Origin of the sequence: Streptomyces sp. NPDC048650 (assembly GCF_043199095.1) — a bacterium.
Classification (GTDB): Bacteria; Actinomycetota; Actinomycetes; order Streptomycetales; family Streptomycetaceae; genus Streptomyces.
Genome location: NZ_JBICVM010000008.1, coordinates 343,246 through 400,916, shown reverse-complemented (window position 1 = coordinate 400,916; position 57,671 = coordinate 343,246). Strand labels below are relative to the sequence as shown.

General features: G+C 74.8%; 20 protein-coding genes and 3 pseudogenes (2 of these 23 only partly in view). 3 read left to right on the top strand and 20 right to left on the bottom strand.

Annotation, left to right across the window (positions count from 1 at the left end):
* The 10 genes and pseudogenes from ACGFML_RS24435 to ACGFML_RS24390 form a co-directional block, all read right to left on the bottom strand.
* Window positions 1-970, bottom strand: partial view of a helix-turn-helix transcriptional regulator gene (locus ACGFML_RS24435; protein ID WP_393546968.1) — the 5' portion only. Its footprint begins 407 nt before the window's first position; the window shows 970 of its 1,377 coding nt (coding positions 1-970); it begins with the start codon at window positions 968-970; its stop codon lies beyond the left edge, outside the window.
* 464 nt (window positions 971-1,434) lie between these two features.
* On the bottom strand, window positions 1,435-2,235 hold the full coding sequence (locus ACGFML_RS24430; RefSeq protein ID WP_393546966.1) for an oxidoreductase: 801 nt from the start codon (window positions 2,233-2,235) through the stop codon (window positions 1,435-1,437).
* Between the two features lie 112 nt (window positions 2,236-2,347).
* A complete protein-coding gene (locus tag ACGFML_RS24425; RefSeq protein WP_393546964.1) occupies window positions 2,348-2,812 on the bottom strand; it encodes a nuclear transport factor 2 family protein in 465 nt (154 codons plus the stop codon).
* Between the two features lie 53 nt (window positions 2,813-2,865).
* Complete coding sequence (locus ACGFML_RS24420) at window positions 2,866-4,083, bottom strand: cytochrome P450 (protein ID WP_393546962.1); 1,218 nt, start codon at window positions 4,081-4,083, stop codon at window positions 2,866-2,868.
* A gap of 58 nt (window positions 4,084-4,141) precedes the next feature.
* On the bottom strand, window positions 4,142-10,378 hold the full coding sequence (locus ACGFML_RS24415) for a type I polyketide synthase (protein WP_393546961.1): 6,237 nt from the start codon (window positions 10,376-10,378) through the stop codon (window positions 4,142-4,144).
* The gene (locus tag ACGFML_RS24410; protein WP_393546959.1) at window positions 10,375-16,029 is read right to left on the bottom strand and encodes a type I polyketide synthase; all 5,655 of its coding nucleotides are present in this window, start codon (window positions 16,027-16,029) and stop codon (window positions 10,375-10,377) included. The genes ACGFML_RS24415 and ACGFML_RS24410 overlap by 4 nt, the downstream gene beginning before the upstream one ends.
* Window positions 16,026-16,469 (bottom strand): annotated as a pseudogene (locus ACGFML_RS24405) (phosphopantetheine-binding protein); the annotation flags it as partial. The pseudogene ACGFML_RS24405 and the gene ACGFML_RS24410, both read right to left, overlap by 4 nt.
* Before the next feature lie 393 nt (window positions 16,470-16,862).
* Window positions 16,863-20,753, bottom strand: a pseudogene (locus ACGFML_RS24400) (type I polyketide synthase); the annotation flags it as partial.
* Between the two features lie 326 nt (window positions 20,754-21,079).
* Window positions 21,080-32,611, bottom strand: a pseudogene (locus ACGFML_RS24395) (SDR family NAD(P)-dependent oxidoreductase); the annotation flags it as partial.
* 83 nt (window positions 32,612-32,694) lie between these two features.
* Window positions 32,695-40,470, bottom strand: a complete 7,776-nt coding sequence (locus ACGFML_RS24390) for a type I polyketide synthase (RefSeq protein ID WP_393546957.1) — start codon at window positions 40,468-40,470, stop codon at window positions 32,695-32,697.
* Between the two features lie 548 nt (window positions 40,471-41,018).
* Between ACGFML_RS24390 and ACGFML_RS24385 the strand changes: the two genes are divergently transcribed.
* Window positions 41,019-41,846 carry an SAM-dependent methyltransferase gene (locus ACGFML_RS24385; RefSeq protein WP_393546955.1) on the top strand — a complete coding sequence of 276 codons (828 nt, stop codon included), beginning with the start codon at window positions 41,019-41,021 and terminating at the stop codon, window positions 41,844-41,846.
* Window positions 41,847-41,913: 67 nt separating this feature from the next.
* Here ACGFML_RS24385 and ACGFML_RS24380 read toward each other — a convergent pair whose 3' ends face one another.
* The 6 genes from ACGFML_RS24380 to nadC all read right to left on the bottom strand — a co-directional run bounded on the left by ACGFML_RS24380 (window position 41,914) and on the right by nadC (window position 51,050).
* Window positions 41,914-42,333, bottom strand: a complete 420-nt coding sequence (locus ACGFML_RS24380; RefSeq protein ID WP_393546954.1) for a MarR family winged helix-turn-helix transcriptional regulator — start codon at window positions 42,331-42,333, stop codon at window positions 41,914-41,916.
* Window positions 42,334-42,458: 125 nt separating this feature from the next.
* The gene (locus tag ACGFML_RS24375; protein WP_393546952.1) at window positions 42,459-43,850 is read right to left on the bottom strand and encodes a 3-deoxy-7-phosphoheptulonate synthase; all 1,392 of its coding nucleotides are present in this window, start codon (window positions 43,848-43,850) and stop codon (window positions 42,459-42,461) included.
* Window positions 43,847-45,829 (bottom strand): FAD/NAD(P)-binding protein, encoded by a 1,983-nt coding sequence (locus ACGFML_RS24370; protein ID WP_393546951.1) that lies wholly within the window; start codon window positions 45,827-45,829, stop codon window positions 43,847-43,849. The genes ACGFML_RS24375 and ACGFML_RS24370 overlap by 4 nt, the downstream gene beginning before the upstream one ends.
* Window positions 45,830-45,879: 50 nt before the next feature.
* Window positions 45,880-48,093 carry an anthranilate synthase component I gene (locus ACGFML_RS24365; RefSeq protein WP_393546949.1) on the bottom strand — a complete coding sequence of 738 codons (2,214 nt, stop codon included), beginning with the start codon at window positions 48,091-48,093 and terminating at the stop codon, window positions 45,880-45,882.
* A gap of 76 nt (window positions 48,094-48,169) precedes the next feature.
* Window positions 48,170-49,801, bottom strand: a complete 1,632-nt coding sequence (locus ACGFML_RS24360; protein ID WP_393546947.1) for an AMP-binding protein — start codon at window positions 49,799-49,801, stop codon at window positions 48,170-48,172.
* Window positions 49,802-50,105: 304 nt separating this feature from the next.
* Window positions 50,106-51,050, bottom strand: coding sequence for a carboxylating nicotinate-nucleotide diphosphorylase (gene nadC, locus ACGFML_RS24355; RefSeq protein ID WP_393546946.1), 945 nt, complete (start codon window positions 51,048-51,050; stop codon window positions 50,106-50,108).
* Between the two features lie 504 nt (window positions 51,051-51,554).
* Here nadC and ACGFML_RS24350 point away from each other — a divergent pair.
* On the top strand, window positions 51,555-52,625 hold the full coding sequence (locus ACGFML_RS24350) for an LLM class flavin-dependent oxidoreductase (protein WP_393546945.1): 1,071 nt from the start codon (window positions 51,555-51,557) through the stop codon (window positions 52,623-52,625).
* Window positions 52,626-52,787: 162 nt separating this feature from the next.
* A complete protein-coding gene (locus ACGFML_RS24345) occupies window positions 52,788-53,285 on the top strand; it encodes a flavin reductase family protein (protein ID WP_393546943.1) in 498 nt (165 codons plus the stop codon).
* A 7-nt stretch (window positions 53,286-53,292) separates the two neighbouring features.
* Here ACGFML_RS24345 and ACGFML_RS24340 read toward each other — a convergent pair whose 3' ends face one another.
* The 4 genes from ACGFML_RS24340 to ACGFML_RS24325 all read right to left on the bottom strand — a co-directional run.
* Complete coding sequence (locus tag ACGFML_RS24340; protein ID WP_393546941.1) at window positions 53,293-54,291, bottom strand: LysR family transcriptional regulator; 999 nt, start codon at window positions 54,289-54,291, stop codon at window positions 53,293-53,295.
* A 157-nt stretch (window positions 54,292-54,448) separates the two neighbouring features.
* The gene (locus ACGFML_RS24335; RefSeq protein WP_393546940.1) at window positions 54,449-55,897 is read right to left on the bottom strand and encodes a lyase family protein; all 1,449 of its coding nucleotides are present in this window, start codon (window positions 55,895-55,897) and stop codon (window positions 54,449-54,451) included.
* A gap of 154 nt (window positions 55,898-56,051) precedes the next feature.
* Complete coding sequence (locus ACGFML_RS24330) at window positions 56,052-56,687, bottom strand: disulfide bond formation protein DsbA (protein WP_393546938.1); 636 nt, start codon at window positions 56,685-56,687, stop codon at window positions 56,052-56,054.
* Window positions 56,688-56,715: 28 nt separating this feature from the next.
* Window positions 56,716-57,671, bottom strand: the 3' portion of a protein-coding gene (locus ACGFML_RS24325) for an MFS transporter (protein WP_393546936.1). 265 nt of this gene lie beyond the right edge of the window; only the last 956 of its 1,221 coding nucleotides appear in the window; its start codon lies beyond the right edge, outside the window; it ends in the stop codon at window positions 56,716-56,718.

Sequence of the window (57,671 nt, the reverse complement as noted above, 5' to 3'; positions counted from 1 at the left end):
CGGCACCGGGCCCGGCCAGCTCGGCTGCTTCCTGTGCGGAGCCGAGCAGGCCGGGCCCGGCGGTGGGGTGCTGCCGGTGTGCCGAGCCGCTCGCCGCCTGTGAGCGATAGGGCGCTTTGAGGGTGGCGTCCCTGGCCGCCTGCGGTTCGCACTCCTCCTTGAGCCAGGTGATCACGACGAGCCGGGAGTTGGGCAGGCCCGCCGGATACAGGACGTTGCTCACCACGTGGATGATCTCGTAGTCGTGCCGGGGCAGCGCCTGGAAGAAGTGGCGGCCCTCGCCGCTCCGTCTGACCTCGGTGCTCGCGTGCCACAGCCGCTCGCAGTCGGGGTCCTGGACGATGTAGGCGAGCAGTTTTTGCAGCTCGGGGTTGTGGGGGTGTTCGGCGAGGGCGAAGCGGAGCTGTTCCAGGTAGATGGCGGCGTGGTGCTCCCAGTTGATGAACTGCCGGCGGGCCTCCCTGCTGCGCAGCGTCCAGCGCATGAGGTTGGCGCCGCGTTCCCGCACCCACGGGTACCACTCGGCCATCGCGGTGTTGTAGCCGATGATGTCCCAGCTGAGGTTGCTGATGTACGCCGGGCTGGGCATCTGCTGGTCGAGCAGGAGTTGCAGCAGGGTCGCCGCCTCGGCGCTGAGGGCGGGACTCGTCGTGGTGACGGCGCCGCCCAGCGCGTAGAGATGGAGGGTCGTCTCCTGGTCGGGGCCGAGCATCAGCTCCCGGGTGAGCGCGTCGAGTATGCACCGTTCGAGGCGGGGCGTGGCGCCGCCTTCGAGGTCGATGTACCAGCGCACGCTGCGGCCGATGGCCTGGGCCACCTCTTTCTGGGTGAGCGGCCGGCCGAGCCCGCGCTTCTCGCCGGCGGCGGCCCGCCAGGCCCGCAGCAGGCCCGCCAGACCCATGAGTTCGAGCGGAGTGAGCTCTTCCCGGCCGGCCGAGGCGTCGCTGGGTGGGGGTGCGGACTCGGGCATGCTCCTGTCCTCCGTCACAGTGGCAGCTGCCCCAGCTCAGCCGTTACGCAGTGGGGCGGTGAGGTGGCCGCCCTCCGCACGCTCGACCTTCCGCGACGAATGCCAGGTCAGTGCCTCCGCAGCGGAAGAGGGGGAATCAAAACGACCCGCGGGTCGGTAATGCTGCGTACTCGAAGGAGTGCGGCCGGAGACTTTGTACACCCTTCTGCCCCACCTGTAAAAGATTCCCCTCTGGCCACAGTGGGGGGAGACTTGGCCTTACGTCCTTTCTCGTCCTTTCCCGTAGGCGATTTTCGGCCAGTGGTGGGGTGAAAACGACGGCACGTCATGACGGGGAAAATTCCCGGCAGTCCGGAGTGTTCGCGCGTTTCGCGCGCAAGGGAGCGGGCCGCCCCGGGCGTTCGGGCCGGTGCCCGAGGACACCGGCCCGAACGGCCCCTACCCCGGCGGCCCGCGCCGGACGCTCAGACCTGCGGTACCGCGCCCCCGTCGATCACATACCCGGCGCCGGTGATGCGTGCCGCGCGGTCCGAGGCCAGGAAGGCCACGAGATCCGCGACATCGTCCGGTTCCGTGATGCCCTTCATCGGGGCGCCCTCCGCCTCGACCATCATGTGGACGACCGCGTCGCCGTCCTGCCCGGTGGCCCCCATGATGTTCTCCGCGACCATGTCCATGGCGGGCGTCTTGACCAGCCCGGGGAGCACGCTGTTGACCCGCACCCCGTGCGGGGCGACCTCGGTCGCCAGTCCCTTCGCGTAGTTGATGAGCGCCGCCTTCGCCGCCCCGTAGTGCAGCAGGGGGCCGGCCGGCCGCAGCGCGACGGTCGACGCCATCTGGATGATCACGCCGCTGCCCTGCTCGATCATCGACGGCAGGACGGCCCGGTCCAGACGCACCGCGGCGAGGTAGTTCGTCATCAGCGCCTCGACCCAGTCCTCGTCGGGGATGGCCGCATGGCCGCCGAAGTGCGGCATGCCGCCGCTGCTCGCCCCGCCCGCGTTGTTGACCAGGATGTCCACGCCGCCGAGTATCCCGAGCGCGGTCTCCGCCAGGTGCTCCACACCTTCCCGGGTGCTCACGTCGGCGGTCACCAGACGTACCGAATCCGGCAGCCCCGGCGCTTCCTTGCGCGCCGTGGTCACCACGGTCGCGCCCTCCTCGGCCAGTCGTCGGACGACGGCCAGGCCGATGCCACGGGTGCCACCCGTCACCAGCGCGCGCTTGCCCGCCAGTCCTGCCGGTGCCTCGTTTCCACGGGCCATGCTGAGCTCCTGTCTTCGTGAGTGTTCGTGGGTGATCGGTCCGTCGGGGAGCGCGGCCACGGGCTCGGCGCGCTCCCCGCACAGGGTAGGAAGGGGAGTCGACGGATGGTGCTCAGCGGCCGGTCTTCGCCGCCTGGCGCTCCGTGGCGAGGGCCGCGATGCCCTGGTTGCCCTCGGACCAGAGGACCGTCATCGCCAGCTCGTCGATCTTCCAGCCGCCGCCCGTACGCACCAGGTGGAAACGGTAGGTTCCGCCGATGCGCCACAGCGGGGAGCCCAGGGGGTTCTCCAGCCGGTGGGTGGCCTGGAAGGAGGCGGTGCACTCCGCGGCGTCGCCGTCGAGCGCCACCAGGTGATTGGTCATCAGGTGCTGGGAGGCGTCGTAGCCCCCGAGCACCGCGGCCCAGGACTCGACCAGCCCCGCCGCCGACACGGTGTCCGGCGACCCGCCGAGCAGACTGGTGTAGTCCAGGAGGACCTCGGGGGTGAACAGGGCCGTGGCCCTGTCCCATTCGTGACGGTCGCTGTGCCAGCCCATGCGATCACAGGTCTCGATGATCGCGTAACGGTCGTCCATGCGTGCTTCCTTACGGGAACGGTTGCGGCCGGGGTGGGGCGGGGCGGTGGCCCCTACCAGGTGACGGGGAGATCGTGGAGGCCCTCCAGCGTCATGCCGACCTTCATGGAGACCTCGTCCATCGGCACCGCCAGCCGCAGGGTGGGGATGCGGGTGAAGAGGGTGCCGAAGAGGATCTCCAACTCGGCCCGGGCGAGGTTCTCTCCCAGGCACCGGTGCGGCCCGTGCCCGAAGGCCAGGTGGCCCTGGGTCGAGCGGCGGATGTCGAAGGCGTCCGGGTTCTCGAAGGCGGCGTCGTCGCGGTTGGCCGCGGCGGTCGAGAGGATGACGCCGTCCCCCTCCTTGATCACCTGCCCGGCCACCTCCACGTCGGTGGTGGCCACCCGCAGCGTGGTCAGGTCGGCGATCGACAGGAAGCGCATCAGCTCCTCCACCGCGCCGGGCAGCAGCCCCGGGTCCTCGCGCACCATCGCCAACTGGTCCGGGTGCTCCAGCAGGGTGAGGGTGCCCAGGCCGATCATGCTGGTGGTCGTCTCCTGACCGCCGATCAGCAGCGCGACCATGAGCTTGGACACCTCGATCGAGGTCAACTCCCCGGTGTTCAGCCGCTCCTTGATGAGCGTGCTGAGCAGGTCGTCGGAGAGGTTGTGCTGCTTGGCGTCCACCACCTGGACCAGGTAGTCGAGGAGCTCCCGGCCGGCCCTGATGGCCTGCTCCAGGTCCGGGGCCTGCATGATGCCCTGGGCGTGCTCCTCGAAGAGCTCGTGCTCCTCGTAGGAGATACCGAGCATCTTGCAGATCACGCGCGACGGCAGCGGCCGGCCCAGCACCGCGACCAGGTCCACCGGCGTCTCGTGCCGCAGCAGGTCGTCGATGAGCTCGTCGGCCACCTGCTGGATCATCGGCCGCAGTTTCTCCACCTGCTTGGCGGTGAAGCGGGGCAACAGCATGCGCCGGCGCGACTTGTGGGGCTCGCCGTCCAGGCCGAACAGCTCCTGGGTGAACTCGGGGAAGTTCTTCTCCCGTTCGGCGAGGATCGGGAAGGCCGGGTTGTCGTGGTCGGAGGAGAACAGCTTGGCGTCGGCGAACATCTCGCGGGTCTCCTTGTGCTGGGTCACCAGCCACGCCGACCGCCCGTCGTACAGCCGCACTCGGGAGAGCGGGCCCTCCTTACTGAGCTCGGTGTACTCCGTCGGCGGGTGGTAGGGGCAGCCCCGCTGCATCGGGTACTCGTGCAGTTCCTCGGTGGCCGGTATCGATGTCTCGGTCATGTCGGTTCTCTCTCGTCTCGGAGTGGGCGGAGCGTGGGTGTTCGGGACGTTCGCGCCGTCATCGGCCGGCAGGGCGGGACCGGGCGGTGAGCCAGTCGTGTACGGAGCGCGCGACCGCTTCGGCGTCGTCCTCGACGATCGTGAAGTGGTCGCCGGGCACCTCCGCCACGGCCATCGGGAACGGCAGGGTGCGCTCCCCGGGGCCGGGCGGCGGGGCCGACTCGTCCGCACCGGCGGGCATGGGGGCCGTGGCCTGGACGAGGACCGTGGGCGCCCGGGTGGCGGCCGGGGCGAAGTCCGCGAACATCCGCAGATACGCCCCCATCGCGGTCCACCGGACGTGCCCGATCCGGCCGAACACCGCCTCCCGGTCGAACATGCCCTGGGTCAGCGCCGGCTGGATCAGCGGCAGCCGGCTGTCGAGGAAGTAGGTGTCCAGCAGCACCACGGCCGACGGGCCGCTGCCGCGCCGCTCCAGCTCCGCCGCCACGGCGTTGGCCAGCCAGCCCCCGGAGGAGTACCCGGCCAGGGCGTACGGAGCGTCGCCGGCGCAGCGCAGCACGGCCTCGGCCTGGGTCGTCACCAGCGTCGGGAAGTCGGCCGGTAGCAGCTCGCCGTCGACGAACCCCGGCACCTGGAGCGCCGACACCTCGCGCAGCCCGTCCAGCGCCGCGGCGAAGCGGGCGTACTGGAGGGGGCTGGACGACGCCCCGACGCTCGGGAAGCAGATCAGGGCGGGACGCTCGGGACCGCTCGACAGCCGCAGCGGCTCCGCGGCGCCGGGGCGCTCCTCGGCGGTGAAGGTCGGCCGAAGGGTGGACGCGGACATCAGGAACTCGTTCGCCTCGCCGATCCTGTCCTGCGCGCAGGCATTCCGGTACAAGGCGTCGATGGTGTCCGCCGGTTGCGCGGGGCCGCCCTCCTGTCCGGGCCGGGCGGCGCCCAGCAGCTCGTCCAGCCGGGCGGCGAGCGCCACCGGTGTGGCGCTGTCGAACACCACCGTGGCGGGCAGCCGCAGGCCCGTCGCCTCGCTCAGCGCATTGCGCAGCTCCACCGCGGTCAGCGAGTCGAACCCGGACTCCAGGAACGGACGGGTCTCGTCGAGGGCCTCCGGACTGGTGTGGCCCAGCACCCCGGCCGCCCGCGTCCGCACCAACTCGCGCAGTGCCGCCCCGCGTTCCCGCTCCCCGAGGTCGGCGAGCGGCCGACCGACCGGGGCCGGTTGCCTGCTCGCCGGGGGCACCAGTCCGCGCAGGGCGGCCGGCACCCCCGCCCGGCCCGCCGTACCGCGCAGCACCGCGGTGTCCAGGCGCACCGGGGCGAGCAGCGGTTCCTCGCCGACCCAGCCGGCGTCGAAGAGCGCCAGGCCCTCCGCGGCGGACAGTGCGACCACGCCGGTGCGCGAGAACCGGGCGAGATCGCCGGCGCCCAGCGTGCCGGCCATGCCGCCGTGCTGCTCCTCCCACGGCCCCCAGGCCAGCGAGACCGCGGGCAGCCCTTGGGCGGCCCGGTGCTGCGCGAGGGCGTCGAGGAAGGCGTTCGCCGCGGCGTAGTTGCCCTGGCCTGCGGCGCCCAGGACCCCGGCCGCCGAGGAGAACAGGACGAACGCCGTCAGGGGCGCGTCCCGGGTCAACTCGTGCAGGTACGAGGCGGCGTCCATCTTGGCCCGCAGGACGGCGTCCACCCGCTCCGGGGTCAGCGAGGTGAGCACGCCGTCGTCGAGCACACCGGCGGCGTGCACCACGGCGGTCAGGGGGTGGGCGGCCGGGATGCCGGCCAGCAGGTCCGCCAGTGCGTCCCGGTCGCCCACGTCGCAGGCGGCGACGGTGACGCGTGCGCCCAGTTCCGTCAGCTCGGCGGCCAACTCCGCCGCGCCGTCCGCCGCTCGGCCGCGACGGCCGGCGAGGACCAGGTGCCGCGCCCCGTGCCGGGTGACCAGCCGGCGGGCGACCTGCCCGCCGAGGTCCCCGGTTCCGCCGGTGACCAGTACCGTGCCGTCCGGGTCGAGCGGGCGGTCCTGCCGCGCGGCGGGCACCGGCACCCGGGCGAGCCGGGGGGTGAGGAGCCTGCCCGCGCGGATCGCCAACTGGGGCTCGCCGGTGCCGAGCGCCGCGGGAAGCGCGCGCAGCGACGCGTCGCTGCCGTCCACGTCGAGCAGCACGAAGCGGTCCGGGTTCTCCGTCTGCGCGGACCGGATCAGCCCCCATACCGGCGCCTGGGCCAGGGCCGGGCCGTCCTCCCCGTGGCCGGTGGCCACCGCGCCCCGGGTCACCAGGGCCAGCCTGCCGGCGGCGAAGCGGCTGTCGGCCAGCCAGCCCTGGGCCGCCGCCAGCGCCTCGTGGACGGTGCTCCGGCCCGCCGCCGCAACATCCGCGGCCCCGCTGTGCGCGTCGACGGCCAGCACCACCACGTCCGGCACCGGCGCGCCCGCGGCGAGCGCCTCGCCCAGCTCCGCCAGGCCGGCGTGCCGCGCGACCCGGCCACCGCCGGACTCCAGCGCGGCGGCCGGCCCGGCGCCGTCCGCGCCCAGGACCGCCACGTGCCGTACCGGCGCCGCCTCCCGCGCCTCTGCCTCCGGCCAGTCGATCCGGAAGAGCGCGTCGCGCCGGACCGCGCCGGTGGACCGGATCTGCTCGCGCGAGACCGGCCGCAGGACGAGGGAGCGGACCGAGGCCACCGGGTGGCCGTCCTCGTCCGCCGCCGCCACCGTCACGCTGTCGGGCCCGGCAGGCGCCAGCCGGACCCGCAGTGCGCAGGCCCCGGTGCGGTGCAGCGCCACGCCGTTCCAGGCGAACGGCACCCGGGCCTCGCCCTCGGCCTCGATCAGACCGCCCAGGCCGACGCCGTGCAGCGCAGCGTCCAGGAGCGCCGGATGCACGCCGAACCCGCCGCCCGCCACCGCGGTGTTCTCCTCGGGCAACGCCACCTCGGCGAACAGCTCCGCGCCTCGCCGCCACGCCGCCCGCAGGCCCCGGAACATCGGCCCGTAGCCCAGGCCCGCGGCGGCCAGGTCGTCGTAGAGGCCGTCGGTACCGACCTCGGTGGCGCCCTCGGGCGGCCACACCGCGAGGCGCGGCGGCTCCGGTTCGGCCGGGGTGGCGAGCAGGCCGGTGGCGTGGCGCGTCCGTGCGTCCTGCAGGTCCGCTTCCTCGGGCCGGGAGTAGATGGTCACCGGACGGCGCCCGGAGTCGTCCGGAGCGTCGAGGAGCACCTGCACGTGCACGGCGCCGTCCTCGGCGAGCACCAGCGGCGCCTCCAGGGTGAGTTCCTCGACGGCCGTCGTACCGGACTCCCGGCCGGCGGCCAGCGCCAGGTCCACCAGCGCCGTCCCGGGCAGCACCGAAGTGCCGAGCACCGTGTGGTCGGCGAGCCAGGGGTGGTCCGCCGTCGACAGTCGGCCGGTGAAGAGGGTGGCCCCGCCCGTCGGCAGGTCGACGGCGGCGCCGAGCAGCGCGTGGCCGACGTCGCGCAGACCCGCCAGGTGCGGCGCCCCGCCCGGCTGCCCGACCGGGTCGAGCCAGAAGCGCCGGCGCTGGAACGGATAGGTCGGCAGGTCCACCGGCCGGGAGCCGGTGCCGGCGAAGTAGGCGCCCCAGTCCACCGGAGTGCCGTGCGCATGCAGCCGCGACACGGCGGCGACCAGCGTCTCCTCCTCCGACCGGTCGGCCCGCGCGGTCGCCGCCAGTACCGCGTCGCCGTCCGCCAGGCAGCCCTGCGCCATGGCGGTGAGCACCCCGTCCGGCCCCAGTTCCAGGAACCGGCCCGCGCCCCGGGCCTCGAGCGTGCGCACGGCGTCCAGGAACCGCACCGCGTGGCGCGCGTGCCGCACCCAGTAGTCGGGCGAGCCCAGCTCCTGGGCGGAGACCACGTCCCCGGTCAGGGTGGAGACCAGGGGGGTGCGCGGCGGCCGGAAGTCCAGCCCCTGCGCGACCTGGCGGAACTCCGCGAGCATCCCTTCCATGTGGGGGGAGTGGAAGGCGTGGCTCACCTGGAGCCGGCGGGTCTTGCGCCCGCGCGCGGCGAACCACCGCGCGCTCTCCTCCACCGCCGCCTCGTCGCCGCTGATGACGACCGAGGACGGTCCGTTGACGGCCGCGACGGTGGCCTTGCCGTGGAAGTCCTCCAGGAACGGCAGCACCTCCGCCTCGCCGGCCTGGACGGCCACCATCGCGCCACCGGCGGGCATCTGCTGCATCAGCCGCCCGCGCTCCGCCACCAGCAGCGCGGCGTCCGGCAGGGACAGCACGCCGACGGCGTGTGCCGCGGCCAGTTCGCCGATCGAGTGGCCCGCGACGAAGTCCGGCCGCACGCCCCAGCGTTCCAGCAACCGGAACAGCGCCACCTCGAACGCGAACAGCGCCGGCTGGGCGTATGCGGTGTGGTCCAGCAGGCCGTCCGCGCCCCCGTCGCCGGAGATCACTTCCTTGAGGGGGCGGTCCAGATGGGCGTCCAGGTGCTCGAAGACGGTGTCCAGCGCGTCGGCGAAGGCCGGGAACGCGGTGTACAGCTCCTGGCCCATCTGCCGACGCTGGCTGCCCTGGCCGGTGAACAGGAACGCGAGCTCGGACGCGCCGGACGTCCCGCGGACCAGACCGGGCGCGGCCGCCCCGTCCGCCAGGGCGCCCAGGGCCCGTCGCAGGTGGGCCCGGTCCCGGGCCACCACGATCGCGCGGTGGTCCAGCGCCGGACGCCGGCTCAGCGACCAGGCGGTGTCGACGGGCCGCTCGTCGGGCCGTTCGTCGAGGTGCGTCACCAGACCGCGGGCCTGCGCGCGCAGCGCGTCCGCACTCTTCGCGGACAGCAGCCACGGCAGGACCACGCCGTCGTCGACTCCGGCCGCGGAGTCCACCGGGTGGTCGTCCTCGGGGGTGGGCGCCTGTTCCAGGATGACGTGGGCGTTGGTGCCGCTGACCCCGAACGAGGAGACGCCCGCCCGGCGGGGCCCGGCGCCCGAGGGCCAGGCGCGGTTCTCCGTCAGCAGCCGCACGCCGCCGGCCGACCAGTCCACGTGCGGCGTCGGTTCGTCGATGTGCAGGCTCGCCGGCAGCATCCCGTGCCGCATCGCCATCACCGTCTTGATCACCCCGGCGACGCCCGCCGCCGCCTGGGTGTGCCCGATGTTGGACTTCACCGACCCCAGCCACAGCGGCCGGTCGGCGGGGCGGTCCGGGCCGTACGTGGCGAGGACGGCCTGCGCCTCGATGGGGTCACCGAGCCGGGTCCCGGTCCCGTGCGCCTCCACGGCGTCGACCTCGGCCGGCGACAGCCGGGCCTGCGCCAACGCCTGCCGGATCACCCGCTGTTGCGAGGGCCCGTTGGGCGCGGTCAGCCCGCTGCTGGCACCGTCCTGGTTGACCGCGGAGCCGCGGATCACGGCCAGCACCGGGTGCCCGTTGCGCCGCGCGTCCGACAGCTTCTCCAGCATCAGGATCCCGGCGCCCTCGCCCCAGCCGGTGCCGTCGGCGGCCGCGGCGAACGACTTGCACCGGCCGTCCGACGCGAGGCCGCCCTGCCGGCTGAACTCGACGAACACCCCGGGGGTGGACATCACCGTCACCCCGCCCGCCAGCGCCAGCGAACACTCGCCGGTGCGCAGCGCGTTGCTCGCCAGGTGCAGTGCCACGAGCGACGACGAGCAGGCGGTGTCCACCGTCACCGCGGGCCCCTCCAGCCCGAAGGTGTACGACAGTCGGCCGGAGGCGACGCTGCCGGCGCTGCCGTTGCCGAGGTAGCCCTCCAGCTCCTCCGGTGCCTGGGTGAAGCGCCCGCCGTAGTCGCTGTACATCACCCCGAGGAAGACGCCGGTACGGCTGCCGCGCACGCTGTCCGGCGCGATGCGGGCCCGCTCGAACACCTCCCAGGCGAGCTCCAGCAGCAGCCGCTGCTGCGGGTCCATGGCCAGTGCCTCGCGCGGGCTGATCCCGAAGAACTCGGGCTCGAACTCCGCCGAGTCGTACAGGAACCCGCCCACCCCGGCGTGCGACCGCCCCGGCCCTTCGGCGTCGGACGACAGCAGTCGGTCGAGGTCCCAGCCCCGGTCGGTCGGCAGGCCGGACAGCGTGTCGCGGCCGTCGGCGACCAGCCGCCAGAGGTCCTCGGGGCTCCGGGCGCCACCGGGGAACCGGCAGGACATGCCGACCACGGCGATCGGTTCCCGGGCCCGGGCCTCGGTCTCCTCCAGGCGCTGCCGGGTCTGCTGCCCCTCGGCGATCGCCCGCTTGAGGTATTCGCGGAGCTTCTTCTCATCCGCCATGCGTTCCCCACCTTTCAGACAGCCGGCGCGGCGGCCGGTCAATGGGCATTGCTGAACCGGTTGTCGACCAGGTCGAACAGTTCCTCGTCGGTCGCGGTGTCGAGCTGGGGGCCGTCGGCCGGTGCGTCGTCCCCGGTGAGCTCGTCCAGCAGCTCCGCCAGCCGCGCCACCGCCTCCTTGCGCACCTCGTCGTCGTGCGGCGCGTCCCGCAGCCCGGCCGCCAGCCGGTCGAGGCCGGCGAGCACGGACTGTGGCGACCCGTCCCCGTCCGGGGCCAGCAGCGCGCCGAGGTGGCCGGCGACGGCGTGCGGCGTGGGGTGGTCGAAGACGAGGGTGGTGGGCAGGCGCAGTCCGGTCGCGGCGGCGAGCCGGTTGCGCAGCTCGACCGCGGTGAGCGAGTCGAACCCCATCTCCAGGAAGCCCCGGGTGCCCGGCACATCGTCCGGGGACCGGTGTCCCAGCACCGTCGCCACCGTGGTGCGGACGAGCCCCAGCAACGCCTGCTCGCGTTCGGGCCCGGACATCGCCGCCAGGCCCTCGACCGCGGCCGGTGCGGCCGGGCCCTGGCCGCGGCCGGCGGCCGCCCTCCTGCGCACCGCGGGGCCCGCGAGGGCACGCAGCACCGGCGGGACGGCACCGGACGCGGCTCGCGCGCGCAGCGCCGCGGCGTCGATCAGCATCGGCGCCAGCACCGCGTCTCCGACCGCCAGCGCCCGGTCGAAGAGCTCCACGCCCTGTTCCGCGGAGAGCGGCCGCATGCCGGACCGGGAGATCCGGGCCAGGTCGGCCTCGCCCAGGTGGCCGGTCATCGCGCTCTGCTGCTCCCAGAAGCCCCAGGCCAGGGAGGTGGCGGGCAGGCCGTCGGCCCGGCGGCGCTGGGCCAGCGCGTCCAGGGCGGCGTTCGCCGCGGCGTACGCGGCCTGGGCCGCAGTGCCGAGGGTCCCCGAGGCCGACGAGAACAGCACGAACGCCGACAGGTCCGCTGCGCGGGTCAGCGCGTCGAGGTGCACCGCCGCGTCGACCTTCGGGCGGGCGACGCGGTCCAGCGCCTGGGGTGTCACGGCGGTCACCACCGCGTCGTCCAGCACCCCCGCCGTGTGGATCACGGCGGTCAGCGGGGCGCTCGCGGGGATACCCGCCAGCACCGCTGCCAGGGCGTCGCGGTCGGCCACGTCGCACGCGGCCACCTCGGCGGTGGCACCCAGCGCGGCCAGCTCCGCCACCAGCTCCGCGGCGTTCGGGGCCGCGGGCCCCTGGCGGCCGACCAGCAGCAGCCGGGTGGCGCCGTGCGCGGTCACCAGATGACGGGCCATCAGAGTGCCGAGCATTCCGGTGCCGCCGGTGATCAGGACCGTGCCGCCGGCGAACGGCCGGTCCGCCCCGCCCCGTTCCGCCGGCCCGCCCGCCTCGGCCAGCCGCGGCACGAGGGCCTCGCCCGCGCGCACGGCGACCTGGGGCTCGCCGGTGGCCAGTGCCGCGGCCAGCTGCCCGGCGGGCGGTCGGGAGGCGTCGAGGTCCACCAGGACGAAGCGGTCGGGGTGCTCGGTCTGCGCCGTCCGTACGAGTCCCCAGACCGCGGCCTGGGCGGCGTCCGGGGCCTCCGACGAGCTCGCCGCCACCGCGCCACGGGTCACGAACACCATCCGAGCCGCCATGAGCCGTTCGTCGGCGAGGAACTCCTGCAGCAGCCGCAGCGCGCGCACCGCAGCCGAACGGTCGTGGTCCGCGGTGTCGTCGCCGGTCCCCGCGTCCGGGGCGCAGGACACCACCACGACCCCGGGCTCCGGCCGGCCCGCGCGGACGCTCTCGCCCAGCGCGGCCAGGTCGAGGTGGCGCCGCACCCCGTCCGGCCGCTCCGGGCTCTCCTCGAGGCCACCGCCGGGGCCCACCAGCGCCCAATCGCCCTGCGGGGCCTGCCCGGTGGCCGGCGCGGCCGGCCAGGTGAGCCGGAAGAGCCCGTCGTGCCGGGACGGGCGGGCGGGGGCCACCTGCGCGGGGTCGATCGGCCGCAGCGCCAGCGACTCCACCGACGCGACCGGGTTCCCGTCCGGGTCGGCGAGGGTGAGCGTGACGGCGTCCGTCCCCTGCGGCGTCAGCGACACCCGCAGCTCCGACGCCCCGACGGCGTGCAGGGAGACCTGGTTCCAGGAGAACGGGAGCAGGGCGGGCCGCGTCTGCGCGTCCCCCGCACCGTCCACCCCGGTGGCCAGGGCGAGGGCGTGCAGGGCCGCGTCCAGCAGCGCCGGGTGCAGGCCGAACGACTCGGCGTCGGCGCGCTGTTCCTCGTCCAGGCGTACTTCGGCGTGGATCGAGTCGCCCAGCCGCCAGGCCGCGCGCAGCCCCTGGAAGGCCGGCCCGTACGCATAGCCCCGGTCGGCCAGCCGGGCGTAGTGGTCGGCCACGTCGACCGCGACCGCGCCCGGCGGGGGCCAGGCCCCCCGCTCCGGTGCCGCGCTCTGCTCGTCCTCGGTGAGGACGCCGCTCGCATGCTGGATCCAGGGCTCGTCGTCCCCGGACCGGGAGTGCACGCTGACGGTCCACTCGTCCGCGTCGCCCCGGCCGTCGGCCACCACCTGCAGGGTCACCTCGCCGTCCTCGGGCAGCACCAGCGGCGCCTGGATCGTCAGCTCCTGCACCCGCCGGGCGCCCAGCAACTCGCCTGCGTGGCAGGCGAGTTCGAGGAACGCCGTACCGGGGAGCAGTACCGTGCCGTGCACCGCGTGATCGGCGAGCCACGGCTGGCTCCGGGTGGAGATCCGCCCGCTGAGCACCAGCCCGTCGCCGGTGGCGCCGGCGACGACCGCGCCGACGAGCGGGTGCCGGCCCGCCGCGAGACCGGCCGCCGCGAGACCGGCCGCCGCGACGTCGGCGCCCGCGTCCCGGTCGTCCAGCCAGTAGCTCTGCCGCTGGAAGGCGTACGTCGGCAGACCCACCCGTCGGGGCGCGCGGTGCGCGAACACCGGTGCCCAGTCGACCGGGACGCCGTGCACGTACAGCCGGCCCGCCGCCCGCAGGAACCCCTCCGGCCCGCCGTCGTCGCGGCGCAGCGATCCGGTCACCAGGGCGTCGGGCACCTCGGCGTGGTCCAGCGTCTCCTGGACCGGGACCGTCAGCACCGGATGCGGGCTGACCTCCAGGAACACGCCGTACCCCTGCTGCGCCAGGCCCTGGGTGACCTCCGCCAGCCGCACCGGTCGACGCAGGTTGCGGTACCAGTACTCGGCCCCCAGCTCACCGGCCTGGGGGAAGCCGCCGGTGACCGTCGAACAGAACGCCACCCGCGCGGGCCGGGGCTCGATGCCGGCCAATGCCGCCAGCAGCTCGTCGCGCACCTCCTCGACGTGCGGGGAGTGCGAGGCGTAGTCCACCGGGACACGGCGGGTCCGCACCCCGTCCTCGGCGCACCGGGCCAGCAGGTCGTCGAGCGCCGCCGCGTCACCGGACACCACCACCGAGGACGGGCTGTTGACCGCCGCCACCGACAACCGGCCGTCGTGGCCCGCGAGGAGCGCGGTGGTCTCGGCCTCGCCCAGCGCGACGGTGACCATGCCGCCGCGGCCGGCCAGCGCCCGCAGCGCCTTGCTGCGCAGCGCCACCACCCGGGCGGCGTCCTCCAGCGACAGGATGCCCGCGACGTGCGCCGCGGCGATCTCACCCTGCGAGTGGCCCACCACCGCGTCCGGTTCCACGCCCACCGAGCGCCACAGGGCGGTCAGCGACACCATCACCGCGAACAGCGCGGGCTGCACGACGTCCACCCGCTCCAGCCAGTCGTCGTCCGCGTCGCCGCGCAGCACGTCGAGCAGCGACCAGTCCACATGCGGCGCCAGCGCCGCCGCGCACTCCTCGACGGCCTCCCGGAACACCGGCGAGGTCGCCAGCAGTCCGGCGGCCATCCCGGCGAACTGAGAACCCTGGCCGGGGAAGACGAACACGGTCTTCTCCCCTCCGGCCGGGGCGCCGGCGTCCGGCGCGTCGTCGCGCGTCAGGCCGGCGACGACCGCCGGGGACTCCTCCCCTGCGGACAGCGCCGCGAGACCCGCCACCAGCCCGGCGCGGTCGGCGCCGACCACGACCGCCCGGTACGGGAGGGCGGACCGGGTGGTGGCGAGGGAGTGGCCGATGTCCGCGTCGGACGCCTCCGGCCGCTCCTCGGCGTATGCGCCCAGCCGCGCCGCCTGCGCCCGCAGGGCCTGCCGACTCGCCCCCGACACCACCCACGGCAGCGCCGACGGGCCGGCCAGGACCGGGCTCTGCGCGGGAGCGGCGGTGCCGCCGTCGTCGGCGGCCTCATCCTCCTCCGGGGGAGCCTGTTCCAGGATGACGTGGGCGTTGGTGCCGCTGACCCCGAAGGACGAGACTCCCGCCCGGCGCGGCCGGTCGTCCGCCGGCCACCGCCGGTCCTCGGCCAGCAGCCGCACCGCGCCGGTGGACCAGTCCACGTGCGGCGTGGGCGCGTCCACGTGCAGGGTCCGCGGCAGCAGGTCGTGCCGCATCGCCATCACCATCTTGATCACCCCGGCGACCCCGGAGGCCGCCTGGGTGTGCGCGATGTTGGACTTCACCGACCCCAGCCACAGCGGGCGGTCCTGCGCGCGCCCCTGGCCGTAGGTCGCCAGCAGCGCCCGGGCCTCGATCGGGTCGCCGAGGGTCGTCCCCGTCCCGTGGGCCTCGACCGCGTCGACATCGGCGGGCGACAGCCGCGCGTCGGCCAGCGCCTCGTCGATCAGCCGCTGTTGGGACGGGCCGTTGGGCGCGGTCAGGCCGTTCCCGGCGCCGCCGTGGTTGACCGCCGAGCCGCGGATCACGGCCAGCACCGGGTGCCCGTTGCGCCGCGCGTCCGACAGCCTCTCCAGCACCAGCGCCCCGGCGCCCTCGCCCCAGCCGGTGCCGTCGGCCGCCGCGGCGAACGACTTGCACCGGCCGTCCGCGGCCATCCCGCGCTGCCGGCTGAACTCCACGAAGGCGTTCGGGGTGGACATCACCGTCACCCCACCGGCCAGGGCCAGGGAGCACTCCCCGGCGCGCAGCGCGTGGCACGCCTGGTGCAGCGCCACCAGCGAGGACGAGCAGGCGGTGTCGACGGTCACCGCGGGGCCGGTCAGCCCGAGTACGTAGGACGTCCGTCCGGCCGCCACGGCCGCGGTGCTGCCGGTCAGCCGGTAGCCGGCCACCTCGTCGTTCGCGCTCACCCGGGAGGGGAAGGCGTAGCCCTGGTGCGTCAGCCCGACGAAGACCCCGGAGCGGCTGCCCCGCAGGGACGCCGGGTCGATGCCGGCCCGCTCCAGTGCCTCCCAGACGACCTCCAGCCACAGCCGCTGCTGCGGGTCCATCGACAGCGCCTCGCGCGGGTTGATACCGAAGAACTCCGCATCGAAACCTGACGCATCGCCAAGGAAGGCGCCGGTGCGCACATAGCTCTTGCCCGGTCGGCCGGGCTCCGGGTCGTACAGGCCCGCCAGGTCCCAGTTCCGGTCCTCCGGCAGCCCGGACACCGCGTCGGTGCCGTCGGCGACCAGCCGCCACAGCCCTTCCGGGGACTCGACGTCCCCGGGGAAGCGGCACCCCATGGCCACGATCGCGACCGGCTCGTGCTCCCGCTGCTCGGCGTGGTCGAGCCGTGCACGGGTCTGCCGCAGCTCGGTGGTGACGAGCTTCAGGTACTGGCGGAGTTTGTCCTCTGCGGTGGTCACGAGATCCCGAGCTCCTTGTTGACGATGTCGAACATCTCCTCGTCGGTCGCCGACGTCAGCGCGTCGTCACCCGGCGCCGCGGCCGAGTCGCGTCCGGGCCGGTCCCACTTCCACAGCAGCGTCCGCAGCCGGGCGACGATGCGGCTGCGCGCCTCGGCGCCGGGCTCCATGGCCTCGACGGCGGCCTCCAGCCGCTCCACCTGGTCGAGCACCGCGGTGGCGGGTGCGTCGTCCGGCGCCAGCTCCGCACGCAGGAACCGCGCCAGCGCGAGGGGGGTGGCGTGGTCGAAGACCACCGTGGTCGGCAGGGCCAGGCCGGTGGCCTCGTTGAGCCGGTTGCGCAGGGTCAGCGAGGCCATCGAATCGAATCCGAGGTCCTTGAACGCCAGCGCGGCGCGCACCCGGTCCGGGGTGCGATGCCCCAGCGCGTCGGCCGCCCGAGCGCGCACCAGGTCCAGCAGCAGCCGCTCCTGGTCGTCCCCGGTCAGGTCCGCGAGCCGGCCTTGCAGGGCGTCGAGGACCCCGCCGGGTCCGGCGGTGCCCCCCTGCACGGCGCGCCGCGCCTCCGGCAGCTCGTCGAGGAGGGCGCGCGAGCGGGACATGCTGTACGCGGGCGCGAACCGGTCCCAGTCGATGTCGGCGAAGGCCGTGAGGGTCTCGTCGCGGTCCAGGGCCGCCTGCAGCCCCGCGAGGGCCGTCTCCGGGGCCATCAGCGGTACGCCGCGCTCGCGCAGCAGATCGCCGGCACCGTCGGCGACGGCCATCCCCCCGCCGTCCCACGCGCCCCAGGCCACCGAGGTCGCGGCCCGGCCCCCGGCGCGGCGGGCACTCGCCAGCGCGTCCAGGAACGCGTTGCCCGCCGCATACGCCGACTGCCCGACGTTGCCCCACAGCCCGGCGCCGGAGGAGAAGAGCACGAACGCGTCGGGGGACCGGCCGGGCGTCCCGTCGAAGACGGCGTCCAGGTTCCGGGCGCCCTCGAGCTTGCCGGACAGCACCTCGGCGATCTCCGCGAGGCCGCAGTCGGCCAGTGACTTCTCCTCCTGGATCGCGCCCGCCGTGTGCACCACGGTGGTCACCGGGTGCTCCGCGGGCAGCGACTCGACGACCCGCCGCAGCGCGTCCTGGTCGGTGAGGTCGCAGGCGGCGACGGTCACTTCGCTGCCCAGCCGGGTGAGCTCGGCGGTCAGCTCGGCCACCCCGGGGGCGTCGGGCCCCCGGCGGCTGAGCAGCACCAGGCGCTCCGCGCCGCGGCCGGCGAGCCAGCGGGCCACGTGCGCGCCGAGCGCCCCCGTCCCACCGGTCACCAGCGCGCTGCCCGTGGGCTGCCAGGCCCGCCGCACCGGCACCTCGGCCAGCGGCGAGCGCACCAGCCGGCAGCCGTGAACTCCGCTGTCCCGAACGGCCCATTGGGTCTCGTCGCCGGGCTCCGCGAGGACGGCGACGAGGCGGGAGAGCGCGGCCTCGTCCACCGCCTCGGGCAGGTCGATCAGGCCGCCCCGGCGCTGCGGCCACTCCAGCGCCGCGACCCGGCCCAGGCCCCACACGGCCGCCTGCACCGGGCGCCGGGCAGGCTCGGCGCCGGTGTCCACCGCGCCCTGGGTGAGGCACCACAGCGGGGCCTCCACGCCGGCGTCGCCCAGCGCCTGCGCCAGCACCACCGTCGCCGCCAGCCCCCGGGACAGCGCGGGGCCGTCCGGCAGCGGCCGTTCGTCCGCCGCCAGTACGGACACCACACCCGCCAGGGGCCGTTCGCCGGCCGCCGCATGCAACCGGCGGGCGAGCAGCGCCCGGTCGGTCCCGGCTCGGGTGTCCACGCCGAGGTGGTGCACCTCGCCGGCCCCGGCGCGTCGGCAGGCCGCCAGCACCTCCTGGGCCGGGCCCTCGGCACCGGCGGAGGACACGATCAGCCAGCTGCCGGACAGTGGGGACGCCGCCGGCTCGGGCCGTGCCGCCCAGTCGACGCGGTAGCGGTGCTCGTCCACCCGGGCCAGGGACCGGCCCGCCGGGTCGCCCGCGTCGAGCCAGTACCGCTCGCGCTGGAAGGCGTACGTCGGCAGCGGCACCTGCCGGGCCCCGGTGCCGGCGAACAGACCGGCCCAGTCCACCGCGACACCGCGCACATGCAGCGCTCCCAGCGCCGCCAGCAGCGCCCGCTCCGCCGGCTCGTCGCGGTGCGCGGCCGCGGCGAACACGGCGTCGCCGGCGGTCACACACTCCTGGGCCATCGCCGCGAGCACCGCGTCCGGGCCGAGTTCCAGATACGTGGTGACGCCCTCGGCCTCCAGCGCGCGCACCGCGTCGAGGAACCTGACGGTCTCGCGTGCATGCCGCGCCCAGTACTCCGGCGCGCACACCTCGTCGGCCGTCACCAGGGCACCGGTCAGCGCGGAGACCACCGGAATCCGCGGGGCGTTGAGGGACACGCCCCGCACCACGGCGGTGAACTCCGCCACCATCGCGTCCATGCGGTGCGAGTGGAACGCATGGCTGACCCGTAGCCGTTTGGTGTTCCGCCCCAGCGCGGCGAAGTGCGCGGCCACTTCGGTGACCGCGTCCTCGTCACCGGCGACCACCACGGAGGAGGGGCCGTTCACCGCCGCGAGACCGGCCCGCCCGGACCGCTCGGCCAGCAGCGGCACGACCTCGTCCTCGGTCGCCTGGACCGCGGCCATCGCGCCGCCCGGCGGCAGCGCCTGCATCAGGCGCCCCCGGGCCGCGGCCACGGCGGCCGCGTCCGCGAGCGAGAACACCCCGGCGATGTGCGCGGCGGCCAGCTCGCCGACGGAGTGGCCGGAGACCACGTCCGCCCGCACCCCCCACGACTCCACCAGCCGGTAGAGCGCGACCTCGACCGCGAACAGCGCGGGCTGCGTCCAGCCGGTCTCGTCGAGCAGGCCCTCGGTCCCCGGCTCGCCGAAGACCACGTCCCCGAGCGGCCGGTCGAGATGCCGGTCCAGCTCGGCGCAGACCGCGTCGAAGGCCGCCGCGAACGCCGGGTGGCGCGCGTACAGTTCACGCCCCATGCCCACCCGCTGCGCCCCCTGGCCGGTGAACAGCACCGCCAGCCTTCCGTCCGACACCTCGTCGCGCGCGCCCGAAGCGGGCCGCTCGCCGTCGCCGAGCCGACGCAGACCGTCCGCCAGCTCGGCCCGGTCCGATGCCACCACGACCGCGCGGCGCTCGAACGCCGATCGGGTCGTGGCGAGCGAGTACGCCACATCGGTCAGGCGCACGGCCCGGTCGTCCTCCAGGTGGCGGTGCAGCCGCCCGGCCTGGGCCCGCAGCGCGGCCTCGTCCCGGCCCGACACCAGCCACGGCAGGGGGCCGCCGGCCTCCTCGGGCGCCGGCTCGCCCGCCTCGCCCGGACCGGGGGCGGGGGCAGGGGCGGGAGCCTCCTCCACGATCACATGGGCGTTGGTGCCGCTGATGCCGAACGACGACACCCCGGCGCGACGCGGCCGCCCGGCGTCCGGCCACCGCCGGGTCTCGGTCAGCAGCTCCACCGCGCCGGCCGACCAGTCCACATGGGTCGAGGGCGCCTCGACGTGCAGGGTCCTGGGGAGCACACCGTGCCGCAGCGCCATCACCATCTTGATGACGCCGGCGACGCCCGCGGCCGCCTGGGCGTGCCCGATGTTCGACTTCACCGAGCCGAGCCACAGTGGACGGGCGCGCTCGCCGGCGAAGGTCGCGAGGATCGCCTGGGCCTCCATCGGATCGCCGAGCGGCGTGCCGGTGCCGTGGCCCTCGATCGCGTCGATGTCCGCGGTCGACAGGCCCGCGTCGTCGAGCGCCTGCCGGATCACCCGCTGCTGGGACGGCCCGTTGGGCGCCGTCAGCCCGCTGCTCGCCCCGTCCTGGTTCACCGCGCTGCCGCGCACCACCGCGAGGATCCGCCGGCCGTTGCGGCGGGCGTCGGACAGCCGCTCCAGCAGCAGCACGCCGGCTCCCTCGCTCCAGCCGGCGCCGTCCGCGGTGTCGGCGAACGACTTGCACCGGCCGTCCGGGGCCAGCCCCCGCTGCCGGCTGAACTCCACGAACGTGGCGGGCGTCGACATCACCGTCACACCGCCGGCGAAGGCCAGCGAGCACTCGCCCCGGCGCAGCGCCTGCACCGCCAGGTGCAGCGCCACCAGCGACGAGGAGCACGCCGTGTCCACCGTCACGGCGGGGCCTTCGAGCCCCAGGGTGTACGAGATCCGGCCGGAGGCGACGCTGCCGGCGCTGCCCGTGCCGAGGTACCCCTCCACCTCCTCGGTCGCCACCCCGGGCCGGGCGCCGTAGTCGTGGTACATCACCCCCGCGAAGACCCCGCTCCGGCTGCCCCGCAGCGTGCGCGGATCGATGCCGGCCCGTTCGCTCGCCTCCCAGGACGTCTCCAGCAGCAGCCGCTGCTGGGGGTCCATGGCGAGCGCCTCACGCGGCGAGATGCCGAAGAACCCGGCGTCGAACTCCGCCGCGTCGTAGAGGAATCCGCCCTCCCGCGTGTACGAGGTGCCCGGCCGGTCGGGGTCGGCGTCGAACAGCGACGCCAGGTCCCAGCCGCGGTCGGCGGGGAACCCCGCGACGGCGTCCCGGCCCTCCAGGACCAGGTCCCACAGCTGCTCGGGCGAGCCGGCCCCGGCCGGGTAGCGGCAGCCCATCCCGACGATCGCTATCGGCTCGACCGCTGCCTGTGCCGCGTTCCTGAGCCGTTCGTTCTCCTTCAGCGAAGCCCTCAGTGCTTCGACCACCGCTTCGGACGATGTGGCCATGACCCCTCCCGCTGTCGAATCCAAGATCAGGACTTGTCCCCGCCGAAGGCCGTGCGCACGAGATCCGCGACGTCCATGTCGTCGATCCCGGGCTCCTCGCCCCCCGCCGGCCGATCCGCGGCCGGCTCCCCGCCGGCGAGCCGGAGCAGATCCGCGAGCAGACCGGCCTGCCGGAAGCGGGCCAGCGGAATCGAGGCCAGCGCCTCGCGGAACCTCTTCTCCTCGGCCTCGGACTCGGTGAGTTCCCGGCTCTCCGGGAAGAGCAGGTCGCGCAGGTAGCGGGCGGCGTTCGCCGGGGTGGCCTGGTCGAAGACCAGCGTCGCCGGCAGCCGCAGACCGGTGGCCGCGCTCAGCCGGCTGCGCAGCTCGACCGCGGTCAGCGAGTCGAAGCCCATCTGCAGGAAGCCCCGGGTGTCCGCCACCGCCTCGGCGGAGGCCAGCCCCAGCACCGTCGCCGCCTGCTCCCGTACGAGGCGCAGGACCGCCTGCTCCCGCTCCTCGGCGGGGAGTTCGGCGACCCGGGCCGTGAACGTCCCACCCGCCCCGTCCGACGGGGCGGCGCCGCGGCGCCGACCGGTACGGAGCACGCTGCGCAGCACCGCCGGCACCAGGCCGGGCTCGCCCGCGGCCGGCATCGCCGTCAGGTCCAGCCGCATCGGCACCAGCACGGCGTCCGGCGCCTTGAGCGCCGCGTCGAACAGCGCGAGCCCCTCCTCGGTGGGCAACTGCCCGACCCCGGACCGCGCCATACGCCGCAGGTCCGCCTCGGACAGGCCGCCGGTCAGACCGCTGCGCTGCTCCCACATGCCCCACGCCAGCGAGCTGCCCGGCAGGCCCGTGGCCCGCCGGTGGCGCGCCAGCGCGTCCAGGAACGCGTTCGCCGCCGCGTAGCCGCTCTGCCCCGCGGTGCCGAGCACGCCGGCGGCCGACGAGAACAGCACGAAGGCCGACAGCGGGGCCCCCTGGGTGAGTTCGTGCAGGTTCAGCGCGCCGTCCACCTTGGGACGCAGCACCCGGTCGGTGCGCTCCGGCGTCTGCGCGGTGAGCACCCCGTCGTCCAGCACACCGGCGGCGTGCACCACCGCGGTCAGCGGATGCGCCGCCGGGATCGCGTCGAGGACCGCCGCCAGCGCCTCGCGGTCGGCCACGTCGCAGGCCGCCACCGTGACGTGCGCGCCCTGCCGGGTGAGGTCCGCCTCCAGCTCGGCCAGGCCCGCCGCCTTCCGGCCGCCGCGGCTGGTGAGCAGCAGCCGGGTGACGCCGTGCCGGGCCACCAGGTGCCGGGCCGTCAGCTCGCCCAGTCCGCCGGTACCGCCGGTGATCAGCACCGTGCCGTCCGCCGCGAACGGCGCCGGGTCGGACGGCTCTTCGCCGGCCGAGGTGACCCGGGCCAGCCGCACCGCGCGCACCACGCCCCCGCGCACGACCAGCTGGGGTTCGCCGGAGGCCAGCGCCGCCGGCAGCACGCGGCGGGAGTCGGCATCCTCGTCGGTGTCGAGCAGGGCGAACCGGCCCGGGTGCTCGGACTGCGCAGAGCGCACCAGGCCCCACAACGGGACGTGCCGCAGGTCGTGTGGTGCGCCGTCCTCGTCGTCGAGGGACATCGCGCGGCGGGTGACGAAGACCAGCCGCGACCCGGTGAACCGGTCGTCGGCGAGCCACGCCTGGGCCTGCGCCAGCGCCCGGTGCGTCGCCTCCCGCGCGGCCCCGGCCGGATCGCCGGCCGCCTGCGGGTCGCACAGGCAGGGCACCAGTACCACCTCGGGCGGCGCAGCCCCCGCGGCGACCGCGGCGGCCAGCGCGTCCAGGTTCTCGTACCCGTCCAGCCGGCCCCCGGCCGCCTCCATGACGGCCCCCACCTGCAGGTCGTCCGGGCCCAGTACGGCCCAGGCGCCCGCGGCGGGCGCCTGCGGCAGCGCGACCCGCTCACCGGTGATCCGGAACAACGAACGGTGTCGGCCGCCGCGGGCGTTCTCGATGCCGCCCGCCGGGACGGGCCGCATCATCAGCGACTCGACCGAGAGCACCGGCTCGCCGGACGCGTCGAGAGCCGTCAGCGACACGGCGTCCGGACCCGCCGGCGACAGCCGCACCCGCAGCGCCGCCGCCCCCGTGGAGTGCAGGTGCACGCCCTTCCAGGCGTACGGCAGCCGGGGCTCGGTGGCGTCGGCCACCAGCCCGCCCAGCACGATCGCGTGCAGCGCCGCGTCGAACAGCGCCGGATGCACGCCGTACCGCCCGGCCTGTGCCTCGTCCGGGAGGCGGACCTCCGCGAAGACGTCCGGCCCCTGCCGCCAGACCGCACGCAGCCCCTGGAAGGCCGGGCCGTACTCCAGCCCGCCGGCCGCGAGCAGCGCGTACCCGTCGTCCAGCACCACCGGCTCGGCGTCCACCGGCGGCCACGGCGGCATCCGGTCCGGCGTCGCGGGGCCCCGGGCGGCGAGCACGCCGACGGCGTGCTGCCGCCACGGCGCGTCCCCGGCGGCGTCCTCCTGCCGGGAGTGCACCTCCACGGAGCACCGCCCGGCCTCGTCGGCCTCACCGACCAGCACCCGGAGCTGGACACCGACGGTCTCCTCGACGACCAGCGGTTCGAGGAGGGTGAGCTCCTCGACCGTGTCGCAGCCGTGCTCCTCGCCGGCGTGCAGCACGAGTTCGACCAGCCCGGTGCCCGGGAGGAGCACCGTGCCGAGCACCGCGTGGTCGGCGAGCCAGGGCTGGGTGCCCGTCGACAGCCGCCCGGTCAGGACCGTGCCGGCCGAGCCGGGCAGCGTGACCAGGGCGCCCAGCAGCGGGTGGTGGGCCGGCCCCAGACCGGCCGAGGCCACGTCCCCCGTCGCCCGGACGCGTTCCAGCCAGTAGCGCTCGCCCTCGAACGGGTAGGTCGGCAGCGCGATGCGGCCACCGGCGCGGCCGCCGAGGGCCGCCGTCCAGTCCACCGGGACACCACCGGTGTGGAGTTCCGCGGCCGAGGCGAGGAAGCGCCGGAGCCCTCCGTCCGCGCGGCGCAGCGAGCCCACCGCGATCCCGTGGGCCACGTTCGCGGCGTCCATGGTCTCCTGCAGTGCCATGGTCAGTACGGGGTGCGGGCTGGCCTCGACGAAGACGTCGTAGCCCTGCTCCAGCAGCAGACGGGTCACCCGTTCCAGGTGGACGGTCTGCCGCAGGTTGCGGTACCAGTACTCCGCGTCCAGCGCGGTGGTGTCCAGCTCCGTGCCCGTGACGGTGGAGTAGAACGGGATCCGCGCCGGCTTCGGGGCGATGGGTGCCAGCTCCCGCAGCAGCCGTTCGCGCACCTGCTCGACCTGTGGCGAGTGCGAGGCGTAGTCCACCGGGAGCGTCCTGGTCCGTACGCCGTCGGCCGTGCAGTGCGCCACCAGTTCCTCCAGCGCGGTCACCTCACCCGAGACGACCGTGGACGAGGCGCCGTTCACCGAGGCGACGGAGAGCCTGCCCTCCCAGCGCGACACCAGGTGCCCGACCGCCTCCTCGCCCAGCCCGACGGACACCATGCCGCCCCGGCCGGGCAGGGTGCCCAGCGCCTTGCTGCGCAGCGCCACCGCCCGGGCCGCGTCCTCCAGCGTCAGCGCGCCGGCCACGCACGCCGCGGCGATCTCGCCCTGACTGTGGCCCATCACCGCGCTCGGCCGGACGCCGAAGGACTGCCACAGCCGGGCCAGCGACACCATGACCGAGAACAGCGCGGGCTGGACGACGTCCACCCGGTCCGGCGACGGCGCGTCGGCCGCGCCCCGCAGCAGGCCGGTCAGGGACCAGTCCACGAACGGCTCCAGAGCCGCCTCGCACTCCCGTATCCGCTCGGCGAACACCTCGGAGGTGTCGAGGAGTTCCGCGGCCATCCCCGCCCACTGCGAGCCCTGCCCGGAGAACACGAACACCGTCTTCCCCCGGCCGCGCGCGGTGCCCCGGACGACCGTGTCCAGATCCCGGCCCTCGGCCAGCGCGGCCAGTCCGGCCAGCAGGTCCGACCGGCCGCCCCCGATCACCACGGCGCGGTGGTCGAGGGTGGCGCGGGTGGTGGCCAGGGCGTGGCCGACGCCCGCCGGATCCGGCTCGGGTCCCTCCTCGAGAGCGGCCAGCAGCCGGCCCGCCTGCGCGCGCAGCGCCTCGGGGGTCTTCCCGGACAGCGCCCACGGCACCGGAGCGTCCGGGGCCGCGGCGTCCGGCGCCGGGGTGGCGGCCGGCCGCTCGGCGTCCGCCGCCGGAGTCTGCTCGATGATCACATGGGCGTTGGTTCCGCTGATGCCGAACGAGGAGACCGCGGCCCGTCGCGGCCGGCCGGTCTCCGGCCACGGCGTGGCCTCGGTCAGCAGCGACAACCCGCTCGCCGCCCACTCGACCTCCGGCGTGGGCCGGTCGACGTGCAGCGTCCGGGGCAGCACCCCGTGCCGCATCGCCGACACCATCTTGATGACGCCGGCCACGCCCGCGGCGGCCTGGGTGTGCCCGATGTTGGACTTCACCGAGCCCAGCCACAGCGGGCTCTCCTCGTCCCGCTCGCGCCCGTACGCCGCCGACAGGGCCTGCGCCTCGATCGGGTCGCCGAGCTTGGTGCCCGTGCCGTGCGCCTCCACGGCGTCGACGTCCCGGGCCGACAGCCCGGCGTTGGCCAGCGCCTGCCGGATCACCCGCTGCTGGGAGGGGCCGTTGGGAGCGGTCAGCCCGTTGCTGGCGCCGTCGGAGTTGATCGCGGAGCCCCGGACGACCGCCAGGACCGGGTGGCCGTTGCGGCGGGCGTCCGACAGCCGCTCCAGCAGGAGCGTGCCGACCCCCTCGCCCCAGCCGGTGCCGTCCGCGGCGGCCGCGAAGGGCTTGCACCGGCCGTCCGGTGCCAGCCCGCGCTGACGGCTGAACTCCAGGAAGATGTCGGGGGCGGCCATGACGGCGGCCCCGCCGGCCACCGCCAGCGAGCACTCGTTCCGCTGCAGGGCCTGCACGGCCATGTGCAGCGCCACCAGGGAGGAGGAGCAGGCGGTGTCGATGGTGAGAGCCGGGCCCTCGACGCCGAAGGCGTAGGCGATCCGGCCGGACATCACACTCGCGGTGCTGCCGGTCAGCAGATAGCCGCCCAGGTCCTCCGGCGCCTGCCGCGGGTCCGACGGGTAGCCCTGGGAGGCGGCCCCGACGAACACCCCGACCTGACTGCCCTTCAGCGACAGCGGATCGATCCCGGCCCGCTCCAGCACCTCCCACGAGGTCTCCAGCAGCAGCCGCTGCTGGGGGTCCATGGCCAGCGCCTCACGGGGGCTGATCCCGAACAGGCCCGCGTCGAACCGTGCGGCGTCGTCGAGGAATCCGCCCACCCGCACATAGGTCGTGCCCGGCCGGTTCCCGTCCGGGTCGTACAGGCTCTCCACGTCCCACCCGCGGTCGGACGGGAACGGGGAGACCGTGTCCGACTCGTCGGTGACGAGCCGCCACAGGTCCTCCGGCGTGGCGATGCCGCCCGGGTAGCGGCAGCTCATCGAGACGATCGCGACCGGATCGTCGTCCACCGGCACCGCCGGTGCGGCGGCCGGCGCCGGGGCCCGGTCGGCTTCGGTGCCCAGCAGTTCGGCACGCAGGTGCCGGGCCAGCAGGGCGGGCGTCGGATGATCGAAGATCAGGGTGGACGACAGCTGCGCCCCGACGGCGCCGCCGAGGTGGTTGCGCAGCTCCACCGCGGTCAGTGAGTCGAAGCCCAGCTCCTTGAACGCGAGGTCGGCGGCGACCGTCGCGCTGTCGGCGTGCCCCAGCACCGTCGCCGCGTGCAGCCGCACCAGGTCGAGGAGGAGCTGCTCCCCCTCGGCCTCGGAAGCGGCGGCCAGCCGGCCGTGCAGCGCCGCGGCCGCCGCGGGCCGGGCCGCCCCGCGGCCGGCCCGCCGCTTCGGCGTCCTGACCAGCCCCCGGAGCAGGTGCGGCAGCTCGTCGGCCTGCGCCCGGCGCAGCATCGCGCTGTCGACCTTGGCCGGGACGAGCGCGGGCTCGCCCGCCGCGAGGGCGGCGTCGAAGAGCTCCAGCCCCTCCTCGCCGGCGAGCGGCACCAGGCCGGTGCGGCCGAGCCGGACCAGGTCCACCTCGCCCAGTCCGCCGAGCATGCTGCCGGAGTCCTCCCACGGACCCCAGGCGAGCGACACCGCGGGCAGCCCCGCGGCCCTGCGGTGGCAGGCCAGGGAGTCCAGCAGGACGTTGGCCGCGGCGTAGTTCGCCTGCCCCGGGCCGCCGAGCACACCGGCGGTCGAGGAGAACAGCACGAACGCCGACAGGTCCGCGTCCCGGGTGAGCTCGTCGAGCAGCAGCGCCGCGTCCGCCTTGGGGCGGAGCACCGTGTCCAGCCGCTCGGGGGTGAGCGAGGCCAGCACGCCGTCGTCCAGGACGCCGGCCGTGTGCACCACCGCGGTCAGCGGACGGTTCGCCGGCACCGCGGCGAGCAGCTGCCCCACCGCCGCACGGTCGGCGACGTCGCAGGCCGCGACGGTCACCGCGGCGCCCTGCGCGGTGAGTTCGGCCACCAGCTCGTCGGCCCCGGGCGCCTCGGCGCCGCGGCGGCTGACGAGGGTCAGGTGCCGGATGCCGTGCCGCTCCACCAGCCGGCGGGCGACCGCCGCGCCCAGCGCGCCGGTGCCGCCCGTGATCAGGGCCGTGCCGTCCGGGTCGAGCCCGGACGGCACGGTGAGCACCACCTTGCCGATGTGCCGTGCCTGGCTGATGTACCGGAACGCCTCGGCGGCGTGGCGCACGTCCCACGGGGTCACCGGCGGCAGCCGCAGCGCGCCGCGGTCGAACAGGCCGAGCAGCGCGCCCAGCATCTCCCCGGTGCGGTCCGCTCCCGCGTCCACCAGGTCGAACGCCTGGTAGGTGACCTGGTCGTGCCCGGCCGCGACGGTCGCGGGGTCGCGGACGTCGGTCTTGCCCATCTCCAGGAACCGGCCGCCCGCGGACAGCAGTCGCAGGGACGCGTCCACGAAGTCGCCGGCCAGGGAGTTCAGGACGACGTCCACGCCCCGGCCCCCGCTGGTCCGCCGGAACGTCTCCTCGAAGTCCAGCGTCCGGGAGGAGGCGATGTGCGCGTCGTCCAGCCCCATCGCCCGCAGGGTGTCCCACTTCGCCGGGCCGGCGGTCGCGTAGACCTCGGCGCCAAGGTGCCGGGCGAGCTGTACGGCGGCCATGCCGACGCCGCCGGTGCCGGCGTGCACCAGCACCGACTCGCCGGGCCGCAGGTCCGCCAGGTCGACCAGGGCGTAGTACGCGGTGAGGAACACCGCGGGCACGGCCGCCGCTTGGGCGAAGGACCAGCCGTCCGGGACCGCGGCGAGCATCCGGTGGTCGGTCACGGCCACCGGGCCGATCCCGCCGAAGAGCATGCCCAGGACCCGGTCGCCGGGCGCCGGCGAACCGACGCCGGGGCCCACCTCCAGGACAACACCGGCGCCCTCCACACCGAGCGGCCCGGCCTCCCCGGGGTACATGCCCAGCGCGTTGAGCGCGTCGCGGAAGTTCAGTCCGGCCGCCCGCACGCCCACCCGCACCTGGCCGGGGGCCAACGGCTCGGCGGCCTCGGGGTGGGGGAGCAGGGCGAGGTTCTCCAGCGTCCCGCCGCTCTCGACGCCCAGCCGCCAGGTCGGCGTCGCCGGCGCGGCCAGGGCGCGCCCGGTACGCAGCCGCGCCAGCCGGGGGACCCTCAACTCGCCTTTTCGGAGCGCCACTTGGGGCTCCTCGGTGGTGAGGGCCGCGGCGAGCAGAGCGGGCGAGTCCGCGTGCTCGTCGAGGTCGAGCAACGTGAAGCGGCCGGGGTTCTCCGACTGGGCCGTGCGCAGCAGGCCCCAGACGGCGCTGTGCGCCAGGTCGGCGACGTCCTCGGCACCCACGGCGACGGCGCGGTGGGTCAGTACGACGAGCCGGCTGCCGGCGAACCGCTCGTCCGCCGTCCAGCGGTGCACGAGATCGAGCGCCTGGTGGGCGGCCGCCCGCACGGCGGCGGCGCGATCGGCCACCGCGCCGGAGCCGGCGCGACACGACACGAGCACCGTCCCGGGTGCCGGACGGCCCGCGTCCAGCGCCCCGGCGAGCGAGGCCAGGTCCGGGTGGACCTCGACGGGCCCGTCGGCGAGATACGCCGCCAGTTCGTTCGCGTCGGCGCCCACGACCGCCCGGGCCGGCGCGGTGCTCGGCGCCGCCGGCGCGGGCAGGGTCTCCCAGGCCACCTGGAACAGCCGGTCGCGGACGGCGCTGCCGGCCGCCTCGATCCCCTCGCGCGAGGCCGCGCGCAGCACCAGTGCGTCGGCCGACAGCACCGGCTGCCCGGTGTCGTCGGCGGCCACCACCGACACCGCGTCCGTACCGACCGGAGCCAGGCGCACCCGCAGTGCCGAGGCGCCGGTGGCGTACCGGGTCACCCCGCGCCAGGAGAACGGCAGCCGGGCCTGGTCCCACTCGGGGAACACGACGTTCAGCGCGACCCCGTGCAGCGCCGAGTCCAGCAGCGCGGGGTGCACGCCGAACTCCTCGGCGCCGGCACCGTCCGGCAGGCCGGTCTCCACGTACAACTCGTCACCGCGCCGCCAGGCGGCCCGCAGTCCCTGGAACACCGGCCCGTAGTCCAGTCCGGTCTCCGCCATCAGGGCGTAGAGCCCGCCGACCTCCACCGGCTCCGCGTCGCGCGGGGGCCACGCGGTCAGGTCCTCGGCCTCGGCCTCGGGCGTGCCGGTCCGCGCGAGCAGACCGGTGGCGTGCAGGGTCCACGGTCCGTCGTCGGCGCCGTCGTCCGGTCGGGAGTGCAGGCTCAGCGCCCGCTGCCCCGTCTCGCCCGCGGCGCCGACGCGCACCTGGAGCGTGACCGCCTCGTGCTCGGGGAGCACGAGCGGGGTGTGGAAGGTCAGCTCGTCCACGCGGTCCAGGCCGACCCGTTCGCCCGCGTGCAGGGCGAGTTCGAGGAACCCGGTGCCGGGCAGCAGCGCCCGGCCGAAGACCGAGTGGTCGACGATCCAGCCGTGCGTACCCGTCGACAGTCGTCCGGTGAAGAGCAGTTCGTCGTCGTCGGCCAGGGACACCACCGCGCCGAGCAGCGGGTGGTCGGCGGTGCTCAGACCGGCGGAGCCGACGGCCGCCGCGGAGGCGGGAGCGTCCATCCAGTAGCGGGTGCGCCGGAACGGGTAGACCGGCAGCTCGGTCACCCGGGCGCCGGAGCCGTAGAAGGCCGGCCAGTCCACCTCGACGCCGCGGGTGTGCAGCCGGGCCAGCGCGGCGGTGACGGCGAGCTCCTCGCCCCGGTCCGCGCGCAGCGCCGGGACCAGGTCGGCGTCCGCGGCGGTCAGGCTCTCCCGCCCCATCGCCGACAGCACCCCGTCGGGCCCCAGTTCCAGGAAGGTGCGGACGCCCTCCGCCTCCATGGCGCGCATCGCGTCCCCGAACCGTACGGTCCCGCGGGCGTGCCGCACCCAGTACTCCGGCGCGCTGATCTCCTCCGGTGAGATCTCCCGGCCGGTCAGCGTGGAGACGATCGGGATGTCCGGAGCGGAGAACGACAGCCCGGCCACCACGCGGCGGAACTCCGGCAGCATGGCGTCGATCAGCGGCGAGTGGAAGGCGTGACTGACCGTCAGTTGTTTGGTCTTCCGCCCCTCGGCCTCGAAGTGCGCGGCGACCTCCCGCGCCGCCTGCTCCTCACCGGCGACCACCACGGAGGACGGTCCGTTGACCGCGGCCAGGTCGATCAGCGCCGCGCGCGCCGCCACCAACGGTGCCACCTCCTCCTCGGTGGCCTGCACGGCGACCATCGCGCCGCCCTCGGGGAGGGCCTGCATCAGCCGGCCGCGCGCGGCCACCAGCGCCGCCGCGTCCGGCAGCGAGAGAACCCCGGCCACATGGGCGGCGCCGACCTCGCCGATGGAGTGGCCCGCCACCCGGTCCGGGCGCACTCCCCAGTGCGCGAACAGCCGGAACAGCGCGACCTCCAGCGCGAACAGCGCCGGCTGGGTGTACGCGGTCCGGTCCAGCAGCCCGTCGCCGCCGGCGCCCTCGAGGACCACCTCGCGCAGCGGGTGCTCCAGATGCCGGTCCAGCTCCGCGCAGACCGCGTCGAAGGCGGCGGCGAACACCGGCGACGCCTGGTACAACTCCCGCCCCATGCCGACGTGTTGACTGCCCTGGCCGGTGAACAGGAACCCGAGGCTGCCGCGTACGGACGTCCCCAGGACCACCCGCGGATCGGGGCGGCCCTCGGCCAGCGCGGCGAGGCTCCGGGTGAGCTCGTCCCCGCTGCCCGCGACGACGGCGGCCCGGTGCACGAACGCCGACCGAGTGGTGACGAGCGAGTACCCGACGTCCGCCGGGCGGGGCTCGCCGCGCTCGCCCAGCCAGGCCAGCAGGTTGCGGGCCTGCTCCGGTACGGCGTCCCGGCTGCGCGCGGACAGCACCCACGGCACCACCTGCGGCGGTGTCGCGGCGTCGGCTTCGGGAGCGGCCGGTTCGTCCGCGGGAGCCTGCTCCAGAATCACATGCGCGTTGGTGCCGCTGATGCCGAAGGACGACACCCCGGCGCGGCGGGGCCGGCCGGTCTCCGGCCAGCCGATCGACTCCGTCAGCAGTTCCATCCGGCCCGACGACCAGTCCACGTGCGGCGTCGGCGCGTCGACGTGCAGGGTCGGCGGCAGCACGCCGTGCTGCATCGCCAGCACCATCTTGATGACGCCGACGACGCCGGCCGCCGCCTGGGTGTGCCCGATGTTGGACTTCACCGAGCCCAGCCACACGGGGTCGGTGTCCCGTCGGCCGTAGGTGGCCAGCAGCGCCTGCGCTTCGATCGGGTCGCCCAGCGTGGTGGCGGTGCCGTGGGCCTCCACCGCGTCCACCTCGGCGGCGGACAGCCGGGCATCGGCCAGCGCCTCGTGGATCACCCGCTGCTGCGAGGGCCCGTTCGGCGCGGCCAGCCCGTTGCTCGCCCCGTCCTGGTTCGTCGCGCTGCCGCGCACCACGGCCAGGACCCGGTGGCCGAGCCGCCGGGCGTCCGACAGCCGCTCCAGCAGCAGTACGCCGACGCCCTCGGACAGGCCCGTACCGTCCGCCGCCGCCGCGAAGGAGCGGCAGCGCCCGTCCTTGGACAGCCCGCGCTGCCGGCTGAAGCCCTGCAACTGCCCGGGAGTGGCCATCACCGTGCTGCCACCGGTCAGCGCGAGCGAGCACTCGCTGCGGCGCAGCGCCTGGCACGCGGTGTGGAGGGCCACCAGCGACGCCGAGCAGGCGGTGTCGACGGTGACCGCCGGGCCCTCCAGCCCCAGGGTGTAGGCGATACGGCCGGAGAGGACGCTCGCCGCCCCCGCGGTCAGGAAGTACCCCTCGTACTCCCCGAGATCGGCCGGCCGGACCCGCGTCGCGTAGTCCTGGAAGGCGGTCCCCAGGAAGACGCCGGTCCGGCTGCCGTGCAGCGTCGCCGGATCGATGCCGGCCCGCTCCAGCGTCTCCCACGAGGTCTGCAGCAGCAGCCGCTGCTGCGGGTCCATCGCCACCGCCTCGCGCGGGCTGATACCGAAGAACTCCGCGTCGAAGCCGGCGATGTCGGTGAGGAATCCGCCGTGCCGCGTGTACACCGTTCCCGAGCGCTCGGCGTCCGGGGAGTACAGCGCGTCGAGGTCCCAGCCCCGGTCGGTCGGCAGGTCGCCGATCGCGTCCCCGCCCGAGGCGATGAGCTGCCAGAACTCCTCCGGGCTCCGTACGCCGCCGGGCAGTTGGCACCCCATCCCGACAATGGCGATCGGCTCGTGTGCGGCGTACTCCAGGTCCTGGTTCTCCTGCCGCAGCCGCTCCGTCTCCTTCATTGACGCGCGCAGGGCATCGACGATTTTGTCCGGCGACGTGGCCATGGTTCCTCACAGATCGGTTGCCTTGGAACGACGTTCTCTTCGGTGCGGTGCTACTCGTGGCCGAGCACGAGCCGCACCAGGTCGTCGGTGTCCATCTCGTTGATGCGCTGCTCCGCGTCGCGGAGTTCCGTCCTGCGCCTCGTGTCCGTCTCGGCGGCCGGCTCCGGGGCGGGACCGTGCTCGCGGTTCTCGTCGGGAAGAGCTGTGGCCAGCAGGAAATCCACCAGCCTCGCCGGCGTGGGGTGGTCGAAGATCACGGTGACCGGCAGCCGCAGCCCGGTGTCGGCCTGGAGCCGGTTGCGCAGTTCCACCGCGATCACCGAGTCGACCCCCAGGTCCTTGAACGGCGCACGCTCGCCGACCGCGTCGGCGTCGGTGTACCCCAGCACGGCCGCCACCTGCGCGCCGACCAGCCGGGACGTCAGCTCCCGGCGCTGCGCCGCACCCAGCGGGGCGAGCCGTTCGGCCAGTGTCCCGGCGGCGGCCGCCGCGGGGGCGTCGGCCGGCGACCGCCCCTCCCGGAGCGCCTGCCGTACGTCGGGCACCTCGGCGAACAGCCGGGTCGGGAGCTTCGCGCTGAACGCCGGGTAGAACGCCTCCCAGTCCAGGTCGACGACGACGGGCGTCGGGGTGTCCTCGTCGAGGCACCGGCGCAGCTCCTCGATCGCCCGGTCCGGCTCCAGCAGCCGTATCCCGTGGCGGAGGACCGACTCGTCCATGCCGTCGCGCGACATCATCCCGTCGCCGGCCCACGGTCCCCAGATCACCGAAGTGGCCGGCAGCCCCTGCGACCTGCGGTACTCGGCGAGTGCGTCCTGGTAGGCGTTGGCCGCCGCGTAGCCGCCGTTGCCCGCGCTGCCCCACATGCCCGAGACGGACGAGAACAGCACGAACGCGTCCAACTCCCGGTCCTGGGTGAGCTCGTGCAGATACCGCGCGGCATCCGCCTTCGCCCGCATCACCTCCGCGCACCGTTGCGGGGTCAGCGCGTCGAGCGGGGTGTTCTCGATCACGCCGGCCGTGTGCACGACCGTCCGCACGGGGTCGCCGTCCGCGTCGAGCCGGACCAGCAGCGCGGCCAGCGCGTCCCGGTCTGCGACGTTGCACGCGAGGGTGGTGACCCGCGCACCGAGGGCGGTCAGCCGGCCCTCCAGTGCCTCGACGCCCTCGGCCCCGGGACCGCTGCGGCTGACCAGCACGAGGTGCTCGGCCCCGTTCTCGGCCAGCCAGCGCGCCGCGTGCGCGCCGAGCGCGCCGGTGCCGCCGGTGACCAGGGCGGTGCCCCGCGGCCGCCACGGCCGCTGCGCGGCGCTCTCCCGCCGCGGCGCGCGCACCAGCCGGCGGGCGAACATCTGCGGCCCGCGCAACGCCACCTGGTTCTCGCCGTCCGGACCGGTCAGCACGGCGGGCAGTTGGGCGAGCACCCGGCCGTCCGGCTCCGTCGGCAGGTCGACGAGTCCGCCCCACCGCTCGGGGAACTCCACGGCGGCGACCCGGCCGAGGCCCCACACCTGCGCCTGCGCGGGCGCGCTCACCGAGTCACCGGCGCCGACCGCCACGGCGCCCTGGGTCACACACCACAGCCGGGCGCCCACATCCGCGTCGCCGAGCGCCTGCACCAGCGTCAGGGTGTCGGCCCAGTGCCCGGAGTCCGAGGGGGCGGCGGGCCCGGCCGGCGCCGTCAGCGACAGCACCCCGGCCGGCGCCGGCCCGTCGGACGCCGCGGAGCGCAGCCGCTCCGCCAGCTCGCGGCGCCCGGCGCCCGCCGCCACCACCACGGGCACCACCTGCGCGCCGCTCCTGGTGAGGGCGTCCAGGCAGGCCGGTACCGGCTGTTCGCGCTCGGCGCCCTCGCGCACGAGCACCAGCCACCGGCCGGACAGGGCGCCGGCCGGCGCCGACGGCAACGGCTGCCAGGTGACCCGGTAGCGCCAGGAGTCGGCGCGGGCCCGTTCGCCCTGCCGACGCCGCCAGGTGGACAGCGCCGGCAGCAGCGCCCGCAGGGCGGCGGGGTCCTCGACGCCGACCTCGGCGGCCAGCCCTTCCGCGTCGCCGCGCTCCACCACGTCCCAGAACCGCCGTTCGGCGTCCGTCGCGCGTACGGGCGCGGCCGCCGGCTCGGGCGTCGTCAGCCAGTACCGCTGGTGCTGGAAGGCGTAGGTGGGCAGGTCGGCCCGTGCCGCGCCGCGGCCTTCGAAGACGGCCGGCCAGTCCACCGGGGCCCCGAGCACGTACGCCTGCGCGAGGGAGGACAGGAACCGCCTGAGGCTGCCGTCCCCGCGGCGCAGGGAGCCCACCACCGCGCCGGATCCGCCCAGCGCCTCGAGGGCCTCCTGGGCGCCGACGCCCAGCACCGGGTGCGGGCTGATCTCGACCAGCAGCGTGTGGCCCCGCTTGAGGACCGTGCCCATCGCCCGCTCGAACCGGACCGGTTCGCGCAGGTTGCGGTACCAGTACTCGGCGTCCAGCTCGCGGGTGTCGAGCAGTTCCCCGGTCACCGTCGAGTAGAAGGGGACCGCGCCCGGGCGGGGCTCGACCTCGCGGAGTGCGTCCAGCAGCCGCTCGCGGATCGCCTCGACCTGCGCGGAGTGCGCCGCGTAGCTCACCGGTATCAGCTTGGCCCGGGTGTCCTGGGCGAGGCAGCCGGCCATCAGCTCCTCCAGGGCCGCGGGCTCTCCGGAGACCACCACCGACGAGGGGCCGTTGATCACGGCGATGTCGAGACGCTCGTCCCAGCACGGCAGTTGCCGTACCCGCTCGGGCGACAGGGACACCGACACCATGCCGCCGCGGCCCTCGATCGCGGTCAGCGCCCGGCTGCGCAGGGCCACGATCCTCGCCGCGTCCTGGAGCGAGAGGCCGCCGGCGACACAGGCCGCGGCGATCTCGCCCTGGCTGTGCCCGATCACCGCGGTGGGCCGCACACCGCAGGACTCCCAGAGCCGGGCCAGCGACACCATCACCGCGAACAGCGCCGGCTGCACGACGTCGACCCGCTCCAGCGTCGGCGCGCCGGGCACGCCGCGCAGCACGTCGAGCAGCGACCAGTCCACGACGGCACCGAGGGCCGCCGCGCACTCCTGCATCCGCTCGCGGAACACCGGGGAGGAGTCCAGGAGTTCCACCGCCATCCCCGCCCACTGCGCCCCCTGGCCCGGGAAGACGAACACCGTCTCCGCGCCGGGCACGGCGAGGCCCTGGACCACCGCATCCGACGGATCGCTCCGCGCCAATGCGTCCAGGGCGGACATGAGTTCTTCCCGACCGGCGCCCAGCAGCACGGCCCGGTGCTCGAGAGCGGCCCGGGTGGTCGCCAGCGAGAAGCCCACGTCGACGGGGTCGAGGTCGTCCCGGGCATCGAGATGGGTACGCAGGCCGGCGGCCTGGCCGCGCAGCGCCTCCGGCGTCCTCGCCGACAGCGGCCACGGCACCGTCGCCGCCCGTGCCGGGGACGGGTCGACGGGCCGGGCCGCGTGCCGCTCCTCGGCCGGCGCCTCCTCGAGGACGGCGTGCACGTTGGTGCCGCTGATGCCGAACGAGGAGACGCCCGCCCGGCGCACCCGGTCGCCCGCCGGCCACGGCACGGTCTCGGTCAGCAGCGCCACCGAACCCGCGGACCAGTCCACATGCGGGGTCGGTTCGTCGATGTGCAGGCTGGCGGGCAGCCGGCCGTGCTGCAGCGCCAGCACCATCTTGATCACTGCGGCGACGCCGGCGGCCGCCTGGGTGTGGCCGATGTTCGACTTCACCGATCCGAGCCGCAACGGCTCCGCGTCGGCCCGGCCCGCGCCGTAGGTGGCCACCAGCGCCTGGGCCTCGATCGGGTCGCCCAGCTTCGTGCCGGTGCCGTGCGCCTCCACCGCGTCGATGTCCTGCGCGGACAGCCGGGCGTTGGCCAGTGCCTGCCGGATCACCCGTTCCTGCGACGGGCCGTTCGGGGCCGTCAGGCCGTTGCTGGCGCCGTCCTGGTTGACCGCCGAGCCACGCAGGAGGGCCAGCACACGGTGGCCGTGGCGGCGGGCGTCCGACAGTCGCTCCAGCACCACCATGCCCACGCCCTCGCTCCAGCCGGTGCCGTCGGCGGCCTTGGCGAAGGGCTTGCAGCGGCCGTCGGGCGCCAGACCGCGCTGCTGGGCGAACTCCACGAACATGCCCGGCGTCGCCATCACTGTCACCCCGCCGGCCAGCGCCATCGTGCACTCGCCCTGCTGCAGGGACCGGCTCGCCATATGCAGCGCCGCGAGGGACGACGAGCAGGCGGTGTCCACGGTGACCGCCGGTCCTTCGAGGCCGAGGGTGTAGGCCACCCGCCCCGAGATGACGCTGGCGGTGTTGCCGGTCAGCAGGTAGCCCTGCCCGCCCTGCGCCGGTTCGCCCAGCCGGGGCCCGTAGTCCTGCCCGGTCGCACCGGCGAACACGCCGACCGGGCTGCCCCGCAGCGCAGTGGGGTCGATACCGGCCCGCTCCAGCGCCTCCCACGCCGTCTCCAGCACCTGGCGCTGCTGCGGGTCCATCGCGAGCGCCTCGCGCGGGCTGATCCCGAAGAACCCGGCGTCGAACGCGGCCGCGTCGTGGAGGAAGCCGCCCGCCCGGGTGTAGCGGACGTCCGGGTTCTCCGGGTCGCGGAGTTCGTCCGCGGGCCAGCCGCGATCGGCGGGGAACGCGGAGATGGCGTCCTTGCCGGCGGCCACGAGCTGCCACAGGTCCTCCGGCGAACGGACCCCGCCGGGGAAGCGGCAGCCCATGCCGACGATGGCGATCGGCTCGTCGAGGGCGGCCGCCGACAGCTGCGGGTCGTCCGCGCCGGGCTTCTCGCCCGACAGCTCGGCGCGCAGGAACCGCACCAGGTCGGCCGGTGTCGGATGGTTGTAGATCACGGTCGGGGCCAGCTGTGTCAGCCCGGTGGCCTCGGCCAGCCGGTCGCGGAGTTCGACCGCGGTGAGCGAGTCGAAGCCGAGCTCCTTGAACGTCCGGCCGGTGTCCACGGTGTCGGACGAGAGGTGCCCGAGCACCGTGGCCACACTCGCCCGCACCAGCTCCGGGACATCGGCCCCGGCCGCGGTGAACGCCGGCTCGCGCGGGGCCGGCGCCGCCGGGGAACCGGCCGCGGCCGCGGGCTGCGCCGGCCCGGCGTCGCCCGTCGGGTCCGCCGCTTCGCCGGGCCCGCCGGACCAGTGGGACCGGCGCTGGAAGGCGTAGGTCGGCAGGTCGATCCGCGGGCCGGACCAGCCGGTGAGCGCCGCCCAGTCCACCCGCGCGCCGCGCACGAACGCCTCGGCGAGCGCGGCGGCGACCGTACGGTCCTCCGGTTGGCCGTCGCGCAGCAGGGGGACGACCGCGGCGCCCGGCCGCGCCTGCGCGGTGAGGCTCTCCCGGGTCATCGCGGTGAGCCCGCCGGGGCCCAGCTCCAGATAGCTCGTGACGCCCTCGGACTGCAGCAGGCGAACGCCGTCGACATAGCGCACGGACGCGCGGATGTGCCGGGCCCAGTAGTCCGGTGAGCCGAGTTCCGCCGCGGTGGCGAGGCGCCCCGTGACGTTGGAGACGAGGGGGACGGTGGGTGCGGCATAGGTCAACCCGCTCGCCACGTCACGGAATTCGTCCAGCACGCCGTCCATGTGCGGGGAGTGGAAGGCGTGGCTGACCCGCAGCCGCTTGGTCTTCCGGCCCCTGGCCTCGAACGCGGCGGCCACCCGCGCCGCGGCGTCCCGGTCGCCGGAGATCACGGTGGTCTGCGGTCCGTTGAGGGCGGCGATCGAGACCGGCCCGGCACCGTCCGGCAGCGCCGCGCGCACCTCCCGCTCGTCGGCCTGGACGGCGATCATGGCGCCGCCCTCGGTGGCCTGCTGCATCAGCCGCCCCCGTGCCGCGACCAGGGTGCAGGCGTCCTCCAGGGACAGCACCCCGGCGACATGGGCCGCCGTGAGCTCGCCGATGGAGTGGCCGAGCAGGAAGTCGGGACGCACCCCGCACCGCCGGAGCAGCCGGAACAGCGCCACCTCCACCGCGAACAGAGCTGCCTGGGTGAACCGTGTCCGATCGAGCAGGGCCGCCTCGGGCGTATCGGGCTCCGCGAAGATCAGGTCCTTGAGCGGGTGCGGCAGCCGGGTGTCCAGCTGCGCGCACACCTCGTCCAGGGCGTCGGCGAACGCCGGGACGGCCGCGTGCAGTTCTCGGCCCATTCCGGGACGCTGGCTGCCCTGTCCGGTGAACAGGAACGCGGTCCGGCCCGCCCCGCGGGTCGTGCCGCGCACCAGGTTCGGCGCGGGCGCGTGGCGTATCAGGGCGTCCAGGCCGCTCAGGTGGTCGTCGCGGTCGGCGCCGAGGATCACGGCGCGCTCCTCGAACGCGGTGCGGTGGGCGGCGAGCGAGAACCCGATGGCCGCCGGGCTCGCCTCCGGGGCGCCGGCGAGGTGCTCCCGGAGTCGTTCGCCCTGGGCCCGCAGCGCGGCGGCCGAGCGCGCCGAGACCACCCACGGCAGCAGCGGGGACCCGGCCGGCGGTGCGTCGGGGACGTCGCCGGCGGGGCGGTCGGCCATCGCACGGGCGTCCGACAGCACCACATGACAGTTCGTGCCGCCCATGCCGAAGGAGCTGACGCCCGCCAGCAACGGGGCGTCGGCGCGCGGCCAGTCGCCCAGTTCCGTCGGTACGCGCAGCTGCCACTCGTCGAAGCGGATCTGCGGGTTGGGGGTGACGAAGTTGCGTGCCGGCGGTATCGCCCGGTGGTTGATGCTCAGTGCCGTCTTGATGAGTCCGGCGACGCCGGCGGCGGCTTCCAGGTGCCCGATGTTGGTCTTCACCGAGCCCACGAGCAGCGGCGTGCGGTCGGTGCGACCGGCACCGAACACCGCGCCGAGCGCGGCGGACTCGAGCGGGTCGCCCCTCTTCGTGCCGGTGCCGTGCAGCTCGACGTACTGGACGTCGGCCACCTCGGCGCCGGCCTTCTCGTACGCCTCGCGCAACACCTCTTCCTGCGCCCGGGAGCTGGGGACGGTGAGTGCCTCGCTCGCACCGTCGTTGTTCATCGCGGTGCCCTCGATCACGCAGTAGACGCGGTCGTGGTCGGCGAGGGCCCGGGAGAGGGGCTTGAGCACGACGAGGCCGCCGCCCTCGCCCCGGACGTAGCCGTTGGCGCGCGCGTCGAAGGTGAAGCACTGACGGTCCGGGGACAGCCCGCCGAACTTCTCGGAGTAAAGGGTGCTCTCCGGTGTGAGATTGAGGTTCACCCCGCCCGCCAGCGCGAGGGTCGCCTCGCCCCGCCGCAGGCTCTCGCAGGCGGTGTGCACCGCCACCAGCGAGGACGACTGCCCGGTGTCGAGCACCATGCTCGGACCGCGCAGGTCGAAGGTGTACGACACCCGGTTGGCGATGATGCTGCGGTGCAGTCCGGTCATGCTGTGCTGGGTGGCCGCGCCTTCGCCACGCCGGTGCAGCAGGGTGGCGTAGTCGTCCCACATCGCCCCCACGAAGACGCCGACCTTGCGGCCCTCGACGTCCGCCGAGACGATTCCGGCGTCCTCGAATGCCTCCCAGGCCAATTCGAGGGCGAGTCGCTGCTGCGGATCCATGGCGGCCGCTTCACGCGGCGAGATGTCGAAGAATTCGGGATCGAACCGGTCGACGTGCTCCAGGAATCCGCCCGCGCCGGAACCGAGACGCCGTCCGGGGTGGGGGTCCGAGACGGCGCCGACACCGTCCCGGAGTAACTCCCAAAAGGCCGCCGGGCTCGGGGCGCCAGGAAATCGACAGGCCAGGCCGACGATGGCGATCGGGTCACCGTTCACACTGGTGCGTTCCTGCGGGAAAACCCGGTTGGTGCGCATGAAACTCCCCCCAAGACGGACGGCGGAACGAATGCTCAGTGACATGTCACAGGCCAGGATTTCGGTGTTCAGGGTTATCGGGACCGAGTCCTCTTGCGGTGAGGCCGTGCACACCGGGAGCGGCTGCCGCCCGCGTGCCCGCCAATTGCCGGTCCCGGCCGGCGCTGCCCGGTCCATCCGTCTGCCCTGCCGGCGGGCGGTGTCTCGTTCGCAGGGTTCGCCACTGCAGAGTCCCTGATGAGATCACGTCCCGTCAGTAGACCCGACGTCCGGATGTACTGTCCAATAGCTTGATCCATGAGACCGATAACTTCACCTATGGGGCCGGCCCGTCGGCCACCGGTGGTTCGGCGCCACTATCACTGGGAAGTGCCGGTGCCGATATGTCAAGAGGAATGGAAAACGGCCGCCCTTGGCAAACTCCGGAATCCGAAATGGGAGTCGCTGAGGCATGAAGTGTTGCGTTGACAAAGGGACTTGCTGTTTGTAGCGTCCGAGCGGCGGTGCGGGCGCACCGGCCGGGGGAATTACTGAAGGGCGTATCAGGGATGGCCGAACAGCACATACCCACGGCGGCCGACGTGGGCAGCATGTACGACCAGTCGACCGATCTCCTCGCCGAAGTGATGGGGGGAAACATTCACTTGGGCTACTGGCGGAACGGCGATGACGACGCGTCCGTCGAGGAGGCCACCGACGCCTTGACCGACATGGTGGCCGACCGGCTCGCGCTCTCGCCGGGCCTGCGCATTCTGGACATCGGCTGCGGCAGCGGCAAGCCGGCCGTCCAGGTGGCCGGCACGCGCCGGGTCCACGTCACCGGCATCACGATCAGCGCCCAGCAGGCGGAGCTCGCCGGCGCCCGGCCCGAGGTCGGTGACGGCGCCGGCCAGGTGGCCTTCCGGAAGGCCGACGGCATGGATCTGCCCTTCGCCGACGGCCACTTCGACCGCGTCTACGCCATCGAGTCCTTCCTGCACATGTCCGACCGGGCCAAGGCCATCGCCGAGGCGGCGCGGGTGCTGCGCCCCGGCGGCACGCTGGTGGCGGCGAACCCCTACCAGCAGGGTGAACTCGACGCCCGGGCGGCCGAGGTGGTGGCGGCCAACCGCAGGCTCTTCCAGATTCCGCCGCTCGGCGACGCCAACGACTACGTCGCCCACATGGACAAGGCCGGCCTGGAGGTCGTCGAGGTCCTGGACATCGGAGAGAACGTCCGGCGCAGCCACGAACTGGCCGCGCTCGCCATCCGGCGGACCAAGGAGACCTTCGACGACGCGTTCAGCGAGGAGCTGTCCGAGGCCGCCGACATCATCGAGCGCTTCGGCGACCTCCCCCAGGTCGGCTACGGCATCATCGTCGCCCGGCGGCCCTGACGACGCCCGTGCGCGAGAGCGGCCCGCGGGCGGCAGGGACCGCCCGCGGGCCGCGGCCGTGCGGCGGTCAGGTCAGGATCGTTCGCAGCAGGTCCCGCAGGGTCTCGCGGTCCTTCGCCGGCAGCGCGGCCAGTGGTTCCCGGGCGAAGTCCAGCGCGCCGCGCAGGAGTCCGGCCGTGGTCCGCCCGGCGTCCGTGACGACGACGAGCTTGACGCGGCGGTCGGCGGGGTCGGGGCGGCGTTGGACCAGGCCCCGGGCCTCCAGACGGTCCACCAGGCCGGTGACGTTGGACGGTTCGCACTTGAGCTGCTCGGCGATCCGGCGCATGGGCAGCGGGCCGTGCGTCAGCAGCGCGACCAGACGGGCCTGGACTCCGGTGAGCCGGTGTCCGGCCGCGGCCGCTTCGTACTCCTCGTTGTAGCGCACCACCATGGTGCAGATGAGGTCGATGACCTCCAGGCTCAGGGGGGACGGCGGTAAGCTCATTATGTGAGCTTAACAATGCAGAGTGTGAAGTACCCGCCGTTTTCGCCCCGTTGAGCACGCGCCCGGTCACGCCTCGCGCGTGCGGTGGCCCCGCTACCGCCGTCGACGAACAGAGCGGGGCCGCGTCACTGGCTCCGGTACAGCTCGGCGATCGCGAAGGCGAGGTCGAGGGCCTGCGCCCGGTCGAGGCGGGGCCCGTCGGCGGTCCCGTGGCGCGCCGGCCCCGCGCCCTGGGCGGCCTCCCGCGGGCCGCGCACGCGCTCGGTGACCTCGTCACCGGTCAACTCCAGGTGGACGCCGCCCGGATGGGTGCCGAGCGCCTGGTGCACCTCGAAGAAGCCGGTGATCTCGTCCAGGACCCGCGTGCAAAGGTCCGTGGTGGGCCCGGCCGGAGAGCCGAGGGCGGGGCCGTGCACCGGATAGCACACCCAGCCCACCCGCGCGCCGCTCGCGGTCACCTTCGCCACCAGCTCGGGCAGCCGGTCGCGGACGGCCGCCGCGCCCATGCGGGTGAGGAACGTCAGCCGGCCCGGCTCGCGTTCCGGGTCCAGACGGTCGACCAGCGCGAGCACCTCGTCGGCCGTGGCGGTGGGGCCGAGCTCGACGCCGAGCGGATTGCCCACCCCGGAGGCGAACTCCACGTGCGCGCCGTCCGGTTGCCGGGTTCCCTCACCGATCCAGACCAGGTGGCCCGACAGGTCGTACGACGCCCCGCTGCGCTCGTCCACCCGCGTCAGCGCCGACTCGTACTCCAGGAGCAGCGCCTCGTGGCTGGTGTAGAAGTCCGCCGTGCGCAGCGCGTCCGTCCTGGCCCCGCAGGCCGTCATGAAGCGGATCGCCGTGTCGATGTCCCGGACGAGCCGCTCGTAGCGCTCACCCGCGGGCGAGCGCGCCACGAAGTCCTGGTTCCACTCGTGGATGCGCCGCAGCGCGGTGTCGTCGCCGGCGGTGAGGGCGCGCAGCAGGTTCAGGGCCGCCGCCGAGGCCTGGTACGCCCGCCTCAGCCGCTCCGGGTCCGGGGTGCGGGCACCGGGGCTGAAGTCGGGCCCGTTGACCGCGTCCCCACCGAAGGCCGGCAGGGTCACGCCGTCGCGGGTCTCGGTCGGCGCGGAGCAGGGCGCGGCGTACTGCCCGGCCATCCGGCCCACCTTCACGACCGGCACCGAGCCCGCGTAGGACAGGATCATGGCCATCTGCAGCAGCGTCCTGAGCTTCGTGCGGATCTGCGTGGCGGTGGTGCCCGCGAAGGTCTCCGTGCGGTCGCCGCCCTGCAGCAGGAACGCCTCGCCGCGGGCGACGGCCGCGAGGCGGGCGCGCAGCCGGTCGCACTCGGCGGGGTGCAGCAGCGGCGGAGCGCCCTCCAATTCCGCGACGGTCCGGCGCAACGCCACCGGGTCGGGCCACGGCGGCTGCTGCCGGGCGGGCCGGGAGCGCCAGCTGTCGGGTGGCCGGGCGGGAAGGGGGTCGGGCGGCCGTGGGTGGTCGGGCGGCGGCACGCCCGGGTCGGTGGCGGTCATGCGACCGCCTCGTCGACATGGTTGCCGGGCCTGTCGGGGCCCGGGACGGCCGGGGTGGCGGGCGGTGCGGCGAGGACGGTGCGGGCGATGGCGTCGGAGTCGCCGAGGGTGACCGAGTCGACGCCGGGGCGTATCCCGGCCGCGGTGACCCAGTGCACGCCCTCGGTGGGGACGCCGTACGCGAAGCGCCGGGGGTGGGCCCGCCCGGCCGCGTCGACCAGCCGGTAGGGGCGGGCGGTGACCGCGAGACCGCCGGTCTCGTGGTCCGGGCCGGTGGCGGAGGCGATGCGGTAGGGGGTGCACTGCCCCGACGCCAGCAGCCCGCGCAGCAGCGGGTCGGCGGTGCGACGCAGATCCGGCTCGGTCAGCCGGGCCTCGATCAGCACCCGCGCGTGGGCCTCGGCGCCGGGCACCGAGGAGCGGGCGGTGAACACCCCCCGCGCGGCGTCCGGCCGCACCTCGATCCCCGGCCCCAGGACGTCCAGCACGCCCGCCTCGACGAGCGCCGCCATCTCCTCGATGCGGGAGGTCGGCGGCCCGATGGACAGGAAGGCGTTGAGCGGGGTGTACCAGCCCTGCAGCTCGTCCCGGTAGGAGGCGCCGTCCAGGCCGCCGTGGTCGACCACCAGCCGGATCTCGTTGCGCAGGTCGCGCAGCACGTCCAGGGCGGCCTTGCGCGGCCCGCCGACGTTGCCGGCCCGGGCCTCCTCCGCGTCCCGCCGCAGGTACTCCAGCAGCCAGCCGCGGAACTCCTCGCGGCCGGCGAACGCGCGCCCGCCGTACGGGGTCGCGATCCGCTCCCAGTCCCAGCGCTCGGCCACCGGGACGGCGCAGGAGTCGAGCAGCCGACGCCGGTCCGCCGCCCCCTCGGCGGCCAGATACCGCTCGACGAAGTCCGCCCGCTCGGCGCCCCGGCCCCGCGCGGCGAGCCAGGTGCCGTAGTAGACGCTCTCCACCTCGGTGGCGATCAGGGGCCACAGATCGGTCCCGAAGCCCACGCGATCGCCCTGCTCGGTGTGTTTGCGCAGCAGCTCGATCACGTCGGTGGTCAGCAGCCGCGGATGGTGCCGGCCGTGGGCGCCCTTCTCGTTGTCGCCGCGGGCCTGGTAGGGGACACCGCGCCGGGAGCCCGCGTACAGCCGCGGCTCACGCCCCGACGGGTGGTAGACCAGGCCCCGACCGGTCCGCTCGAAGGAGCCCCCGCGGCCGACGGTGAACAGCGCCGTGTAGTCGAAGAAGCTGAGCCCGAGGCCGCGCAGCAGTACCGCCTCGCCGGGCCCGACCGCCGCCACGTCCACCTCCGCGGGATTGGCCGGCGGCACGTACCGCAGGCCGAACTCCGCGGCGAACGCGGCGCATGCGGCCTCCTGCCGGGTGGGGTGGGAGGGGACGTGCCCCTGCGCGAGCACGACGGCGTCGAGCCCGGCCAGCCGGCCGCCGTCCTCCAGCGTGAGGGTCTGCGGACCGGCCGGCAGACCGCTCCCGTCCTCCAGCGCGACCGCCCGGACGCGGTGGCCGTGCACGGTGACGTGCGCCGGGGCGCCGGCCACGATCCGGCGGTAGGCGGCCTCCAGGTAGCAGCCGTAGAAGGCGCGCGTGGGGTACGCGTCCGGGCCCAGGTCCCGGGCCTCGGCCAGGGTCTCGTCGTCGCAGCCGGTGCAGGGTTCCTCCCGCGGCCCCCGCAGGGACAGCGAGCGGGCCCATTCGTAGAGGCTGGGACCGGGCTCGACCGGGCCCTCCATGCTGACGCCGGCGTCGGTGTACACGGTGATCTGCGAGGCGACGGTGTTCATCAGCAGATGCCGCGACTGGCCGCTGCGCCAGACCTGTCCGGCGCCGGGCCGGAACGGGTCGACGACGTGGACGTCGACGGCGGGGTACGAGGACGCGGCGCGCGCATTGGCGCACAGTCGCTCCAGCACCGACAGCCCTCGCGGGCCGGCACCGACGATGCCGATCCGAAGACGCCGACTGGACATACGGGTACTCCTCCTCGTGGACATGGGGTGCGGGGGGCCGGCCCGGTCGCTCATGGCCCGGCCCCCGGTCGGCGGCCGGCGAGGCCCGTCACGGCGCCCGCGACCACCAGATGGCCGATCCGCTGCCCGGCCGTCATGATCGACTCGGGGTGGAACTGCACCGCGGCCCAGGGGAGTTCACGGTGCTCGACGGCCATCACCATGCCGTCCTCGGTCTCCGCGGTCACCCGCAGCTCGCCGGGCAGCCGCGCCGTGGTGGCGTAGAGGGAGTGGTAGCGCCCCACCTCGAACTCGGGCGGCAGCCCGGCCAGCAGACGGCTGTCCCGCGCGGTCACCCGGACCCGGGACGGCTTGCCGTGCACCGGGCGGTCCAGTACCCCGAGGCTCCCGCCGAAGTGCTCGACGAGCCCCTGCAGGCCCAGACACACCCCGAAGACCGGCAGGCCGAGCCGCCGCGCCTCGGCGAGCGTCGCGCTCATCCCGAAGTCCGCGGGACGGCCCGGACCCGGCGAGAGCACCAGCAGGTCGGGCCGTTCGCGCTCCAGCATCGGCAGGTGGCTGCCGCTCCGGTAGGTCGTGACGCTCGCGCCGGTCTGTCGCAGATAGTCGGCGAGGCAGTGGGCGAACGAGTCGCGGTGGTCGACCATCAGGACCCGCAGGCCCTCGCCCGGCGCGCTGCGGGGTACGTGCGGCGGCGCCACGAGCGCGGCGGCGGGCCGGTCGAGCACCCGGAGCAGCGCCTGCGCCTTGAGCTCGGTCTCGGCCTCCTCGGCGGGCGGCGACGAGTCGTACAGCAGCGTCGCCCCGGCCCGCACCGTCGCCACCCCCTCTCGTACCTGGATGGTGCGCAGGGTCAGCACCGTGTCCAGGCTGCCGTCGAAGGCGAGGCGCCCCACGGCGCCCGCGTACCAGCGGCGCGGGGAGCGCTCCACCCGCTCGATGAACTCCGCCGCCGCCAGCTTGGGCGCGCCGGTGACGGTCACCGCCCACAGATGCGCGAGGAACCCGTCGAGGGCGTCGCGGCCCGGCGCGAGCACCCCGCGCACCCGGTCCACGGTGTGGATGAGCGTCGAGTACATCTCGATCCGCCGCCGCGCGGTGACCTGCACGGAACCGGGCACACAGACCCGCGCCTTGTCGTTGCGGTCCACGTCCGTGCACATGGTCAGCTCGGACTCCTCCTTGGCGGAACCCAGCAGTTCGCGGATGTGCGCGGCGTCCTCCAGGGCGTCGCGGCCCCGGCGGGCGGTCCCGCTGATCGGGGAGGACTCGACGACCAGCTGGTCATCGGCGGCCGCCCCGGACTCGCGCCGGACCCGGACGAACATCTCGGGCGAGGCGCCGATCAGGTACTCCCCCTCCCCGAGGCCGGCCAGCAGGCTGTACGGCGCCGGGTTGCTCTCGCGCAGCCGCCGGAAGAGCACGGAGGGCGGCTGGTGGCACTCGCGGTGGAAGACCTGGCTGGGCACCACCTCGAACAGGTCGCCGGAGCGGAACAGCTCCCTGGCCCGGGAGACCACCTCGGCGTACTCGCCGGGCGCGTGGTCGCGCAGCCGCCCGGGCGAGCCGGGGGCGAACGGCTCGGCCGCGGTGGCGCGGGGCCGCCCCACGGTGCACTCCCGGCCGACGCTGAACTCGTAGCTGTGCCGCACGGCCCGGTCGCGCCGGAGGTCGAGTTCGTAGATCTGGTCCGGCAGGTGGAGCACCAGGTCGCGGGCGTCCGGGTCGCGCCGCTGGTGCAGTTCGACGGGGTCCACCTGGAACAGCAGGTCGTAGCCGAAGGCCCCGTACAGTCCCAGCAGCCGGTCCGCGGGCGCGGCCATGGCCCGCAGCAGCGCGCGCACCGCGACGAACACCCCGGCGTGCGAGGTCCGGTCCTCCTCCGCGAAGGTGCCGGCGCGCCGCGGCACGTGCCCCGACACCTGGTCCGCGTCGGCCAGCCGCTCGGTCAGGACCGGCTCCAGCGCCCCGCGCAGCGCGGGAAGCAGCACGCGGCCACGGGAGTTGAGCGCACGGACGGTCACCCGCTCGGCGCGCACGCTCACCTCGACCGGGGGATCGACGTAGCCGAGGGCGCTGCCGTCGGGTCGGAACTGGAGCATGCCCCGGTGCTGGTCGAGTGCGGTCTCCAGCCCGGCCCGCAGGAGCCGGGCGCTGCCGGCCGGCAGCACCGAGCGGTGCACGGTCACCCCGGCGGGAGTGGTCCACTGCTCCGTCGCCCGCCGCTCCGCGGGCGGGGCGTCGACGGCCTCCGTCAGGGACATGAGAACTCACCTTCTCGAAAGGGCGTGACGGCTGGTCTGCCACGGCCACGGGCGGAGCGCAACAGCCGGCCGCCGGTCATTCGCCGTTCGCCGTGAGTGAGGCGCGCAGGACCTGGCGCTGCAGCTTTCCGGTGTCGCCGAACGGCAGCGCGGTGACGAACTCCACCTGGCGCGGGTACTTGTACGGTGCGATTTCGGACTTGACGAAATCCTGTATTCCCAGGGCAAGTTGAGGACTGGGCCCGACGTCGGGGGCGAGGACCACGAACGCCTTTACCACCTGGCCGCGCTCCGGGTCGGGCACGCCGACCACGCCGCAGTCGCGGACGGCGGGGTGGCGGACCACCGCCCGCTCCACCTCGGGGGCGGCGACGTTGTACCCGGCGGTGACGATCATGTCGTCGGCGCGGGCCTGGTAGTGGAAGTAGCCGTCGGCGTCGCGGACGAAGATGTCGCCGGTGATGTTCCAGCCGTGCTGCACCTGGCTGCGCTGCCGCTCGTCGCTGAGGTAGCGGCACCCGGTCGGCCCCTGCACCGCGAGCCGGCCCGGCACGCCGTCGGGCAGCGGGGCGCCCGCCTCGTCGACGACGCGGGCCCGGAAGCCGGGCACCGGCCGGCCCGTCACGCCCGGCCGGATGTCGTCGTCGGCGGCCGAGATGAAGACGTGCAGCATCTCGGTGGAGCCGATGCCCTCGATGATCCGCAGACCGGTGGCCCGCTCGAAGGCGTGCCAGGTCTCCGCGGGCAGCGGTTCGCCGGCGGAGACGCAGCGCCGCAGCGACCGCAGGTCGTGGCCGTCGATCTGCGGCAGCACCGCCCGGTAGGCGGTCGGCGCGGTGAACAGCACGGTGACCCGGTGCCGGCCGACCGCCCCGAACAGCTTCTCCGGGGAGGCGGACTCCAGCAGCAGCGCCGACGCACCGGCCCGCAGCGGGAACACCAGCAGACCGCCGAGGCCGAAGGTGAAGGCGAGCGGCGGGCTCCCGGCGAACAGGTCGTCGGGCCGGGGCCGCAGGACGTGTGCGGAGAAGGTGTCGGCGATGGCCAGCACATCGCGGTGGAAGTGCATCGTCGCCTTGGGCCGCCCGCTGGTGCCCGAGGTGAACGCGATCAGCGCCACGTCGTCGGCGGCCGTGGGCACCGCGGTGAACCCGGTGGCCTTCCCGGCCGCACACCGGTTCAGCTCGCCGTCGGCTCCGTCCCCGAACCCCACGATGCGCAGCTCCGGCAGGCCGGCCCGCTCCAGCTCGCCGGTGAACCGCTCGTCGCACAGCGCGAGGCCGACACGGGCCGCGGTGGCGATGGCGCGCAGTTCCCCCGCGCGCAGCAGCGCCATGGTCGTCACGGCCACCCCGCCCGCCTTCAGAACGGCCAGCCAACATGCAGCCAACCAGGGCGAATTGGGGCCACGCAGCAGGACGCGGTTGCCCGGGACCAGGCCGTGGTCCTCGGTCAGCACCCGGGCGATCCGGTCGACGTGCTCCCGCAGCTGCCCGTACGACCAGACCCGGCCGGCCGCGTCGTACAGGGCGGGCCGCCGCGGATCGAACCGGGCGATCGTCCCGTCGAGCAACTCCTCGGCGCAGTTCAGCCGTCGGGGGTAGCGCAGCTCCGGCGGACCGAAGACCAGCTCGGGCCACTCCCGGCGCGGCGGCAGGCTGTCGCGGGGGAAGGTGTCCTGGTGAGCAGAAGGTGACAGTGGTTCCATCTCTCCTCCGTCAGGGAGCCCTGGGTGCGCACGCATGCCGTCCCTCGCGTGGGCCCGCTCGCCGGGCGTTGGGTGAGCCCATGCTGCGTGGCGGAATCGCGACGCTCCGGGCTCTGGCACCTTCCTGCAGCCTCAGTGCGCGGCGGTGGCAGCTTGCTGCCTCGCGCACGGCGGAGGGGTCGGGCGCCGCCCTGGACTTCCGGCGCGGCATCCGCCCGAAAGGGGCGCGCACGGGGCCGGGGGAGAGAGGGGGGCGGTCCGTCCGCGCGGGTCCCGGACCCGGTGGACGGGCCGCCCCTTCCGGTCAGTTCACCGGGCGGAGGTCCAGGCCGATGTCGAGGGCCGGGACGGAGTGCGTCAGCGAGCCCACCGAGAGGTAGTCGACGCCGGCCTCGGCGTAGGCGCGGGCGGTCGCCAGGGTGAGGCGGCCGGAGGACTCCAGCACGGCCCGGCCCGCGACGGCGGCGACGGCCGCTTGGGTCTCGGCCGGAGTGAAGTTGTCCAGCAGGATCAAGTCGGCCCCGGCGTCGAGGACTTCACCCAGCTGCGGCAGGGTGTCCACCTCGACCTCGATGGCGAGGCCGGGGTGCGCCCGGCGGACGGCCCGGAACGCCTCGGCGACGCCGCCGGCCGCCACCACGTGGTTGTCCTTGACCAGAGCCGCGTCGGACAGCGACATCCGGTGGTTGACCCCGCCGCCGCAGCGCACCCCGTACTTCTCCAGCGCGCGCAGGCCCGGAGTGGTCTTGCGGGTGTCGCGGACCTTCGCCCCGGTGCCCTCCAGGACGTCGGCCCAGCGGCGGGTCTCGGTGGCGATACCGGACAGCCGGCACAGCAGGTTCAGCGCGCTGCGCTCGGCGGTGAGCAGGTCGCGGGTGCGGGCCCGGACGCTGAGCAGCACCTGGCCCGCCTCGACCCGGTCCCCCTCCTCGACATGCCGCTCGACGTCGAACGCCTCGGTGCACACCACCGACACGAGGGCCTCCGCGAGGCGCAGCCCGGTGACCACGCCCGGCTGCCGGGCGGTGAAGTCACCGGTGGCGAGGGACCCCTGCGGGATCGTCGCGAGGGTCGTCACATCCACGCCCCCGTCGAGGTCTTCGGTTATCGCCCGCCGGGCGACGTCCTCGACCTGCGCGGGGTCGAGCCCGGCGGCGGCCAGCAGCGCCGCGAGCGCGGGGTCGAGCCCGCACTCGGGAGACGACCCGGGGCGGGTGGTGCGCTGACAGGGAAGGACGGAAGTGCTCATGGACGCGGCTCCGAGGTGAGTCGGTGGGGGAGTCGGGGTACGGACGCGGGCGCCCGCCGGTGCCTGAGGCGGGCCGGCGCGAGGGCGCCGACGGCCTCCTGTGCCCGCGGTCGAGGCGAGGTCCTCCTACCGGCCCGGCAAGGGGTCCTTCCCCGGTGCCGGGGCGGCGGACCGAGGCCCCGGCCGCGCCCCGCCGAGGCTACCAATTCCCTTTCCCCGCAAGGTCGTCACTCCGTCCGGGTACGGCACCGACCAGCCACTTTTCGCCAGTCGCCGTAATCAGCTCGCTTATCAAGCCGATAGCGCACCTTATTTGACGGCTCTCCCGGCCCGTTGTCACAGTTGGCCCACCCGAACACCGACTCCGGATGCCTTCGCATGTACGGAGAAGTGTGCGGCGAGGTATGCGGATTCCACTGTCAAAGGGACGTCATCTCGGACCTCCCGTCGCCTCGTCGCAGAACCCTGCCCACGCTGGCGCATACTTTTTCTCAGGAGAGTGCCGTGGATTTCGGCCTGAACTTCTTCCCGGTCTTCACGCCCGATCACAAGCCCGCGTGGCAGTTCTACCGCGAGGTCATCGCGCTGAGCCGGCTCGCGGAGGAGTACGGCTTCGAGCACGTGCAGACGGTGGAGCACTACGGCACGCCCTACGGCGGGTACAGCCCCGACCCGGTGACCCTGCTCTCCGCGATCGCCGCGCGAACCAAGACCATCCGGGTCGCCACCGGTGCCGTCATCCCCGCCTTCACCCACCCGCTCCAGCTCGCGAGCAAGCTGGTGATGCTGGACAACATCTCCGAGGGCCGGCTGGACGTCGGGTTCGGCCGGGCCTGGCTCCCCCAGGAGTTCGGCTGGCTGGGCGTGTCGCTCGACGAGAGCCGCCGGCGCTTCAACGAGGGCATCGAGGCCTGCCGGCGGCTGTGGAGCGAGCAGGACGTCGTGTTCAACGGCGAGTTCCACTCCTTCGGGCCGGTCACGCTCTCGCCCCGCCCGGTACAGCAGTCCGGCCCGCCGGTCTTCGTGGCGTCCGCCTCCAGCCCCGACTCCTGCGCCGCGGCCGGCAAGGCCGGCCACCACCTCCAGGTCGTCCCGACGATCGTCGGCCACGACGTGGTCGTGAAGATGCTCGCCGCCTACCGCGCGGCGTGGGCGGACGCCGGGCACGCCAAGGGCGCGGCCCGCATCCAGCTCAAGTACAACTGCTACCTCTCACAGGACCGTGAGGCGGCGCTGCGCCGCGGCGAGGAACTGGAGAACAACCACGTCGTGCTGATGTCCGAGGCGGCCGAGGGGTGGGCGCGGACCCAGTCGGACCAGTACGAGGGGTACGACAAGCTGGTCCACAAGGCCCGCGAGTACGACTTCCGCAAGGCGCTCGCCAACGGCAAGATCCTCGCCGGTACGCCGAGCGACGTGGTGGCCCAGCTGGACACCGCCCGGGAGGCGTTCGGCGACGACCTGTGCATCAGCATCCAGGTCAACCCGGGCTACACGGAATACCGCGACGCGGAGCAGACGCTGCGTCTGTTCGCCGAAGAGGTGGCCCCGCTGTTCAAGCCCGCCGAGCGCTGACCGCACGCGTTCATCGCGGACGGCGAAGCCCGCGGAGATCCACCGCTGCCGGACCCGAATTCCGGGTCCGGTAACGGTGGATCACCGGACCGCACCATTCCTCCGGTGCGGCGCACGGTGCCGCCGCCGAACTGTTTTCCGCCGACGAATGTGTTGTGGAGAATGCTGGAATCGCAGATATCCGGAGTCGCCCCCGAGGTATTCCTCGACGCGATGAGCAGCCTCGCGTCCGGCGTCGCTGTGGTGACGGCCGCCGACCGCCTCGGCGACCCGTGCGGACTGCTCGTCTCCTCGCTCTGCTCCTACAGCGCCTCGCCGCCGTCGGTGCTGCTCGCGGTCGACCAGCGGTCCCGGTCGTACGCACCGCTGCTCGCCGCCGAGGAGTTCGCGGTCCACCTGCTGCACGCGTCCCAGAGCGAGGTCGCCTCGGTGTTCGCCGGCCGCGGCGACCACAAGTTCGCCGCGCAGGACTGGGCGTGGGACGGGCCGGTGCCGCGCCTGGGGGGCGCGCTCGTGTACCTGCGCTGCGCACGCGCCAAGGCCGTGGAGCACGGTGACCACGCGATCCTGGTCGGCAACGTCATCGGCTGCGACGTCTCACCGGGCGAGCCGCTCGTCTACTTCCGGCGCAGCCTCGCATGGCGCCTGGCCGCCGACTGACGCGCCATCAGTTCCAGGTGCGGCCGCACGCCAGCAGCTTGCCGTGCGCGGCGGAGACGTGCGGACGGGCGACGTCCCCCTCCCGGGTCGCCAGATACATGGTGGTGATCGGCGGCAGCTCGGGTGTGAGGAGCGGGACGAGCGTGCCGCAGGCGAAGTCCTCGGCGCACAGATACGTGGGGACCACGGTGATGCCCACCGACGCCCGGACGGCGGCCAGCACGGCCCGGTGGTCGGGCACCACCACGTCCGGCGCGGTCGCCGGCGGGGCGTGGAAGACGGACCACCAGTAGTGGTCGATCATCGGCAGGGATTCGGCGAAGGCGACGAGGGGGTGGGCGGCCAGGACGCGCGGCGCCTCGGCCGGGCTGAGGTCCGGGGGGATCTCGCGCGCCGTCTCGGGTGAGGCGACCAGGCTGCACTCCTCGTCGTACAGGGGCAGTGCGGCGATCCCCTTCAGCCGGGGCCGCTCCCGGGCGACGACGATGTCGAGTTCCCCGGCGGCCAGTTGGGCCAGGAGCGCGTCGGACAGGGCCAGGGTGGTCCGCAGCTGCACCCGTTCCCTGAGCATGTCGGCGAGCGCGGGCAGGATCCGGTCGCTGACCAGATCGCTGGGGGCACCCAGCCGCAGCGGGCGGCTCGGCCCTTCGACGCCGAAGTAGCGCTGCAGGACGAAGTCGAGGGCGTCGACCGGCCCTTCGGCGTCGCGGGCGAGCGACTCGGCGGCCGGTGTCGGCCGCGAGCCGGTGGCGTGCCGGACGAACAGCGGCACCCCGACCCGCTCCTCCAGCATGCGGATCTGCTGGGTGACGGCGGGCTGCGAGATGTGCAGCCGATGGGCCGCCTTGCCGAACGATCCGGTGCGGTAGACCTCGACGAAGGTGCGGAGCCAGGCGGGGTTCAGCGGCCCGGCCTCGGCCTTCTCCCCCTTGCAGCCCGGGGAGGCTGGCTGACGACGGGGGTGCGACGTGGTGCGGTTCGTTCCCGATACGCGTGCGGAGGGCATGAGGGCTCCCTGTGTCCGGCCGAGCGGATGGTGGTGGTGAGGAGGAGGGGAGATCGGGGTTTGCGCCGTCGTGGCGGACGGAGGAGCGGGCGGCGGCGGGGGACGTCCCCGCGGCGGGGAGGCTCTCGGCGGGCACACCGGTTCGCGTCCCCTGGGGCTACGCTGCCGGGGCCGGCCCGGTCCTCAGTGCCGCGTCCACCAGGGCGGCGGCGGCACCGGTGTACGTGGCCGGGTCGGTGAGCACGGCGAGCGCCTCGTGGTCCAGATGGGCCGCGACCTGCGGCAGCTCCGACAGCACCGCGGCGAGCGGGCGGCCCCGCTCGCCGGCCGTGCGGGAGGCGTCGGTCAGCACCTGCTTGGCCTCGGCCCTGCCGAGGAGGGGGGCCAGCACCGCCGCGACCCGCTCCGAGACGACCTGGCTGCCGGTCAGCCCGAGGTTGCGCAGCATCTGCTCCGGCCTGACGCGCAGGCCCTCGGTCAGCTCGACGGCGGTGTGCGCGGCACCCGCCGTCAACCGCAGGCACTCACGCAGCAGTTCCCACTCGGCGTGCCAGACACCCGCCGACCGCTCGTCCTCCGACAGCAGGCTCTGTGTCAGCCCCGTCGCCATCGGCGGTACCTGGAGGGCCGCGGACCGCAGCAGCGTGGCGAGCACCGGGTTGTGCTTGTGCGGCATGGCGGACGACGCGCCGCGGCCCGCCACCGGGGGCTCCTCGATCTCCGCGATCTCGGTGCGGGTGAGGGTCTGCACGTCGACGGCCAGCTTGCCCAGGGCGGCCGCGGTGAACGCCAGCGCCGCGCCGAGATCCGCGAGGGGGGTGCGCAGGGCGTGCCACGGCAGTACCGGCCGGGCGAGCCCGGTCTCCCGTGCGAACGCCTCGGTCAGGTCGGCGGCGTACGCCGTGAGGTCCGCGGGCGAGCCGGTGGCGGCGGTGTCGATCCGCGCGTACTCCAGATACCCGGCCAGTGTGCCGGCCGCCCCGCCGAGCGAGACGGGCAGGCCGCCGTCCTCCACCAGCCGGCGCAGGCGTTCGTCGGCGTCCAGCAGCAACTGCCGCCAGCCGGCGGCCTTCAGACCGAACGTCGTGGGCACCGCGTGCAGCGCGAGCGTGCGCCCGGCCACCGGGGTGTCGCGGTGGTCGCGGGCCAGCCGGGCGAGCGACGCGGCCGCCTGCCGGAGGTCCGCGCGCAGCAGATCGAGCGACCGGCGGGCGACCAGCATGGCCGCGGTGTCGAGGATGTCCTGGCTGGTGGAGCCGCGGTGCACGTACTCGGCCGCCCGCGGGTCCTTGGCGGCGACCGCACGCGTGAAGGCGGCGACCAGGCCCACCACCGGATTGGCGGTCTCCCGCGCGGCGAGGGCCACCGCACGCAGGTCCAGCAGCTCCGCCCGCGCGGTGTCCGTGATGGTCCGGGCGACGTCGGCCGGCACCACGCCGAGGCTCGCCTGGGCCCGGGCGAGCGCCGCCTCCGCGTCCAGCATCGCCTGCAGCCAGGCCGGGTCGCCGACCACCCGCTCGACGGGGGTGCCCGCCCGCACCGGTGAGAGCAGTCCCGCGTCGGGCTCCGCCGGGGCGGGCGCCGGGCCGGATGTCGTGACGGTCATCGCCACCCTCCTTGGGATCTGTGCGCTGGGGTGATCCCACTGTGCGTGCCGCGCGCGCCGGGCATGCCGTGCGCGGCAACTTGTTGCCGGTCCCCGTCCGGCGGTGGCAACTTGCTGCCTTCCGGCCCGTACCGGGCGCGGCCGGACCGCCGCGTCAGTCGAGGACCGGCCCGGTCTGCCGGGTCCGTTTGATCTCGTAGAAGCCCGGGGTCGAGGCGACCAGCAGCGTCCCGTCCCACAGTCGCGCCGCCGACTCGCCCCTGGGCGCGGGGGTGACCACCGGCCCGAAGAACGCCAGGCGCGCCCCGTCCGCGCCCGGGAGCGCGATGACGGGGGTGCCCACCTCCTGGCCCACCAGCTCGATGCCCTCCCGGTGCGAGGCGCGCAGCTCACTGTCGAAGGCGTCGGTGTCCGCCGCGTCCGCCAGCTGTGCGGGCAGCCCCGCCTCCTCCAGCGCGGCGACGAGCGTGGCCCGGTCGCGCGCGAGCCCCTGGAGGTGGAGCCGGGTGCCCAGCGCGGTGCAGAGGGGTCCCAGGACCTCGGCGCCGTACTTCCGCTCGGCGGCGATGCAGACCCGTACCGGTCCCCAGCCCGTCCTGACGATCTCCCGGTAGCGCTCCGGGAGTTCGTCGTGGCGGTGCTCGTTGAGCACGGACAGGCTCATCACCCGCCGGCGCACCCGGACCGGCCGCAGCCGCTCCACCTCCAGCATCCAGCGTGAGGTCAGCCACGCCCACGGGCAGACGGGATCGAACCAGAAGTCGACGGTGGTCGGGGCGGTGTCGGGCACGGCGGTCCTGCCGGGAACGGTCGGTCCCTCAGGCCGCGGCGGCCCGCGGGCGGGTCGTCAGGGTCACGGTGATGCTGAGGGCGGCGAGCAGGCTGATGATGACCGCGAAGACCACGGCCGCGGTGAGCATCGGCATCTCCGTGACCATCACGCCGATGCCGAGGACGGGCAGGGTCAGGCCCAGGTACGCGGCGGCGAAGTAGCTGGACACGACCTGGCCCACCCGGGCCGGCGGCGCCTGCGAGGACACCAGGGCGAGGCCCGCGCGGAAGGCGAGGCCGCTGCCCGCACCGCCGATCACCGATCCGGTCAGGAACAGCGTGAGGGAGGCCGCCGGCAGCGCCGCCACGAACAGCGCCAGCCCGGCCGGTACCGCGACCATGCCGGCCACCGAGCCCACCCGGGGCGCCAGCCGGGCGCCCAGCAGCTGCGCGGCTCCCCCGGAGCCGAACGCGCTGAAGGCGACGACGCCGACCATCATGTGGCTGGTGTTGTGGAGCCCGGTGACGAGGAACTTGCCCGCGAGCGCCGCCAGCAGCCCCAGCAGGGCGAAGGAGCCGAAGACCGCGACCGCCATGGCGGTGAACACCGACCGCATGTCCGCCGGAACCCCCAGCCGCTGCGGCCGGATCCGCCGCTTCCCGTCCCTCCGCACGGTCTCGGGGAGCAGCAGCAGCGTGAACCCGGGCAACAGCAGGACGCCCAGCACCAGGTAGGAGGTGCTCAGCGGACCGGGGCCGTACTGCACCAGCGCCCCGGACAGCAGCGCGCCGACCCCCAGGCCCATCATGTTGGCGACCGACGACGTCAGGGCGGCACGGCCGCGGTCCCCGAGGAGCTCACCGAGGTAGGCGGTGGCGGCGCCGTTCGCGAGGCCCACCGAGAGGCCGCACAGCACCCGGCCGACGACGATGCCCGGAAGCGTCGGGGAGAGTGCGAACACCACACAGCTGCACACGGCGAGGCACAGCGCCGGCGCGATCG

Coding starts and splice junctions, on each gene's coding strand:
- ACGFML_RS24375 (WP_393546952.1), bottom strand. CDS start 43,850: ATGACCGCCACCGACCCGGGCGTGCCGCCGCCCGACCACCCACGGCCG.
- ACGFML_RS24425 (WP_393546964.1), bottom strand. CDS start 2,812: ATGGACGACCGTTACGCGATCATCGAGACCTGTGATCGCATGGGCTGG.
- ACGFML_RS24360 (WP_393546947.1), bottom strand. CDS start 49,801: ATGGAACCACTGTCACCTTCTGCTCACCAGGACACCTTCCCCCGCGAC.
- ACGFML_RS24385 (WP_393546955.1), top strand. CDS start 41,019: ATGGCCGAACAGCACATACCCACGGCGGCCGACGTGGGCAGCATGTAC.
- ACGFML_RS24380 (WP_393546954.1), bottom strand. CDS start 42,333: ATGAGCTTACCGCCGTCCCCCCTGAGCCTGGAGGTCATCGACCTCATC.
- ACGFML_RS24365 (WP_393546949.1), bottom strand. CDS start 48,093: ATGTCCCTGACGGAGGCCGTCGACGCCCCGCCCGCGGAGCGGCGGGCG.
- ACGFML_RS24345 (WP_393546943.1), top strand. CDS start 52,788: ATGCTGGAATCGCAGATATCCGGAGTCGCCCCCGAGGTATTCCTCGAC.
- ACGFML_RS24340 (WP_393546941.1), bottom strand. CDS start 54,291: ATGCCCTCCGCACGCGTATCGGGAACGAACCGCACCACGTCGCACCCC.
- ACGFML_RS24390 (WP_393546957.1), bottom strand. CDS start 40,470: ATGCGCACCAACCGGGTTTTCCCGCAGGAACGCACCAGTGTGAACGGT.
- ACGFML_RS24420 (WP_393546962.1), bottom strand. CDS start 4,083: ATGACCGAGACATCGATACCGGCCACCGAGGAACTGCACGAGTACCCG.
- ACGFML_RS24430 (WP_393546966.1), bottom strand. CDS start 2,235: ATGGCCCGTGGAAACGAGGCACCGGCAGGACTGGCGGGCAAGCGCGCG.
- ACGFML_RS24335 (WP_393546940.1), bottom strand. CDS start 55,897: ATGACCGTCACGACATCCGGCCCGGCGCCCGCCCCGGCGGAGCCCGAC.
- ACGFML_RS24370 (WP_393546951.1), bottom strand. CDS start 45,829: ATGTCCAGTCGGCGTCTTCGGATCGGCATCGTCGGTGCCGGCCCGCGA.
- nadC (WP_393546946.1), bottom strand. CDS start 51,050: ATGAGCACTTCCGTCCTTCCCTGTCAGCGCACCACCCGCCCCGGGTCG.